Raw genomic sequence first — 57671 nt, 5'->3', positions numbered from 1 at the left:
AATTTTCTAATAAATTTCTCAATATAGATATACTTGTTAATTATGGTTATAATATTCAAAATTAACAAAAAATAAACTATAATAAAAATATGATGGTTATCCTTTTGTTTACTCCTTGTGCTAAAGATAAGATCGTGTTCGCCGATCTTATCTTTTTTTATTTGTGGATTTTTCATACAAAAAAGAATCCTTGTCATAAGGATTCTGCAACAGGAAAGAACAAACATATAATAATAATAAGAATTACTTATATTATAATTTAATAATAAGACAAAAATATTGAGAAAATTTAGAATGGATTGAATGTCACTACACGCAAACGACGGTGAAGCATAGACAAGCTGCCTAGCGAAAAAATCGCGTTTTAATAGGCTTATTTAGTATGCCTACTTTTTTATCACTTGCTAGTTTTGAAACAAGGATCATTTCGTATCTAGTAATTTACTTTGTTAGCTTGATGGGCATGGGGTCCCGCCAACATAACGCGGAATTTATACGCTAAGAAAAATTCTATAAAAAAAGCCGATCTCCTCGTATATTAAGGAATCAACTTTTTAGAAAGTATTTATTTGATACATATTCTTTATGGTTAGCTTTAAAAAGCTAATCTATAATTTTTAAAAATGAGGGGATATATAAGAGCGGTCGAAACAGCTTTTAAGTTTAATAAATTATAGTTTTTTAATTATGTGATAAGGCTATTTAGTTATCTTTATCCTCTACTTTATATAATTGGTCAGCTCTATATACACTAAAAGATGAGATTATTACAGATAAAATAACTATAACTACCCAGTAACCGATATTATATACTGCAAGTGCTACTGCTATAATACCCAACACTATAGCTGAGATAAAACCCCATTTTACTTTTACATCTTTCAAAATTTTAGAATTCATGATTCCCCCTCCCCCTTTATACAAAATTAGTAAAGTTTAACTTTCTAATTTATCGAACTTTAATTTTCCTGTAGGTAGAAATACATCTTCTTTTTGAGTTACCTTTATTACTCTCATAATTCCTCTTACCAAACCAATTACATAGCCAACAAATATTCCCAAACCAACGCCAATCAGTAATAAGGATTTAGATGATAACTCTGAAATTGAAGGGGTGTAATTAGCAATAAAATATCCACCTAATAATCCTAAAAGAATTATTGAAACAAAGATTAAGAAACGATTAAAAACAGAATGAAGCATAATATCACGAATTTTTTTATCCATATTAATAATCTCCTCCACTAAGTTTAATAATCTTGCATCCATAGCATTAATAAATACATCACTTATTTCTTTCAAAGAGAGTTCCCTTTTCTCTAAAATATATAAAAACTCATCTCCATAGCGTTTTCTCCATTTTTTAGGATACAAATTAATGAGCCATTTCATATCAGACCCAACCTCTGAAAACCTAACTTGGTGACATGCTCAATTTCCTTTAATTTTTCTTGTAAGTACTCTCTGCCTTCAATTGTTATTTGATAAGGTTTTTTCCTATCTTTTGAGGAAATTGCTTCAATAAGTTTGTGCTTTTCCATACGACTAATTGCACCATATAAAGTACCAGGACCAATTTTAATATCATATGATTTTTCAATATCCTCCATAATCGCATACCCGTGTTTGTTACCCTCAGCTAAACTGATTAAAATAAATAATGTAGGTTCTGAAAACCTTTCAATTGAACTCATGATTCTTGTATTCAGCTCCTTTCAATTATTACGTTTGACGATATATCGTGTAACGTAATAATACTTATGAATAAAATATTAGTCAACTATTTTTTTCTATAAATATCAAAACGCTTAATTTAAACTATTTTGATATTTCATGTTTTTAGACCATTTCATGACTCGTTTTGAATTCTATTCAATAACTCCCTTAAACGGTCGTTTTTAGGACTGTTAATAGTGTTTAATACATAATCAATATGGATATTTATGATGCGGTGATAGGAAGAGTGAAAAGAAATGTACTTAAAGCATTTAAGTAAAACAATTAAATAACACTCTACGATATGATAAAATCAAGAATATACGTTCGATTTTTATAGGGTTATTATAATTTAAGGGGGAGAAACAATTGAAAGAAACAAAATATCTACAAGTTTGGAACTTAGATGATCTATTTCCAGGTGGAAGTGAATCGTCTCAATTAAGTGAACATATAAAAGATTTAGATGTTAAGGTCAATAAATTTGAAAACAAACTAAATTTTTTTAATACCCCGCAAAACATAAATGAATCAGAAAAAGTTGCAGATTTACTTGATTACATAGGAGACATTCAAATTTATATATCACAAGCTAATTCTTTTATAACATGTCTTCTTGCTCAAAATCCTAAGGATCAACATGCTATAACATTAAAAGGAGAAATAACAACAATACATACTCGTTTTGAATCTGCATTGAAAAAAGTGAAAAATACTTTAATAAAAACGAATCAATTTTTGTGGGTGGACTTACTGAATACTGATGTTTTAGCAAATTACAAGTTCATACTAAATGAATGGCGTAAAGATACTAAAATGAAACTTTCAGATGAAGGACAAGATTTAGTGTCGGACCTTATGGTAGATGGGTATCATGCTTGGGGGCAATTTTATAATTCGTTTATAAGTAATATTAGAATTAAAGTTCAAATAAATGGTCAACAAAACGAATTATCAGTGGGGCAAGCTTTAAATTTACGTTCACATCCTAACGAAGAAGTTCGTAAAGAATCTCATACTGCTTTAGAAAATAAGTGGAGAGAAAACGAAGAATTATTTGCGGAAATATTAAATCATATTGCAGGATTTCGATTACAAGTTTACAAAAATTGTGGTTTAGATGATGTAATAGAAGAACCCTTAATAAAAAATCGTATGAAAAAAGAAACGCTAAATGCAATGTGGTCTGCGGTTAATAAATTCAAACCCCCCTTCACTAACTACTTAAATCAAAAAGCAAAAATGAATGGTCATGAAAAAATGAAATCATTTAACTTTTGGGCACCTGTTACAAAGAGTGATCAAAAAATAGAATACGAAGATGCTGTTGATTTCATCTTGGAACATTTTAGTCAGTTTGGAACAGAACTAGAGAATTTCGCTAAACAGGCTTTCAATAAAGGTTGGATAGAATCAGAAAATCTCTCTAATAAGTCAGCTGTTGCTTTTTGTGCTGGGTTTCCACTTTCAAAGGAATCAAGAGTTTTTATGACATATGACGGTACGTTTACAAATCTATTAACCCTAGTTCATGAGTTAGGTCATGCCTTTCATAACCATGCAATGAAACCTATTAATGGAATGAATAAACAATATCCAATGAGTATTGCCGAAACTGCTTCAACATTTTCTGAGGTGATTATTTTAGATGCTGCAATGGAAAAAGCAGGATCTACTAATGAAAAATTGTTTTTACTTGATGAGAAATTAAAGCGTAGCGTCATGAATTTCATGAATATTCATTCTAGGTTTTTGTTTGAAAAGAAATTTTATGAGGAACGTAAAAAGGGAATTGTTTCATCATCACGCTTAAATGAAATAATGCAAGAAGCAATAGATATAGGGTATGCTGGTTCCCTTGATAATGCTTCATTCTATTCATGGATATGGACACCACATTATTATATTACACAATCTCCTTTTTACAATTTCCCATATACATTTGGATATTTATTTGCATTAAGTATGTTTGCAAACGCAAAAGAAAAAGGGAAAGAATTTGAAAAAGACTATTTAAAATTGCTTCGTGATTCAGGAAGTATGTCAGCAGAAGATTTAGTAATGAAACACTTAGGAGAAGATATCACATTAGAAACTTTTTGGGAAAAAGGGATTAAATTATGTATTAACGATGTTAATGAGTTCATAAAATTAACTTCTTCTCAAAATAAAGTGTTTCAATAAGTTTAAAATACTGGAGGAAATACAATGACTCAAAATGGGATTGTTTTAGTAGTTAGTATATCAGTATTTAAAGATGAAAAAGTCTTAATAATAAAAGAAAATAAGCCAACTGCCATTGAGAAGTGGAACTTTCCAAGTGGACGTGTTGAATATGGTGAAGACATTTTTCATTCAGCTTGCAGGGAAGTAAAAGAGGAAACAGGCTTTGATGTAAAACTTAATAGCACAACTGGTGTATATAATTTTATCAGCAGTACAAACACTCAAGTTGTCCTATTTCATTTTAATGCCGAGGTTACTGGTGGTTCATTGTATCTTGAAGAAGAAGAAATCTTAGATAGTAAGTGGATTGATATAAATGAGCTAGTGAAATTTGATAATAAAGAACTACGCGAGCCAGGGGTATTAAAGCAAATAATAGATAATTTATTAGCAGAAAAGGTACATTCAATTAATATTTATAATAAACAATTGGGTAAATAATGATTATTTTGCTAATTGTTTATTACAATTTAAAAGAAATCCCAGAAGTCAATTTCTTAACGTATAGGAAATCGGCTTTTTCTTGATGAGATCTTGCTTAGCGTACGAAATTCGCGTTTTGTTGGTGCTACCCCATTGCTATCAAGCTAAGTTTATGTAAAATCAATTTCGGGTGAGAAGATATCTATTTTTTAAAAACTAATTGTATATTATTTAATGAATTGCATACGAAATAAACCCTAATGGGTTTTGATTTTTTAAATTAAGCTGCATGATTATGAGACATGGAATAATTGTATACGACGCCTAAAATATCAAAGACTGTTTTCTTCTCGTACCTATGGGATTTTCGCCCGTTTTGCCGTAGAAGATTAAACAGGCGAAGTAGTATCTTTGATAACTTTTGGGTGTTTTTTTGTATTGTTTGGAATAGAAGAAGAAAGTAATCTTTAATCATATATATCGCTTTATATTCACTAAGCTCTCGTTTTTTCTTCATGAGGAGTAATTGACGCATTTGAAACATGATAGAAGAACAAAGTAGAATGGCAATCAATTGACCATACAAATGGCATTCCAATCGTTCTAGTTTTATTTTTTTACAATGATGAATTTGAAAAAATGATTTCCACGTTTTAAAGATAATCTCTATTTGCCAACGCAAAGAATACCAATCATGTACGTGTCCCATCGGGACAATATCTGTAGGGGTGTTTGTCATATATACATTTATACCACTGAGCCGTTTACTACGAGGAGAATATGTCATTCCTTTCTTTTTCTCTCGAATAGCCTGATCTCGTAGGCGTTTTTGTTGTTGTTCTTTGGTAAGTCGATGGACGATGACACGAGTTGGTACTTTGTCATTCATCCCTACATAAGCATCTGTTATTTCATAGGTTTGCCCTGAGTGTAGAGAATTCATCAAATTCTCTATATCTAACTGAATGTATTGTGTATTCTTTTTTATTCGTCCATCTTGAAAGTAATCTGGGTTAGGATTTTTCTGATAAATACGTGTATTGGATTTAATACGAGAGATATAGTAAGCTTTCTTATCATGTATATGTTGAAGATCTTTGAGGTGAAAATAATTTTTGGTTCAGAAGTTTAGCTAATACTTGTTGTAGAAACTGCACGGCTGCGGAGTTAAATCTTTGATTTAGTCCTTCAGGACTTATGAGTACTTCTGTTGATGCTTCTAAACAACTACATAACTGGGTTAAGGAAGTTTTTGCTACACTTTGGCTTAGCCATACGCATAAAGCTATTAAATCTTTTGCTTGATACTTACTAGTTCGCTGAACAAAACCAACATCTCTAGCAAGATCCCGTAAGGTATTTGGAGATAAAAAACTTTGAATCTCTTGAGCAAATAGTTGTAATTCATCAGATACAGAAATAGACATAAAAAAACGCCATCCTTTCCTATGATTCTACAGAAAGAATAGCGTATTTTTTCATTTTAGGGGATATTTTATTCTGCTAGTTTAATAGCGATATGGTGCTACCTCATCCGTGTATAAGAGAGTATCCTTTATTTTCATTGGGTAATTATTTAATATGTAATTTTTCTTTTACTTTTGAAGGTAAATCGTCTTTTTGAACTTCCTCATAGGATTTTACTTCTTTATGATTTATCTCTGTATTGTTGTTATCCTGTTGATCGATATAAAGGCGTATGAAGGCATTTTCCTTAAGGGGGGTATCTTTTGGTTTTACACTCCCAAATGTAACTGTTTTTTCTACTCCATCCTTATTATAAGTAGATAAAGTATAGAAACGTTGGTTACCTTGTACCTCACCTTTGTTTGTTATTTGTACATAGTATTGTTCTGTTCCCATTCTATTTATAGTAGGTGATCTTTCGCACCCTATAGCAAAACTAGAAAACAGTACGAATAATATAAATATAACTAATGATTTTTTCATATAACTCTCTCCTTATCTTTGTATATGGAAATTATAGTAAAGGATTTATAGTGAAGAAATTGATTTTAGTGACATTAATATTACAAAATTGTAAGGGTTATTAGGGGGGTACCATACATACCCATCAAATTAAGAATTTTATAACACCCCCAGGATGAAAATTTCGTGTATTTTTAATAGAAAACGGCTTATTTTTTCGTTTAGGGGGTATTTGCTTTTCTAAGCTTGATAGTGATGTGGTGCTACCCCATACCCATCAAGCTAAGATTTTATAGTACCCCCTAAACGAAATTTTTATTTTTCTACATTTTGTTATCCTATAATAAGCATTGATAATATAAGATTCGAAAACAGGAGCCAACATAAACTAACTAACCAAGGTTTACATACGTAAAAAGGCTCGCTGTTGTTAAACAAGCGAGCTGATTAATTATCAATTACATTTACGTGAATCCTGTTCTTAAGAATTGTTTATGACTTCAATTTTATTTCATAATGTGATAGTTGTTTACCTTGATAGTCTTTATCATAAGTATATTGGAATCCTAGGGTCTCCAATACCTTTTTTGATTTATCATTTGTAATTTTAATTCTCGCAATTAGTTTTTTAATTTCCATCGAGTTAGTGGCATATTGTATAGATGCTATTGCAGCTTCTGTTGCATAACCCCTTCCCCAAAATTCAGGATTTAAAAGATACATAATTTCAACTTCCTCTTCTTTTTGATCTACATATCTTAATCCGCAATGTCCTATAATTTCCCCTGTACATTTATTTAATACTACCCATACACCAAAGCCATATTGATTCCAATGATCTATGAACTTTTCGACGTACACTTTTGTTTCTTCTTTTGTCATTCCTCTAGATGCTGCAAGCCATGTACCGACCATATCTTTTTTTACGATACTATAAATATCATCAATATCTTCTAAGCTTATTTTTCTCAAATAAAGCCGATCTGTTGTAATTGTTTTTTCGTCTATTTTTACATTCATACAACTCGCTCCTTTAGACAGTAATCAATAATTCTTTTTCAGTCCATTTTTCCCTAGAATAACTATTACTATAGTTTCGAAATAAGGTTTAATCATTTTTCAGGCTTTCTTATTCTCCTCTATTCGAAATTACAAATAAATAACTAATATTTTTACACCATTTAGCTAACGTCACTTGAACTTTGAATATATTATCTAAAAGTTTGAGATTTTCCTTTCGGAATACTTAATATTTCCCAGCCTGAACCTTTTATTTGTTTACCAATGTATAAAATTTGACCTAAATGATTGCTACAATGCGCTATTTCAATTTGAATTGCTTCTAGGACGGTTAATGGATTATTTCTAATTGTTATAGTCTTTATTAAGTCTTCCGTTTGTAACTCTTTAATTGCTTTAAATAAAAGAAACCACCCATTTTCCCAAATTTCAATTAATTCTTTTTTTTCAATGACCGTATCGAGAAATTCACCATCACGATCCCTATATTCTTTTTCGCCATCTGTTGTTAAGAAATTAGTCCACCTTGAATGCATATTTCCACTCAGATGTTTTATAATGACTGCAATACTATTAGATTCACTGTTAGGACGCCAATGTAAATCTTGCTCTGTTAACTGATCTATAGCTTTCTCAGCACGTTTTTTTATGTGCTCAAATTGAAAAATTACTGTAGATAGAAACTTTTCTTCTACTGAACTCATAAAACTTCCTCCTTTTGGTTATAGTAGTCAATTTTATTGATAAGTACTTATTTTTTTTGGATTGTATCAATTAGTAAAGGTAATTCTTTTAAATCATCAATTATGTATTCATCTGTAAATGGATTTTCCCAAAACGCATCTTTCTTCCATATTGCATTCATTCCCACATTTCGAGCTCCTATCACATCATTTTCTGGATGATCCCCTATGTATACGCTTTCTTCAGTGGTGACACCTAATCTTTCTAAAGCTCTCATAAAGATTTCAGCTTGAGGTTTTTTAATTCCCTCTTGTTCAGACACTAAAATGGTATCCATGTATTTCTCAATTCCTAAGGCTTGGATATTTAGGAGTTGAAATTCAGTGAAACCATTTGTAATCATGCCTAATAATATGCCTTTGTCTTTCAACTCTTTTAATACATGCTCCATGTTAGAAAAAGGAATACAGTGATGTTGAAAGTTGTTTATGTAATCCTCTAATAATTGCTCCCATGTTAAATCGGAAATAGAATGCTCTTGGAGTAATTTTTGGTATACCTTGTCCTTCCAAACGTATCCCTTATTATCTAACTCAATAAATCGAGATACATATTGTTCTTCAGGTATATGTTTTAGTTTATTGATATGCCTCTTATATTGTTCTTTAATAAAAAGTTTAAGAGAACTATCCCTATCTAATAAAGTTCCATCTAAGTCGAAGATAACTGCTTTAATCACGTATTCTCCCCCCTTTTTATCTAAATATAACATAAAAAGGTACTTTATCCCTTTTCTAGACTTTTTTTCTCAAAAATAGTTTGGGTGAAATATTAAATAACAGAGAGAATTTATTTTTTAATCATTTTATTGTTCTATTAAGGGGGTACAGCCGAGATACGTGTAAAAATGGATCACAGCGATACAATATTTAACAAACGGTGGTTATTGAGGGCATTTGTAGCATCACAAGAAGTCACTCTGGCTCCAGCATCGAAATAGGTTAGATTGCTAAAGGTACCTCTATTGTTTCTCGTAGACGAAGCATACACTTCTCAAACATGCCCTTGTTGCCAAAGAAGAAAGAAAGTGCTGACACGTAACTACGTTTGTGTGTGCGGCTACGAAGAACACTGGGACATTCACGGTGCCCGCAACATTTTGGCAAAAGAACTGTACGGAAAGATGTGTCATATCCCGGAAGAAACGAAGAGAAAGTATTTGTGGATTGCGTAAGCAAAAAGTAGTAGACGGTGTGTTCCCACCCTTCTGCATGTGCAGAAGTTGCTTAGTCAAATGAAGAAAAGGAGTCCCTGCATAGGTGCAGAGAGGAGATGGAAAATCCGTTTCTCATGGGACCTTGTCTTTGTTGATGCTAAGAAATCCCCACTTCAAGCGGAAGCGAGTAAGTGGGGGAGGTTCATAGTGAATTATTTTTGTACTTAAATTACTTAATCTCTAAAATCATTGCTAGATCGATTGCATAATTCGTGCGAGTTCTTTTTCTAAAGCAGCGGGATCGTTTGCATAATTGTAAATCCCTAAAAACTTCTCTATAGCCTCTGGATGGGAACTGATTAGCTTGTTGACAGCATCCTGTTGTTCAGATATGCGTTCATTCTTCGAAATTTGGCATCCCATGTGAAACCGAACCATAAACTCATCTTCTATTACCTTTTGATATTCTTCAGACATTTGATTTGATGGATCGGATTGTCCCTTATATTTTGATAGAATATTGGATAATATACGTGCTCCACATATAGCATCATGGATACCCTGTGCCATGCCAGGATCTTTAAAACAAACTGCATCTCCAACCAACGCCCATCCTTTTCCCATTCCTTTATACCAGTAATTATCATATCCGAGAATGCCTTTGACCGGTTCTACTAGTTCTGCATTTTTCAAGCGCGCCCCAATTGTTGTATTCGGAAAGTTATCTGTAAAGAAATTGCGTAGACAGCTTTCCGGATTTAATTTCAACCGTTCTATCAATTCCTTATTTTCTAATGGGAAAATGCCAACAATTACATATAAATCATCATTCGTCGGAAAGAGAATGGCTGTGTTATCTTTTATCTTGTATACTTCAAATTTAGGGACATTATCGTGGCGAAATCCAGAGAAATACCCGAAATAGATGCCGACTGTTGCCGGAATACTTATTTTGAGTTCACTTTTTACCAGCTTGCGAATAATAGAGGATCGGCCGTCTGCCCCGACTACCAGGCGAGCTAAAAATTCTTGTTTCTCGTTGTCGCCGTCTAAACCTTTCACGCCTATCACTGTTTCGTCATCACGGATGACATCCGTCACACGAAATCCTTCTAAAACAGTTACATTCATTTGGGATTTGGCTTGTTCAAGTAGAATATGATCGAGATAAGTTCTTCTAATACAATAACAACTTTCCTCTCTGTAAACCTCAGGGATGAGACCTTCTATCACGGTATCCTCAAATTGAAATTTAATATCCCGTACCGGCGGTGCTTTTGTTTCCAATAACTTGTCCAGGACACCGGTTTCTCGAAGAAGAGCGACAGTATTATTGAAAAAGGTATGGGTTGATAATGTGTCCCTTGGAAAATTCGCTCGGTCCACTAACAACACATGGAAACCTGCCTTAGCAAGATAAATTGCCAGGGTAGAGCCGGCACATCTAGCACCGGTAATGATGACATCATACGTCTTATTCATCGTATCACTCCATTTTCAAGTATAATTATTAACTTGCTTATCCATTAGCAGAGTTCTAAAGTTAATGCCCCTACGAGTTAAAGTAATGGGGAAAATTGATAAGAATGCACTACATACATAAAGTATGGAAGCTAAAACGAAATAAGTACAGAAAATTCTCACCTGCTATACAATTAAAAAGAATTTGTGGTAAAAATCGGAATGATAATTTAAGTATTAAATAAAGGTCCGTTTACTTGTCTCGTGAAGAGTTAATAGATGTATATTCACAAAAATGGTTGTTAAAACATCGACTCCAAACTCCTTGTATAAAGTTTTGGAAATCAAGTCCATTTGCTATGTTAAATGCGCTATAATTTTTGGGGAGTCGTCCTTATCATATGTTGAATGAATTATATCCAAATCGTTTTAAAGAGTGGGAATTAAAAAAAACGCCTAAAGGATTCTGGACAAAAGAGAAGGGACTCCATTTAGCAGATGAGTTCAACATAAGATTCAATGTAGACTATTGATTATGTATCTTGTTTTTTATTAAAAATTACGGTACGTGAAATTTTATATATCTTTACTAAAAAAGCCCCTTGAAAGGAGCACTTATTTGACAAGGTACTGTTCTATTTCTTTTATTAATAGTTCTGCACCTTCTGGACTTAATGAGATCTTACCCTTTGCTAATGCTATGTTACGATTTGACACTTCTCCTGTTAGTGCACAAACATGACCAGGGTGATACTTCTGTAAAATGATGTCTTCCCCTTCTACAAAAATCTCTAATGGTGATTTTTCTTTAATCCCAAGCGTATTTCTAAGTTCCTTTGGAATTACTATACGCCCTAATTCATCCACTTTTCTAGTTACTCCGGTTGCTTTCATCCAGCATATTTCCCCATTTCATTATCAATTTGTACCCAAGTTATTCTTTACTATTGTAACAGGCTTTCTCCATACACGGGAAACATAATGATCCAAAAACTAACGATCATAACCAGAATTTCTTTAAACCTTTGCTGAAAGGAAATACCCCCTTCTTCCATTCTACATGCCCCTTTTCTCTACAACTTTTTATATGTTAAAATATACAGGAAAGAAACCAGCCAATTTCTTTCCCAGACAGTCACTCATGACTTTGCTCTTTGTTTGCTTTTGCAAATAAAGAGCTTTTATTTTGCATACTTATACTTGCTTTCTAACATCGCATAACGCAATAACTTTAACTTTGTTTCTTTTTTCAATGCTTTCCATTCCGATACAGCAATCTTCATTTTTTATTCCTCCATTAATTAAATTTGTTATTTAAATAGACTTATAAGTTCCAGTTATATATTTTTCTAATTTGTTTATCGCTAAACCCTTCATGGACAGCAAAGATTTCTGGAAAATCGGAGAGACACAAATCGATAATTGTATTATCAGTTGTTCTTATATAGTAATACTGAACAGCCCCTTCATAATTCGAATATAAATAGTACTTATGAATCTTATAATTTAATCCATTTTTCTCTAATAAAAGAGCTAGTGCATTTAAATATTATTATTAATGCCATTAGTATATGGAATACGGTATATTTAACCAAGGCGATAGAATATATAAAAAGAGAACGGTGTTTTGCATGAGGAACTGTTACATCATATTTCATCGCTTGGCTGGGAACATATCAACTTCCTTGGTGAATATAAATTCAAATTTAAGCAATCAACTACATTAGAAACATTACGACCACTCCGAAAATAAAACACAAAAGCCGAAATTCCTTAACATGGGAAAATCGGCTTTTCAGCTTCCAAAAAATGTCTTGGCGTGGGTTTTATGTCATTTGGTTGGCGGGACCCCAATATGAGAAGTGTGCCATTAAAGGAGGGTGTGTAAGATGAATAGCACCAATCTAAAATTGAACCCTGAACTGAGGAGAACATGGTAGTTCTAACCTTCAACCCTTGTCACTTTCCTCATTCCACTTTTTTAATTTCTTATTAAATAATTTGATAATAACTCCATAAACTAAACTTACTTGTATCCCATAGGAGTGTATTATTCTTGAAAAAAAATTGGATAGTCCTCATTCTTTTAATCATTTCTTTTTGTTCCACAGAAATACCCATATATGCTTTTACAGATAGTCGTAAAGCGTATGAAAAAACAGGGAAGGTAATTTGGGAAGTAAACGCAAAGGAAAAAACAGTTGCGATAACATTTGATGATGGGCCTCATCCTGTTTTCACCCCACAAATACTTGATATTTTGGCTAAATACAATGCGAAAGCAACTTTTTTCGTAGCAGGTAATAAAGCTACAAGGTTTCCTTCTATCTTAAAAAGGCAAGTAAAAGAAGGACACGAAATTGCTAATCATACTTATAATCATATTTATGATAAAAATATTACCGTCGCTAGATTAACTGCAGAATTAGATCAAACGGATAAAATTATCAAGCAAATCACTGGTTATAAACCAACTCTTTATCGTCCAGTTGGAGGCCTTCATAATGATTTAATTATTAATACAGCTATGCAGAATGGGAAACTTGTTATTCTATGGTCATGGCATCAGGATCCTCAGGATTGGAGAAATCCTGCAGCTAGCAAAATTTCTAGATATATAACAAAAGGTGTTAAACCCGGCAATATTATTCTACTCCATGATTGGAATGGGAGTGAATTTTCTCAGACCTCTCAGACAGTTGAAGCTTTAGAAAGTATCATGAGATATTTATACAGAAACGATTATGAATGTGTAACAGTATCTGAAATGCTCTATCGTTCCATAAAAATAATTCCCTTCCCCTTTGATCCTTTTTATCAGTGAATCTAGGCTTATTTATGGAAATTTATGAGAATTTTCTAGAGGATAATATTTTTAGTAACTTTACATACTAGAGATTATAATGAAAAAGGAGAGACACATCGTCTCTCCTTTTTCTCCATGTATATTTAAAGTTAGCGATTAACTTCACCGCCAAGTTGTTGTTCAGCCATTCCCAAAACGCAAATTTTTTGCATTTTGGGGTAACTAGTTCTTTTAGCATAATAGCGATGTGTTAGTTCTAAAAACTCAAGAAAGCTTTAGAATACTCTTATAGTTGGTCAAGTACATGAACTAGACATCTAATTATTTCAGAGGATTTCTCGATTTGCTCTGCATCAAAACCTGAAAGGTTCGCATTAAGAATATGTTTTAGTTTTTTCTCTCTTTCTAAGTGACAATTTAAACCACTAGGCGTAAGTTGGACATTGACAACTCTCCGGTCGTTATTTGAACGAACACGCTCAACGTAACCAGCCTGTTGTAATCCATTGATTAATTGAGTAATACCAGCGGCGGTAGTTTCTGCTCGATCAGCTAATTCTTTGACTGACAATTCGCCTTCTTCAGCTAATACTTTAAGGGTTCGAGCATGGACCATTGAAACTGCCCCTAATGTACGAGTAGCTCGCCCTCTTAAACGTCCATCGGCTGCAGTCAAACTATATATAGCCTGACTAAGTTCGTCTATCGCAGTTAACTTATTTGAAGAATTTGTCATAACATCACCATTTTCTCATTAACTAAGTACTTAATTATATAAAGTTAACATTAACATATGAAAAAGAGTAGAGTCAAATTAAGTAGAAACTGACTATTCATTTTCCAAGCAATATTATATATGCTCACCTTAAGTCATCAATAAAATAATAAAATGACTTGGTTTGTAGTATTGACAAAAGTACATATTATACTTCATTATTTTAATTAAGTACTTAATTAAATCGTAAAGGATGATTATTATGACTCAACGTTCACAATCTCAAGGATGGGCTTTAGATATAGCTCTTGCACTTGGTGGGTTTGATGCTTTGCATCCTGAAGCAAAGGCAACTATGGAACAGTTAGGGCACGACCACACTGATTTTGATAAAGTTTTTTCTCAAGTAAAGAGTGGAGCAATGATACCAAAAGCATGGGCTACGGTTGCTTCTCAGGCTCAACAACGCGCAAAACATTATGAACAAAAAGGATTCACTGTTACTGCTCGTGATCTATATCAGCGAGCTGCTGTTATGTGGGGACGTGCACAATACTCATATTTTAATGATGATCCACGAAAATTGGCATTTCGAGAGCGTTGTAACGAATGTGTGGCAGCTATTTCATCACTTGGAGGGGGAACAGTACAACGTATAGTACTAGAATTTGAAGGAAAACAGATATATGCACTACTTCATTTGCCCTCAGGTGAAGTTCACAATGCACCAGCAGTAATATTAGGTCCAGGTATGGATATGATTAAGGAAGACTATATACAGATTGCGCAACGTTATTATACGTCTCGTGGTATCGTAGCGCTATCAATTGAAGGACCAGGTCAAGGTGAATCTGTATCTGAAGGTCTAAAAGTTGATTTGACTAATTACGAACGCGCCGTTAGTTGTTATATCGATTTTCTATTAAAACGGCCTGAGGTTGATCCAAAGCGGATTGGATTTTTTGGTATCAGTATGAGTGGGTATTGGGGGATGCGAGCTGCTGCGAGTGATAATCGTATAAACGCTATAGCGACGTTTGAAGGTGTATATGGTGAATTTGATACCATCTTTAACAGAGCGCAGCCGAGTTTCAAAGCAAATTTTATGTACATGTCTGGTTACACTGATGAAGTTGCTTTTGAAAACGAATTGAGTAGCCAGATGAATTTGTGGAAATTGGCGCCAAAGATTACTTGTCCAGTCTTCATGGGAATAGGAGAATTTGATGAACTTACCCGTTTGGAAGAAGCATTAAGTCTTTATGAGTTTTTAGAAGCACCAAAGGAGATACGCGTCTATGAGAATGAATTTCACCCACTTGGTGGAGTAGCTGCAGAAATTTTTCGTTTTGGTGCAGAGTGGGTGGAACTTGCACTTAAAGGAAACTTTAAAGCTAACCATGATGAGCGTTATTACATGCATCGTGATGGCGGTGTTACTGAAGGGACTGCTTTTCCAACTTATTGGCTTGGTGCCCAGCCGGCGGAAATTAAAGGACGAAAAAAGTGTAATACATTAAACGCTTGTAATAATTAATAAATTTATACTGATTAAAAAAGAAAACAACAAAAATAGTATGTAGCTTTTATTTACACTATTTTTGTTGTTTTCTTCAAAATTTAGACTCCTCATAATTATGGTCATTGGTGAGGATATTCAAAGTGCGGAAGACTTCGAATTGACGAAAAACATGGAAGAAAGTGCAGGAAATGTTAAGGAATTTATAAAGTAGGGGCTACATACTATGTTTTTTCTTGAGCACAACTAGCATACATATATTCTCTAGGAATTAAGTCCAGAATTGTGGAGACAGACAATGACAAATCTACGATCTGAGGAACATGACTTTCATAAAATGCTAGGTATCATTGGATGGGATTGCAAGACAAATCAAAGTTCCTATTTTTGAATTTTTAAGCTGATGGATGTGGGGTTCGCCACATCCATCAGCTTAAAAATTTTATAACGCTCTCAAAACGAGTAAATTGTACATTTTTACCTGGAGATATCAATTTTCTCGTTTTGGGGTATTTGCTTTTCTTAGCTTGATAGCGATGTGATGATACCCCACATCCATCAAGCTAAGAAAAAACTGTGTTCCAATAGGAAAATTAAAGAAAAGAATCTCATTGATTTACCGATGCCAGTATCATAATGAATCCCTCCTTCTCCTCTTTTTATCAGTATTGTTAGGTAAAGGGGGGCCAGGCACAAAAACAGGTTGTGGAGAAAGTCTTCTTCACAACCTGAGAGTAAATTATATATCCAAATATGACCTGTTCTTTTAACTATTAAGTCTTTTATAATCTGTTATAGTCGATATAACTAGAGTCATAATAAATCCACTGCCCTGTTCCAATTCTTAGCCAGCCGTTCTTTTCTTCATATACTGTAACTTTTTCGCCTTTACTTGTCTTTCTAACAATAGAATAGTTTGTACCTGATCCGCTTCGAACATTTACCCCAATACCATTAATTTGAGCCGTTCCAATTACCTTTTCAACACTACCATTTTCAATTACTTGTAGCATATTTAGAATGAATGTTGCTGTTTCACCACGAGTTGTTGTTCCTTTAGGGTCGTATTGATTGTCACCCTTACCTTTTACAATACCTAGGCCATACAGTCTTTGTACGTCTTCTTTATAAATAATTTGGTCTTTATCTGAGAATGGTAGGTTTACAACTGGTCCCCATATACCTTTATACTGTAAAGCCTTGTTTACAATAATTGCTGATTCTTCTCTTGTAATAGGTGTGTTTGGGTCAAAATAACCATCTCCTCTACCTTGAATGATACCTGCACTTGCAGTACGTTTAATACCATCTCGTAAAGTTGAATTTGCATCGTTTAGGTCTTTAAATGAAGCATCTCCAGCTGGCAGGTTTAGAGATTTAGAGATTAATTGAGCAAATTCGGCTCTTGTTATCGCTCTATTAGGTGCGAAAACTCCGTTTCCTTCCCCTATCATAATACCTCTTCTATTTAACTCTCGAATAGCTTCTTCATACCAACCTCCTGTAATGTCATCTTTTGGTTGATAAAGATCATTATAATACCCCTCAACGCTATTTACGAATACATCCCATTGCCCATTATTAATCATGTTAGCAGGGCAGATTTTACCGCTCCATTTTTGGTGTTTTACAATGTTATTTAACGGTACACCAGTTTCTTTCATTAAATAAGCTACAAGTTTCTTAGCGTTATCTACCGCTTTACTGTAGTTTCCGTCACTGTTAACTGCGATTTCAATTGCAATAGATTCTCTATTACCTGGACCATCACCGTCTCCTGCATGCCATCCGTTCTCGTTTAATGGTAGGTGTTGATAAATCTCTTTATCGTCTACTGTAAAATGCCACGAAGCAGCTCGGTCTGTGTTTCCTACTGCTTGGTTATATAAGTATTGAGCGTGGTTTCTAGCACCTGCTCCTACACTTGTATTATCAGTCTCATGAATTGTAATGTACTTTGGACTCATGTAGTTTTGAGGACGAATATTATCGTTACCTGCTGGAACAATCCATTCAGTGAATGGAACACCGTTTATTGTACTAGAGGTGCTAGGTGATATGGGGGACAGACTACGCTTTGTTCTGTTTGAATTGTTAGGAACAGTTAATGTACCTGTTTCTTCATGAATTCCTTCTGAACGCTGAAGACTATCTGCTTTCTTATTGTCGACAGTACCTCCACCACGTCCGTCTACCTCTTCAAAACTAGCTTCAATACTTTTTAAAGCCTGTTCATCTGTTGTTTGAATTGGGTCTGTGTTACCTTGCACTTGAAGGTTTGTAGATTGCTTATTGTTTACAGATTGTTGTTCCTCTGCAAACGATACCAATGGAGAAGATAATACCGTTAATCCTGCCGTGAATGCTACTACTTTTTTATTAAATTTAATATTCATTTCTAATTTGGTATACCTCACTATTTTAATAGATATACCTTCCTCCTTGTACTTCTTTTAGTCTAAATAATAGTGTGAATAATAGTTTAAATAATCATAGCCTGACCCTCAAATATAATGAATTAATTTTCCACCTCATATGATAAACTGAAATCTTTAATTCCTACTAGATATATCAGTATTTCAGAATTATAACACAGCACGATTGCAAAAATATAATTAAATAACATAAATAACCTTTAATGTATAAAACGGTTCTGGTGCAAAAATCCCAAGGCTCTTACAACTAATATCTTAATCTTGAACATACTGATAGTATGACTCTAAAAAGGAGCATAATCAGTTAATCTATTTTTACACCAAAACCATGTTAGCTCCTATATAAAAAATACACCCCTTCTTTTCATTTTATTATTTTTTTTTACCTAGCGATTTAAGACCACGTTTAATAACATCATAGAAACTTAGAGATTGTGCCATATGACCTGGATCTACATATTCTCGTATAGCCCGAAGAACTCTCTTAGGTTCCTTAGAAGAAAAGGTGAAGATTCCATTTCTCTTGGTTTCAATAGCATAACGTGGAATCCATTTCCCCTTAAACATTACAGAAGCTATAACGTAATCTACCTCCTCCCACGGAATTTGAATAAATTTACGCGTATCACGAGAATTATAAAATTCAAACCCTTTATCACCAATCATAATTTTCCCATAGTCCGTAAGTCCCGTAAAAGCGGTAGCATCTATTACTAAATCTACCTTTGTATTAATTGATTGAACCATTATATCCACTCCATTTCATTTATCCTATTTATAATTCGTAACTTCAAACAATTAAATCAATATAAAAAGTGGCTGAAACGATAATCCCCAGCCACTTTTTTATACGAACTATTATCGATTCACAGGCTACTAATCTACACCTCAATCTCAACAATTCCTAAATAATAAATCTTAAGAATTGAAAACGCGAGCAACTTAAATTATAAAAGTCCGATTACGTGACCAACTACCCCAACTACGAATAATGAAAGAATAATAACAATTGGGCTGACTTTTTTCTTCAACAACCACATGCAGAAGAATGTCAGAAGTAATGCAGCTAAACCAGGAATCAATTGATCTAAGTTATCTTGCAAGGTAGTTACTTTCGTAGGTGACAGTGCCATTCCTGAGTTTACTTGTTCAAAAGATTGACGAATCCCTTCACCATTTCCAGGAAGTTTGTCCCACTCAACATACGCACCTTTATCTAACTGAACTTCAGATACAACTGGCTTGAATTTAATTGATACCCATCGTTCCACCAAGGCTGCAAGTACAAACATACCAAGGATTGATGCACCTTTTGTAATATCTTGTAATAATCCACCTGAAAGATCATCAGTGATTTTAGAACCGGCTTTATAACCAAACTCTTGTGTATACCACATAAATCCCCAACGAACCAGATTCCAAGCTAAGAAGAAAAGGATTGGCCCAAGGATATTCCCCCCCATTGCTAATGATGCTCCTAAAGCACCTAACATCGGACGTAAAGTAAACCAGAATACCGGATCACCAACACCGGCCAAAGGACCCATCATCCCAACTTTAACCCCCTGAATTGCCACATCATCAACTTCTGCACCATTAGCACGTTCTTCTTCAAGTGCTAATGTAACTCCTAGAATTGGTGAAGCAATATAAGGATGTGTATTGAAGAATTCCAAGTGACGTTTTAATGCTGCTTTTCGATCTTCTTTTGATTTATATAACTTTTTAATCGCTGGAATCATCGAGAAGGCCCAACCACCATTTTGCATACGTTCATAGTTCCAAGAGCCCTGAATAAATGTAGATCGCCATGCAACGGCTAAACGATCTCTTTTTGTTAATTGAATTTTTTCTGCCATTTGTCTTCTCCTCCTCCTGAATTAATAATCGTTTAAGATATCGTCAAGCGGGTCACCAGAGTTACCTCCACCACCATTTGAAGAACCACCCATTTTAGAAAGACTCAAATAAATAAGAGCTAAAGCCACACCCAATGCACCAAGAGCAATAAGTGTTAATTGAGAAATCGCAGCTATTACGAAACCAATAATGAAGAATGGCCATACTTCTTTTGTTGCCATCATATTAATAACTAATGCATAACCAACAGCAACAACCATTCCGCCACCAATAGCCATTCCATCAGTTAACCATGCGGGCATTGATTCCAAGAATCCTTGAACGCTTTGTGCAGGGATAAATAAAAGTGCTCCGGCAGGAATTGCAATTCGGATACCTTGTAAACACACCGCAGCGATGTGTAACACTTCAATTTTTTTTATATTTCCTTCTTCAGCTGCCGTATCCATCATGTGTACAATAGGAACAGCAAGTGTACGAACAATCATTGTTAAGAAAAGTCCTGCTACTGCAAGTGGTACCGCTACTGCAATTGCTGATGCAACACCGCTAACACCTTGTCCGCCTAATACTAAAATAATCGCTGATGCAACTGATGCCAATGCAGCATCTGGCGCTACGGCTGCTCCAATATTTGCCCATCCAAGTGCAATCATTTGAAGTGTACCGCCAAGAACAATACCAGCCTCCAGGTTACCTGTTACTAAACCGATTAGTGTACATGCCACTAGTGGTTGATGGAATTGAAATTCATCTAATATTCCTTCCATACCGGCTAGAAATGCAATTAGTATCACTAAAATTATTTCTATAGTAGACATTATGATCCCCCATTTCATTTAAATTTGCTATGTAACTACGATAATTCAACCTTCGCTTTTTTTAGAATATCATCCATGTTTGCACGAGAATCATTAGGTACTTTACGTACATCAAAATGAATGCCTTTTGCTTTCATTTTCTCGAAGGCCTCAACATCTTCTCTTCCCATAGAAAGAACCTTATTAACAACAACCTTTCCAGTTGAATGAGCCATAGAACCAACGTTAACTTCTTTAATATCCACACCACCCTCTATAACTCTCAGGACATCTAGTGGGTTTTCAAATAATACCAGTGCATTAGTATTACCAAAACGGGGATCTTTTTCAACTTCAATCATTTTGCTGATTGGAATAACATTGGCCTTAACCCCTGGTGGTGCTGCCTGTTCGATTAATTTTTTACGAAGATCGTCTTTAGACACTGCATCTGAAACTACGATAATACGATTTGGTTGTGTAGACTTTGTCCAGGCAGTCGCTACCTGACCATGCAATAAACGAGAATCCACACGGACTAAAACGAACTTGATTTTCCCATCACCAACTACTGTACCGGGAGCTAGTCTGCCTTTTGATTTTCCATCTTTAGCAACTGCGATATCAGTATTTTCTTTGGGTTCCAGCTCTTCAGGTTTAATTCTGACCCCTTCCTTCGCTGTTTTAATGATATGTGCTGCGATCTCTTGAGCAGACGTAATTGATAAACGGGATGCATAAGCTTCAATCACCATTGGTAAGTTCAAACCAGCAACGATTGCCCAATTGTCTTTGTGTTCTTCATATAAGCCATTAGCTTGATTGAATGGAGTACCGCCCCATAGATCGACTAAAAATAATACCTCATCTTGATTATCAAAAGATGCAACTGCTGCTTCCATTTTTGCTCTCAAATCGTCTGGCCCTTCATTTGGCATTAAGGTAACAGCCTTAACGTTCTCTTGCTCTCCAAAAATCATTGCGCCAGATTGTAAAATACCTTCAGCAAATTGGCCATGGCTTGCTAGGATAATCCCTACCATCTCTCTACCTCCTAAATATTTCATCCTAATTTTTTCTGAATTGACGCAATCAACACAACTTTTCTTCTTCATTTCATCAATCTTTAACTATTAAAAACCAACTTTTCCTATCCTTGAGAAAACCACCTCCTAGGCTATTTAAATCTCACTTCTTTTATAAAATTTTGTTTACTACTAAAAATGAGTTTGTGAATTTCCAATTCATCATTTTTCAAATCATTACTTAAAACACATAATTTCTTAGGTAAAAGGTTCCTAATCTTATAAAATAACCCACTACAAGAAAACGCTTTCAAAATATAGAAAGAACATACCGTTGAAAATCGTTGTTTCAAATACACTTACTCTAAACCTAATCAACTATAAATAGACTGAGTTGCGTCAAACCAAAATAGGAGTAAAACTCCACTTGCGAATTGCCTCATTGATAAGGAAAGCGTTTATCTCGAAAAACATGATTATCAATGCAAACGAACATGACAGAAATCAATTTAAAGTTCTTTCGAATGATAAAAATACCATGTAAGTTTTTAATTACGCATATGTTACTCACCAAAAGTTCATTTGAATGACAGACTATACATATTTATCCTTTTCCCAAATAAAGAAAAGCACTGTTATTCGTATAATGAAATCGATTCCACTTACTAAAAACATTGCCGTTCTATCTGATAAGATGATTTATATCGCCCATCCTCTACAATGGTTATATATTCATTATATCCATTGTGAATTTTTTCACAATGGATATAAATTGAACATTTTATGAATAAAACAATTCCACATTATAAAAAATATATAGTGATTTTTTTAGCATACATTTTTTACTTAAATACCCCTTTGCATTATATGATCGATAGTAAACGTGGTTAACTAATTAATTTCTAATTGAAGTTTAATATATTAATTGCTTAATAAATCAATTGAAAACATATAGCTCCTATGATTCCTCCTATGGTACTACCAATTATGGGAATCCATGCGTATCCCCAATCCGAAGAGCCTTTATTACAAATTGGTAAGATTTGATGTGCTAGTCTTGGGCCAAAATCTCGAGCTGGATTTAAAGCAAATCCAGTTGTTCCACCAAGAGATAAACCTATAGATACTATTAACCCTCCTATTATTATTGGAAGTAGTCCATCTGTAACTTTATTATGACTCATAGCTAAAATTGAAAATACAAATACTGCAGTGCCAATAATTTCACTTAACAAATTAGACGGCCAACTTTTTATTGCAGGGCTTGTAGAAAACACCGACAATATAATTTCTTGATTTTTAGTCTCTTTCCAATGCGGAAAATACTGGAGCCAGACAAATATTGAACCTAAAAAAGCCCCAATCAACTGTGCACCAATATAGGAAGGAACTTCACTCCAAGGAAATACACCTATACAAGCAAAAGCAATTGTAACTGCAGGATTCAAATGCGCACCACTTATGTTATCTACTATATATATAGCGAATGTAACTGCTAATCCCCAGCCAAGAGTAATTGCAACCCATCCGGAATTTTGTGCTTTGGATTTTTTCAGCAAAGTACCTGCTACAACGCCGTTCCCTAATAAAATAAGAACCAAGGTTCCAATTAATTCCCCCATAAATGGAGACATATTTATGACCCCCTTTGTTATTTCAAAAACCATTGTATAAACACAAGGGCATCATCAGCATCTTTCCCATCAAGAATTACATGTATTTCTGCTCCTCTTTTTACTGCTAAATCGATTAGTTGAAGAGTACTTTTTGCATTAACTTTTTTATCTTTAAATATAAACTGCACCGAACAATCATAATCCCTTAAGCCATCTACAATTTCACTTGCTGATTTTGCATGAATTCCATCCTTACGAGTTACAATTAATTTTCTTTCGATTCTCATAAGATTAGCTCCTTTTATATTTTTATAATGGTTTTCGCTTCAAGTACAGCCTTAAATCTTATATATTTCTTCTAATATTTTGCCAATCCCTAATTCAACAACTGCTACGTAGGACCCTCTATTAATGGTGAATCTGCTATTTTGATTTAATCACTCTTAATTAGAGCGCCTCCCAAATTTAGAAATACAATTACAACTCATTCATTATAAATAGCCTCTTGAATTTATCTAACGCTTCTACCTACTTCATCGTTATCTACTCCTCCTGCAGAAACTATTAAAACACTAGAACTTAATTGGACGAGTAAGGTTTTTAAATCTCTTAACTAGTAGATAACCATTAGAAACTAAAGCTATTCCTGCATTACTCATCACAATTGCTCCCTAAGTTCATTAACAATTTCTTTTTCACCTATAAGAGATAAACATAGAGTTTCAAAGATAATAAAAGATGAGACTGCTCCTGGATCTAAATGACCAATAGACCTTTCTCCTAGAAAAGAAGCACGCCCTTTTTTAGCTAATAATGGCTTAGTTTTTTCCATTTGTTCTCTTGCAAAAATGATAAGACCAATAGGTTTTATTTTTTCTCCATTTCTTTGGATATACTTCAAAACAGGATCCCAAACATCAAGCATTGTTTTATCTCCTATCTGAGTTTTTCCTCTTAGACAGATGCCATCTACAGATTCTTGAAAAGCAATCCCCAATTCATTGATTGTAATTTTATTTTTCCCTTTTAAAACACTACCAGCCCTCAAAAAGGCTGTTCCATATAAAGGCCCTGATGCACCTCCAACCTTTGAAATAAGTATCATTCCAATATCATGAAATACATTTCCAATATCATCATAAGCTGTATATGATATCTTTTTTTCAACCTCTTTAAACCCTCTATTCATATTAATACCATGATCTCCATCACCTATAAATTGATCAAGTTGCGTTAGATTTTTTTTTTGATACTCAAGTTGTTTTGCAGTGAGTTGCATCCAATTGATGATATGTCTTGGTGTAATATACATGTTGGCCCTCCTATTGTACACGCCAGTTAGTCGTATTTGCTGGATCATTAAGCAAAGCAGTTAATTGTTCATCTAGTTTTAATAAAGTAATAGAAAAACCGGCCATATCAATCGCTGTCATGTATTCCCCAACATATGTTTTACAGATATCGATACCAATTTTGTTTAATATTATGTTAATCATTTTATTTAAAATATATAATTCCATTAACGGCGTTCCACCTAAGCCGTTTACCATTACTGCAACTTTGTCACCAATTTTCAATTGCATATCACTTAAAATATGCTCTAAAAGGAGTTCAGCCATTTCATTAGCTGCTATCATACTAATACGATGAGTTCCAGGTTCACCGTGAATGCCTATACCAACCTCTACTTCATTTTCACCAATTTTATAACCGACTGTACCAGATCCAGGTATAGTACACGTTGTTAATGCCATTCCCATACTACGCATATTAGCAATCACTTTATTTGCAACATCTTCAACTTCTTTAAGCGATGCACCTTTCTCAGCCATTGCTCCAGCTATTTTATGTACAAATATTGTTCCAGAAATTCCTCTTCTTATGGTGTGTGAACCATTATCAATAGCAATATCATCATTAACAATGACTGTAGCAATTGGGATTCCCTGTGCTTCAGCCATTTCAGCAGCCATTTCAAAATTCATTATGTCTCCTGAGTAGTTTTTTACAATTAATAAAACCCCACTTCCAGCATCCACCTTTTGAATCGCTTTCAAAATCTGGTCTGGTGTAGGAGAAGTAAAAATTTCGCCCATTACAGCAGCATCAAGCATTCCTTTACCAACAAATCCTATATGCGCTGGTTCATGACCACTCCCACCTCCGCTGACAATTGCCACTTTTCCTTGAAATGGACTATTAGCTCGAATAATTATATTTGTTTCAGCCATATTTTGTAGTTTATCAGAATGTGCAAACAACATTCCGTCAATCATATCCCTAACTACTTTTTCTGGATTATTAATAAATTTTTTCATGGCATCTATTCCTTTCCATTAGTCGCCGCTAGTACCCTAACATTTAATTTTATAATTTTATCCCCTCCTACAATTCCCTTTTATTATAAAAACCTATAATGATTTCACTTGGACATTTAGCTTTAAGCCTCCAATTTCATCTAAAAAGATTGTTCCAATGTTTGCTTGCTCAAATTTCCCTTTCCTCATGTGAAGTGCTCCAGTGAATACTCCTTTTTCATGCTCAAATAGCTCACTTTCAATTAAATTAGGGGGGATAGCCGTACAATTTACTAGAATAAACGACTTATCCTTTCTGAAAACAGCTTTATGGATACCTTCGCCTATAAGTTCTTTTCCTGTTTCACTCTCTCCAGTAATAAGAATCGTAGAATCTAATTCTGCCACTTTATTCGCAACAAAGAGCGTCTTCATTAAAGTGTCACTATAAATAATAATGTCTGGAAAAGAGTTGTTTAGTTTTTTATATTTCGACAATTCAAATTCTAAATACTTTATTCTTTTCTTTTCAAGAGTCAATTGGTCTAATAATGATTATGTTTCATGAATAGATTCATCGTTAAAAGTATTCCGCTCAATTTTGCTATAAGTGTAGCTACAGCTCGAGCATGTGGACCATTTGTAATATGAATATTAATTTCAATCTTTTGTATCACAAGAACCTATTTCATAATAATACATGCATAAAAATACATAAAATTCAAACAGTGAATTTTATGTATTTTTATTTTCATTATTAAAACTCTAACTATTATATAATAAGATTATTTATACAAAACCTGATAATATAGGTTTTTAATACTATTTTTCCCATTTCATCTTTCTTAAAAAATAGTATTTGATTTTTGATAATCATAACACTACTTTTTAATCCGTCATATAACAGACGAAAAATATACATAAAATATTCATAATTCTGTACTCAGAATTTTGATAACATTAGATTCAAGGCTAGATTTTCAGCTTACTTACAAAAAAATCAAGGAGTGATTATCATGGAACGTATCCTAATTAGCCCGCAAAAATATATTCAGGGAAGAAATGTAATTAAAAAAATTGGAGAGTATGTAAAACCTCTAGGAACCAATTTATTAGTTATTGTAGATGAATGTGTTTGGCATCTTGTTGGTGAAAAAGTTATGGAAAGCTTTCATAAACAAAATCTAAGCTTTGAAAAAGTCGGTTTTAATGGTGAAAGTTCTGAAAATGAAATTGCAAGAATTGAGAAAATAGGAAAAGAATTTGGTGCTGATGTAATCATTGGTATTGGTGGTGGTAAATCAGTAGACACAGCAAAAGCGGTAGGAGAAATTCTTTCGGCCAAAGTTGTAAGCGTTCCCACTATTGCCTCAACAGATGCACCAACCAGTTCCCTTTCTGTTATTTACTCTGATGATGGAGTATTTGAAAAATACAAATTTTATTTAAAAAATCCGGATATTATTTTAGTAGATTCCCAAGTCATTGCACAAGCTCCATCCAGATTTTTAGCTGCTGGGATTGGAGACGGAATGGCTACATGGATTGAAGCTAGAGCAAATTTAGAATCCCGAAAACCCGCTATGGCTGGTGGACTATCTACCTTAGCGGCTGCTAAGATTGCAGAACTCTGCTGGGATACCTTATTTCAATATGGAGAAGCTGCTCTTTTAGCAGTTAAACAAAAAACTGTTACTCCAGCAGTTGAAGCCGTAATAGAGGCAAACACCTTGCTTAGTGGCCTTGGATTTGAAAGTGTGGGGTTAGCTGCAGCTCATGCTATCCATAATGGTTTTACTGTTTTACATGATAAGACTCATGATTTGATGCATGGAGAAAAGGTTGCATTTGGCACATTAGTACAAATGGCATTGGAATCTTGGACAACTGAAGAACTATATAACTACATTGATTTCTGTATCAAGCTTGGCTTACCTACTACACTTGAAGATCTGAACCTAGGTGATGCAAGTAAAGAAGAATTGATGAAAGTGGCTGAAGCTGCCTGTCAAGATGGTGAAACTATACATAACATGCCATTTGAAATTTCACCAGAAATGGTTTTTGATGCAATTATAGCTGCTGATGCTTATGCTACTGAGTATAAATTAAAAAAATTAGTTCAAAATTACAATACCGAAAATTAATTAAGTGTATATTACACATTATTTAATTTTGTATGTGTCCTTTTAAGAATTTAGCAAAATTACAATACCATATATTAAAAACTAAATAAGTATTAAAATTGTATATATCATGAAATAATCTGAAGGCTTCATCCAACATATAAGAGCACGAAATATTTAAATGAATCATAGCATTATGTCAAAATTAATTTTGTAACTGAATTTTCACACCAAAGATAAATATAGAAATAAAAAAAACCTCTTTATGAGGTTTTTTCTAGTCCTATACTTTCGATAATAAAATAAGCTGTTTTTATTATAAACAATAGGTTAGCAACACCATCTTAACATATAAAAACAAAAAATCTATGTGTCAATTTTTCAAACATCCTATAGTTTTTATGAGAATACTAAAAAGATATAATTCATAAAAAATATAGGAGAAGTAAAGGACTTAATTTATGGTGTTTCCAGTTTACCTACTCAACTAAAGTAAGACAATTTTAGAAAACCTAAAAAGAATAATCTCATTTTATTACTAAAAAATACAACAAATTGTTTAGATTCAGTCAAAATAGTAGTTAGTCTTCTACTTAAGATAAAAATTTTTAACCAAACTAGATTATTAGAATCGACACTTTTGTGTACATTTATATTACTTCTAGCTCACTATTAATTCCCATCTTATAAAAATGGTATATATTTATAAGATTTTAATTCGATTTCCTGTAGTTTATGAGAAGAAATATACTATTTTTGAATCAATATAATTATATTTCCCTCTAATTTGTTTCATTTTTTGTAAGTTGTTATCCTACTAAATGAGGGTAATCATCACGTATAAAAGTATCAGTATCGGGAGTTACGGCAATAATTCTTCAAAATATATATTAAAAGAATTTTAATAATGCCAAATATAATTTCTTTTTTAAATTATAAATTATAAGTGAGGAGATATTATTATGATTAGAAAGAAACATCCATTTTGTACTCTAGCAAAAACAGCCGTTGCATTAACTATGATCATTCCTACATCCCAAGCCATTAGCCAACCGTTTGCCTACGCTCAAGAAAATATAGCGAAATCTCAACAACAAGTAGCGCCATTTTGGAATAAAAATAAAGATTATCCAGGTGAATCTTACGTTACATATGAAGGTAAGATTTATCATTCTGTATATTGGGTAAATGCAGGTACACTACCTACCCAACAATTTAGCGGTTGGGAATTATATACTGGTTCAGAATATATACCTGACAATAGCGATCCAAATGATTTATTTGGTGAAGGAATCACTTGGCCAACTCATGTTTTTGCACCATATGTAGATAACGGCATGAATCCTCAAAATCTATTAAAATATGCCCAAGAAACAAATACTAGTTTCTTCACGCTTTCCTTTATAGTGGCTGATAAAAATGGAAATCCAGTATGGGGAGGAAGTCATACCCCTATTGGAGATGGTAACTTAGATGATCAAATTAAACAAATTAGAAAAATAGGTGGAGATGTTAAAGTATCTTTTGGTGGAGCAAATGCTGGTAATATCCCTGGATTAGGTGCAGATCTTGCCGCAGCTATTACAGATGTGAATAAATTAAAAGATGCTTATAAAAGTGTAATTAACACATTACATTTAACACACATTGATTTTGATATTGAAGGCGTCTTAGTTGCTCACCCAGAATCTATCGAAAGAAGATCAAAAGCAATTGCGTTATTACAAAAGGAATTAAAAGCTGAAGGTAAAGATGTAAAAATTGGTTATACCTTACCAGTAATGCCATATGGCCTAACTAATGATGGACTAAATGTAATTCAAAGTGCTATAAAACATGATGTAGATTTAAATTCAGTTAATATTATGACTATGGATTACGGGCAACAAAACCAACAAATGGGACAAGCTGCAATAGATGCTATTAATAGCTTGCATGGACAATTAACTAATTTATATAAAGGTACTATTAAAGATTCTGACATTTGGAAAATGATTGCTGTTACACCTATGATAGGAAAAAACGATACTCAAAATGAAACTTTCACATTAAATAATGCAAAAGAATTGTTCCAATTTGCCAAAGAAAAAGGTATTGGGGAAATTAGTATGTGGTCAGTGTATCGTGATAAAAAAGCTACTGAAAGTTGGCAAATCGGTCAGGCAACTGGAGATGCTTCTGGATTACCCGATGTAGACGACGGTGCCTTTTCTAAACTATTTTCTGCTTTTAATAGTAGTACTGAAATTGACGTAATCGCTCCAACTGCTCCTTCTAACCTACGTTCTGTTAGTAAAACAACAACAACTGTTGAGCTACAGTGGGAGGCTTCCACAGATAATATTGGTGTGAAAGAATATGAAGTTTATCGTGATGGAAAAAAAGTAGGAACAACAAAAACAACACGTTATGAAGATGCGGGATTACAAGCCAATACAAAATATAATTATACAATTAAAGCTACAGATGCAGCAGGAAATAAGTCAAAAAGTAGCAATGAAGTTTCAGTTACAACAAAGGAAGAGAATCCAGAACAAATAGCTCCAACAGCTCCAACAGGATTACAAGCATCAGAAACTACTACAAACAGTGTTCATTTAATATGGGAAGAATCCATAAGTAATGTTGGTATAAAAGAATATGAGATTTATCGTAACGGTACAAAAATAGCTACAAGTCCTTCAACTTACTATACAGATGAAAATTTACTTTCTAGTACAGAATATAGATATATGGTAAAAGCTATAGATACTCAAGGAAAAGTTTCAGTTGCGAGTAATGAAATCAAAATCACAACAAAAGATACCCCCTCTTCTGAGTATAAGGCATGGGATTCGTATGCTGCATATAAAAAAGGAGATAGAGTAGAACATCAAGGTAAAATTTATGAAGCAGTTCAAAGTTATCAAGGATACGGTGATCCAAATTGGATTTTCTCATTAGCTTTATGGAAAGTAATTAAATAAACCGTAATACTATTAAATAAAAGACATCTTTCTTTTCAGATTGATGTCTTTTATGAATTGAAAATTATATTTTACAAATCTATTCTTTCATTTGCCCTAGACTGTATATTTTCTATAGGTAATTCTTATTTTACATTACTATGATTTGATTAAGCATCATATTTTCTAAGTTAAGACAGAGTTTACATTTTTAATAGTTCGGACGAAAGTCCTAACATCAAAATCTATTTAACTATATATACAATTAAAAGAAGGTCTTAAGATGCAGACGAACACTAATACTATAGAGGACATCTATCAGGAGATATTAGATGGAAAAAGAAATAGATTTCCACCAAACACTTGGAAATTAGATAGAAATAATCAATTGGCCAGAAGAGTAACAAAGTATTTAGTAACAAAAATTTTGAATTGGAATGAAGAAGAGATAAAACAGAATTGGAATAACAAATTGATTGCAAAGTATCGATTACGTGGTGTATTGAAACACAAATATAATAATAGTCCATATGCGATGATTAATGATTTATATCCGAATCAATTTAAAGAATGGGAATTTAGAATGACACCATTAAATTTTTGGACGAAAGAAAAGGCCCTACAATTATTAAAATGGTTAATTGAAGAAGAGGAGAAATTACCACCACAAAAACTCTTACAAATTTATGGGCAAAAATGGTTAATTGAACATCGACTAAGTGCACCTCTAAGGGTGATTTGGAATGGAAGCCCGTATGCGATGATTAATGATTTATATCCAAATCGATTTAAAGAATGGGAATTTAATAAGGCTCCTAATAAGTTTTGGACGAAAGAAAAAACATTACAAGCACTAAAATGGACAATTGAAGAAAAAGAAAAATTAAATCTGGATCAATTGAAGAATATATACGAAAATAAATGGTTAGCCCAATCAGGATTGCGTGGAGCCTGTCAATTATATTGGAATGATAGTCCATATGCAATGATTAATGATTTATATCCAAATCAATTTAAAGAATGGGAATTTAAGATGACACCTAGTGGTTTTTGGACGAGAGAAAAAGCTCTAGATGCATTACGGTGGACAATTGAAGAAAAAGAAAAGCTGACAGATAATCAATTATTACAGCAATACACAATGCAGTGGCTTAAAAACCATAGACTATGGACACCTGTAGTAAGATACTGGAATGGAAGCCCATACGCAATGATTAATGATTTATATCCAAAAAAATATATAAAAAGTTCATTCAGAGGATATATAAATAAAGCTTAATATTATTAGACATAACTTAATTAAAATGAAAGCTTAACTTGATAAACAGCAAACTATACTTTCTTGATGGGAGAAATATCTAATAATTAATTGGCACGATTAATAACAATAGAAAAACAGTAAAAAATGCTACTGGTTTAAAAATGAATTTAAGGTTTTAGAGGAGGATATTTATGCAAGCAAAAAAAATTCTATTTATTTTTAGAGTGATTAGGCTATTAGCAATAGTTATCTTATTTCTTCTCTTTTATTTTACACATCAATTATCTTATCTCTATTTTTCAATTCCTGTCATTCTTGAAAGGTTCACTAGAAATATTTTAAAAAACAAAGTTTTATAGATGAAAACAAGCTAGCAACTTCAGCAATGAAGCAATAGCTTGTTTTCATCTATCCTTAACCCCCATTTTTACATATTTATTACTCCTTTTCATATGTCTCACAAGTCATTAATATAATTCCACCATTTAAGCCCCTCTGCCCCAGTATCTAAAACTTAAGATTTTAGCATTATATTAATTAAAAAAGTAAGAAATTTATATGAGGATTTCGTTATAGATTTTTCTAAAATGAAAATTTTGTGAACTTTATAACAAGATAACTTGTTAAACCATTTTCAATAACTTATAATCTTAACTGTGTATGGTGTGTATAGTGTGCATCATAGACAGTCACACTTGTCGATGGAGAGGTATTTAAATGAAAATTATTTTAAATAATGCATCAAATCAACCTTTATATCAACAAATAAAGGAACAAATTAAAGATTCTATATTTAATAATGAATTGACGGAAGGTGAACAATTACCATCAATCCGTGTATTGGCTAATGATTTACATGTAAGTATGTTAACCACAAAAAGAGTTTATGCGGAACTAGAATCCGAAGGTTTTATCGTTACCAGGGTTGGAAAAGGTACTTATGTAGCATCTACAAACTTGGAATTATTAATGGAATCTAAGCGTCATATGGTTGAAGTAAAATTGACAGAAGTGTGCAAAATGGCTCGAAGTATTGGAATCCATAATGAGGAACTCTATTCGATGTTAGATTTAATCTTAAAGGAGGAAAATGAAGAATGAATGCAGTGTTAGAAGTGAAGAATCTAAACAAAGCTTATGAGAATTTTTCATTAAAAGACGTGACATTTTCACTTAACCAGGACTGTATAACTGGTTTTATTGGTACTAATGGTTCTGGGAAAACTACTACTATTAAAGCTATCCTCGGGCTTATACTCAAAGATTCGGGTAAAATTAATTTTTTAGAAAAGGATATAGATAAACAAGAACGAAAATCCAAAAATAAAATTGGTGTCGTGTTAGACGAAGGGTACTTTTACGATGAATTAACATTAAAAGAAATGAAGAATGTAATCGCCCCTTCCTATACTGAATGGGATGAGCAGGTTTTTTTAAAGTATATTAAACGATTTAATTTAAATCTAGGACAAAAATTTCTACCCTCTCCAAAGGAATGCGAATGAAATTTGCAGTTGCTCTAGCTTTATCCCACCACGCAGATTTATTAATAATGGATGAACCCACAAGTGGACTTGATCCATTGGTTCGAAGTGAACTAATAGACATACTTCTAGATTTTATGAAAGAACCAGGAAAGAGTGTCTTTTTTTCTACTCATATTACCTCAGATCTAGATAAAATAGCAGACATGATTATTTTGATAGATGATGGTCAAATATTAATTGATGAAGAAAAAGATGCACTAGTGGAAACACATGCATTAGTAAAAGGTGATAATCAATTGATTAATAATCAAACAGAAAAACTCTTTTTGAATTTGAGTCAAACTAAATATGGATTTGAAGGGATTACTCATAAAATAGATGATGTGTGCCGGCTTATGCCTGGTGTTTTGATGGAAAGACCAACTATAAAAGATATAATGCTTTCTTATATTGGAGGAAACAACTATGCTAATTAATCTTGTTGTAAAAGACATACTATTAGTAAAAAGATATTTTTCTATTTTACTCGTTTTCGCAGCTATTGCACCAATCTATCTTTCTACTCAGTTACAACTCAACGATGGTGGACTTATTGGTTTTCTTTTAACAGTAGTTTTTATGGAGCATATTTTGTTTGGTACAATATCCAAGTTCGAAGACCAATACAAAGGAGCAACTCTACTTTGTGCAACACCATATACTAGAAGTGCCTTTGTAAAAGCAAAATATCTCTTTCTATTGGTAGTTTTTCTTTGCGCCTCAATTATTAGAATGATAACTTCAATTATTATACCATCTGGTATCGAGAATCTTAGTATAAACGCTCTCGGAATAACATTCTTAGTTGTTAGTATTTTGTTTGGAATACTACTCCCTTTCCAATTTAAATTTGGTTTTGATAAAACAAGAATGATTTCTTTTATTGTTGTCTTTTTGACACCTTTTGTAGCTCCTACTCTTATAAAAGAAATTCAGTTGAGCCATCTGAATTTTACACTCCCTCTTCCATTCCCATCAATTATCATGGCATGGATGCCTTGTCTCATTTCAATAGTTATTGGCATTATATCAATGATAATTTCACTAAAGATATATGCAAAAAAAGATTTATAATTAGTTTAAGGGGCATTTAAAAAAATATGTTTTATCGCCCCATACTTATCGAAGTTACGTCAACGCACAAAATACTTCAGTTCTCAGCGTAGGAACTACTGACAAAGCCTACTAAGAAAGCTGGTAGATACATCGATGTTAGCAGGTATCTGTCACTTCAAACATTTCGTTATTTACTTTCTAAACTGAGCATCGATCTATGTCTCGATTAAAATGCATCCCTTATCAATTAAGTGATGTATTTTATATATTTATTTGATAAAAAAGGAAGGATGAATGTTCAATCAACCGACACAACTACTTCTTAGGAAGTGTGTTATAGTTAATTCAGAATCAATACTGCTTAGCAGCATTAATTCTCACCTATCTTTTATTTATTTGTTTTTACACCAACTTAAAGGAAAGACCAACTATATTTTTAGTTGGTCTTTCCTTTTGTTATTAGAATACGATTAAGAATCACTTAGTTATATACAAATTACTGTTTATTTTACGATAATGTACATATACTTCCGATAGAATTCTACCGTTCTCTTAATAAAATATGAAAAACATAACTAGTTAAGGTATCTATCAAAAAAATCGAAACAAAAAGAACTTGTAATATATAATTACAAGTTCTTTTTATCGTAGCTTCAACACATTGGAACTATAAACTTGTAAACAACAACATTAGAGGAAGGGTGAATTATCCCCTTAAAATAATTATATAACTAATATTCATATTTTGAGATTGAAACCTTGAACATTTCGTTAATTTTAACGATCACTTTAATATTCTGCATTTTTAATTTGCATAAACATTTATAATTCTGTACATTACAATAAAATCAAATAACCTAAAAATATATGTGAAATTTTTTATATTTTTTTGATATTAATTGAATATTTTATGATTATCATTTCATTTTCACTCTAATATTGCCATGTTTCTAGATTGCTATTAGAGATTTACCTTCTAAAACTTACTTAAAATTGGTTAGTATTGAATACATTGACTGAAAATTGAGAAATCAAATGCATATTGATACTATTATGATATAAATTATCTGTCAGTCTAACTTCCATTACCCACAATAATGTTTTTCTATCTATGTATAGAAATAATTTATCTGTCAGTAATTTATAGTTTATTATCATACATTAAAAAGGAGGAAGTAAAATTATGAAGAAGAAAATCATTACAGCAACTGCTCTGGCTGCAACATTAGCTACAGGGGCCTTACCTACAACATCAGTATTTGCTGCTGAGACAGTTGCTCCTATCCAACAACAGGAATCACAAGTTAGTATTCAACCGTTTGCACAAAGTAATCTAGAAACGGCTGTTCAAGCTGCATTAAATGGCCCCGAAGTAAAAAAAATAAAAGTATTTGAGCATGAATTTAATGTAAAAGAAATTGAAGTTGTGGATCGAGGTGCAGCTGGTAAAGATGTATACGGACAAATCTCTCATCATTTAAGCTTCCGTCCAGATGATCAACTTTACTATAAATTCACAAAAAAAGATGGTGAGGTAACGGGATTCGAATTCCATATTGATAGAGGAGGCTGGACACCAATTGTAGCTCCACTTTTATCAATTCTTGCTGCATATAACGGAATTCCTGTTAATCCAAATGATTTAAATTCACTCGGTCAACAACTTGGTAAAGTTATCGATGGTAGTTGGGAACATGCAGGACAATCTATTGCTACTGCAGTTAGTTTAAGCTTTAATGAGAAATAAGCTTATAGGCATTATTTAGGATTACAGAGAAGTATTATTCGTAAGTTTTTCTAAAATGATATTATATGTAACAAATATATTTCTAACTTTAATGCAGTAATAAGAGAGAGACTCTCCCCAAAAGTCTTTTGATCTCAGATATGGAATTCATATAATTTTGTCACATAATACCTTAACAAATAAAAATCTACATTAATTTACATTAAGGATTATGTAAATATTACCAATTTCATAATTCATTGTACTTCGGAAAACAGACGTCTAGTTTAAGACTTCTGTTTTCTTTGTATAATATTAGATATAAAAATTTGAATTTCAAAACACCCAGGAATACAATGAATATAGTATATACCTTATTTTAAAAAAGAAGGATTGAACATGAAAACTAAAGTATCTAAATCAATTCAAAATTTGCAATTGAAATCATTTGAAATGATGACAAATTCTGTTTCTTTTAAATCTATTTTGCGTGGAACTGGTATGACTTTTGTAATTATTTTTGGATCATCTTTCATTAACAACTCTTCTTTATTTTCATTAAATTCTTTGATGGTGATATTGGGTTTCTTTTTAATCTTTACGCCATATATGTTTAATATTGCTGAGAAGTCTAATATATAACTTAATTTCCGACGTTTAATCATTGACTTAAAAATTATTAAGCACCCAAAACAAGAAATTCACACACTTTTAATTAAAAGGTGGGAATTTTTTTGTTTGGGTCTATTTGCTCTTAAATTTATCGTTTTCCGACAGAAGGCTCCTTCCTCAAAAATGTGAAGGTGTGAAACACCAATTTTAAGCGGGAGATGAATGTCGGTTGGCATAAGCCAACATGTTTGTTATCATTTACTTGTACAGATTGCTCTTCGAAAACTGAAGATATGAGGTTGGTTGCAGAAAAACGTTGCAACCGTAAAATCTTCAACGTTCTTTCGCCCCACGCTTGCCGAAGTTGCGAAAACCAAGCTAAAGTAGGGAGTGTGGTGAGTCAACGTACAAGATACTTATGTTCTCACCGTAGGGACTACGGGTAGAGCCTGCTAAGATAACCGGTGGATACATCGGTGTTCGCAGGAATCTCCCACTTCAAACAGTCCGTAAGGACGTTAAGTGGTGAGTAGTTCAAAGTTAAGTGATACTACTTCAATTAATTAATTTTTATTTCTAATTTAAAATTATGCAAATGGGTTGCCTATATTTTCTCTACAATACAATCCCCCTATTTAACTATTTATATTGTATAGATTACCTAATCCCCCATACAAAACTCTAAGAGTATCTTCAATTTTTTATATTATATTTATATAGAATTGGCTCTTTCTTGAAAACATACTATACTATAAAATAAAATTAACAAATATTATTTTATGGAGGTTCATAATGAATAAAACCGAACTAATTAACCAAGTATCCGAGAAAACATCACTTACTAAAAAAGATGCTACCGCATCTGTACAAGCTATCCTAGATCAAATTACACAATCTCTTCAAAAAGAGGAATCCGTACAGTTAATTGGATTTGGTACATTTGAAGTACGTGAGCGTTCTGCACGTACTGGGCGCAATCCCCAAACGGGCGAAGAAATGCATATCCCAGGAGGAAAAGTACCTGCATTTAAAGCTGGGAAAGCTTTAAAAGAGGCTGTTAAATAAGGATTAAATTATCTATCTAAAAAGGAATGGAGATTTTTATCTCCATTCCTTTTTAGATTAATCATATATTTTTCCGGAAAATAATTAACTAGTTTTTTATCATTTTCACGATTTCCATACCCTGCAAACTCTTCTAATCATAGAATTTGTTTTTTAGATGCTAGGCGCATCTTTTACTGCTAATTTTTTCTTACTTAAATAAACAGCCCGATCCGATTTTTTTGCAACTTTCTGTGAATGCGTCACAACAATTACACATTTATTCTCTTGATGGGCGAGCTCCTGAAACAAATCAATAATATCATTTGCTGTTTCTTCATCAAGATTTCCTGTTGGTTCATCGGCAATCAGTAAATCTACGTTGCAAGATAGTGCTCGAGCAATTGCTACACGTTGTTGTTGCCCGCCACTTAGTTGCAAGACATTTCGTTTCGCCTCTACTTCTGTAAGTCCTACCTTCTCTAATAATTCTAATGCTCTTGCTTTTTTATTCTGTACCTTCACACCTGTAATTTCCATGGCTGTTAGTACATTTTGAAGAGCAGTCATATAAGTAATTAAGTTATATGCTTGGAAAATCACGGATACATATTGATTACGGTATCGATCCAAACCAATTTTTCGAATGTCCTTTCCTTTATACAGTACATGACCATTTTTAGGTATATCTAGCCCACAACCTAAGCTAAGCGTTGTGGTTTTACCAGATCCAGATGGCCCTAAAATCGTGTAAAAGTGCCCTTTTTGAAAAGAAAAATTAACATTATCTAGTATCGTTACTTTTTTTCCGTTACTTTCATAATAATAATTTAAGTTTTTAAATTGTAAAATCGTCTCCATATTGGACCTCCTTATTCATCTTTTAAAAGAATTTGTTTTGGATTTAAACGTAGAATAGATAATGCAGGAAGAAGCGTTGCTAATATTGCAATAGCTAGTCCAATTCCCCCCATTTTTCCTAAATCCTCTCCTGTTACGCTTACATCAATTTTATCAATTGGATCTTCTTTTTCATTTGGCATCTTACCATTAGCTTCAATTATCATTGATACCCCATTTTTTGAATCATCTTTTTCTTCGCTTGCTGTAGCAATTTCATTAGAGAGTAAATTATCTCCTATTAACTGAGACACTTTAGATCCTGTTGTGACAGATAATCCAAACGCTAATACAGCAACACATACTACTTCTACTACTAACTGGGCCATTAGTTTCCATTTTTTCTCCCCGATGGACAATAAGATACCCATTTCCTTACGACGCCCTTTAATTGATAACATAATAATTAATCCTAAGATAATAGCACCCGCAATAGATACAATATAGATAATCATTTGTGAAGTAGAGGCGATGTTTTCAATTGGGCCAACCATTTGTTTATATACTTCGTCATGTGCATCTAACTTGAATACTTCAAAATCAAGACCTGATTTCTTTGCTTCTTCTTTAAATGCATCAATAAATAATGGGTCTTTTAAAGAATATACCGCTTGAAGTGAAGTAGCATCAGGACTACCTGCTTTTGCCTTCTCGTTCTTTCCCCCCGCGTTCTTTTGAGCGGCTTTATAGGTAGTATATATGTTGTTAGCTGGTTCTAACATAGCGTCACCCAAATTAGCTAAAATCCCTTCCAATTTTCGACTTGTTTCATAAATCCCAATAATCTCGTATTCCAGTGTAGTTTTGGAATCACTTCCTTTTACTTTAATTTTATCTCCGACTTTTAAGTTGTTTTCAGCGGCTAATCTTTTTTCAATAACAGCAACATCTTTATCGACTACATCCTTTGTAATTGGTTTGCCATCCACCATTTTACTTTCTCCACTTTTAAATGTGTCCAGTAAACTCATTTCTCTAACACCATATATACTTAGGGTCGGAATGTCTCCTTCTCCTGCCATCTTAGTAAATGAAGAATTGTTCTCTTTATTAGCTGGTTCAATATGTTTAAATTCATCGGGAGTACCATTACTTGTGAACAAGTAATTATAATTTTTAACATACTTTGATTTTGCTAATTTACCAGCTAATTGGTCAGTAAGAGGAGTAAATTTATCTCCCTGCCCACTCTCTAGTAGCTTCATTACATCAGGAGCTAGATCAACCTCTGCCCCCAATTTTTTTCTTGCAGCATCCGCTGCTTTTTGAGTTGCGTTTTGGACTGTGAAGCCTGCTAATACTAAATTGACAACAATTAAGAAAACTGCCATCAAAATAAATGTTGTTCCTTTTCGTTGTTTCATACTGAGAATTGCTCGTTTTATAAAATTCATTATTTCTACCTCCTTGATACCTTGTATTCTATATAGGCTATCTAGAGTTTATATGAAGATATTCAGTAGTTTATCTAAAGAAATCAGGGGTTTATCTGGAGTTTATTTGGAGTTATTCATTGACCTGGTCAACAAAAGTTGGAACACAAATTAGCATATGCAATCGATTTTGAATATTGGTAAGGAGTCAGTCCATTTAATGTGGAATGAGGACGAACGGAATGATAGTACATATAAATAAATTCAGCCACCAAATCTTTTCATGTTAAAACAGGGTGATTTTTAATTTTATAATCGATTTTTAGAAAATAATCAAAGACACATCTCAAGCGGAATAATATTTGAAAGTTACTGCCCATGTTTAACTAGAAAAACAAAAAGAACTTGTAGGAATTACTACAAGTTCTTTTTGCGAAATGACCGCAAGGGGGAAACAACATATTTCAACAGACACAAAAGGAAAACTACCTATATAATAGTTTGACTCCATTATATAACAAATATTAACAGCGCCTTCACTTATTCATAGCTCTTTGTAAATTCAGATCTTGGTTCATCGCAATATCCTCCAATGTTTGTGTAAGATGTTCATCTTCATTCGCTGGCAATAAGGATATTCTCACATTCCTTAAAATAGTTAAAATCATATCTTAATTCATGTTTGAGACTCCTAGATTTCTATCTATACCTTTTTTCTATTTTCCTATCTCTTTAGAATCTAGGAGTCTTTCATTCCCATCATCATCAATCTCTGTATATGATCCGTCTTCGTTTATACGTTTTCCCGATCTCCTTATCCTTCATACTCTTCTAATCATAGAATTTGTTTTTTAGACGCTAGGGGCGTCTTTTACTACTAATTTTTTCTTACTTAAATAAACTGCTCGATCCGATTTTTTTGCAACTTCTTGTGAATGCGTAACAACAATTACACATTTATTTTCTTGATGAGCGAGCTCCTGGAACAAATCAATAATGTCATTTGCTGTTTCTTCATCAAGGTTTCCTGTCGGCTCATCCGCAATCAGTAAATCAACATTACAAGATAGTGCTCGAGCAATTGCTACACGTTGTTGTTGTCCACCACTTAGTTGCAAGATATTTCGTTTCGCTTCTACTTCTGTAAGTCCTACCTTCTCTAATAATTCTAATGCTCTTACTTTTTTATTTTGTACCTTCACACCTGTAATTTCCATTGCCGTTAATACATTCTGAAGAGCAGTCATATAGGTAATCAAATTATAAGATTGGAAAATTACAGATACATTTTGATTACGGTATCGATCCAAACCAATTTTTCGAATATCCTTGCCATTATACAGTACATAACCATTTTTAGGTATATCCAGCCCACAACCTAAGCTAAGAGTTGTGGTTTTACCAGATCCAGATGGCCCTAAAATCGTGTAGAAATGCCCTTTTTGAAAAGAAAAATTAACATTATCTAGTATCTTTACTTTTTTTCCGTTACTTTCATAATAATAATCTAAGTTTTTAAATTGTAAAATTGTCTCCATATCGATCCTCCTTATTCATCTTTTAAAAGAATTTGTTTTGGATTTAAGCGTAGAATAGATAATGCCGGAAGAAGCGTTGCTAATATAGCAATAGCTAGTCCAATTCCCCCCATTTTCCCTACATCTTCTCCTGTTACACTTACATCAATTTTATCAATTGGCTCTTCTTTTTGGTCTTGTAGCGTACCACCAGGTCCAGACATCATTACAGTACCATTTTGTGGGGTATCTGTTTCTTCGCTTGCTGTAGCAATTTCACTCGAAAGTAAATTATCCCCTACGAATTGAGAAACTTTAGCTCCTGTTGTTAGAGATAATCCAAATGCTAAAATAGCGATACATACTACTTCTACTACGAACTGCGCCATCAGTTTCCATTTTTTCTCTCCAATGGACAATAAAATTCCCATTTCCTTACGACGTGCTTTAATCGATAACATAATAATTAATCCTAAGATAATTGCACCTGCAATAGATACCATATAGATAATCATTTGAGAAGTAGAAGCGATATTTTCGATAGGACCAATCATTTGTTTGTACAATGAATCATGTGCATCTAACTTAAAATAATCAAAATCAATATCAGATTTTTTTGCTTCTTTTTTAAATCCATCAATGTATTGTGGATCGTTTAAGAAGTACACGGCTTGAATACTATTACCCATACCGTCATCTGTTTCTAATTTTTTTAAAGTAGAGTAAGGCATATATAGCTTATTAGCTGGGTCCATCATAGGAGGGGCATGCTGACCCATTGGTTGCTCATTCGTTTCATAAATACCAATAATTTCAAATTCAAGAGTTTGCTTCTTATCCCCTGATTGAATTTTAATCTTATCTCCTACTTTCAAATTGTTTTGTTCCGCTAATCGTTTTTCCATTAAAGTTACATTCTGATCTTTCATCTTTTCTGTAATTGGTTTCCCATCAATGATTTTACTTTTTCCATTTTTAAAACTTTCTTGTAATACAGTTTTACGAACTCCTTCTATTATAAGAGAAGAATTCATATCTATTTCTGAGCCCGAACCTGATCCACCCGCTGCTGCCACCATTCCAACTCTACCTTTTCCTTCGTCTTCTCCTTCTGAAGCACCTACTAGTTTAAATCCATCCGAAATTCCGAAAGTATTAGTTATGTAGTTATAGTCTTTTACATACTTGGACTTCGCTAATTGATCTGCTTCTTTTGTGTTGAGCTTTGGTGGTTTAGGCATCTCTCCAGTTTCCCTAGCTTCTTGACCTAATTTATCAAAATCAAGACCTAAAGTGACATCTGCACCTAGTTTTTTTCTTGCTACATCCGCAGCTTTTTTTGATGCATTTTGAATTGTGAATCCTGCCAACACTAAATTTGTAACAATCAGAAAGACCGCCATCAAAATTAATGATGTTCCTATTCTTTTTTTCATACTGAGAATTGCGCGTTTTATAAAATTCATTTTTCCTAACCTCCTTGATAGTTGTTATTCTAAATACACTATCTGGAGTTTATATGAAGATATTCAGTAGATTATCTAAAGATATTAGGGCTTATCTGGAGTGCATATGTATTGATTCGTTAATATAGTCAAGAAAAGATGGAACACAAATTAAAATACGTAATCGATTTTGAACATTGGTAAAGGGTCAGTCCATTTAACGTGGAATGAGGGCAAACGGGATAATAATAATAATTATAGGTATAAAATATCAGTCACCAACCGATTAACTTGAGGAAGGAATACAAACACGGGATAACTCTCTTTATTTATGACCCATACAGTTCAGGATGGGATACTATAGCTGGAAAATTAGCCTCCTGCATGGAATAACAATGTGAGCATTCTTTTTGCTTCATCACATGTACCACCTCTGATATATCTAGTACCCACACAAAAAGCACATATTAAAACTAGTAAAATAGAAAAAACCACCGTAAGGTGGCTGTATTTTTAAGCGGCACGTGTTTGATCCGTTAATTTCACATTTTTTGTTAGTTTTTCACCATTTCGATAAACGGTTAATTTAATTGTATCCCCCAATTTTTTCTTTTCATATAAATATTTACGGAATTGAACGACATTCTCTATTTTTTGTTCATCCAATGCAATCACAACATCATATTGTTGCAATCCACCTTTTTCTGCTGGTGATTGACTAGAGATATTCCCCAACATGGCACCACTTGTTATCTCTTTTGGTAATTTTAATTGATTACGTGCAGAATCTGTTATTTTCTCCACATCCAATAACTGTACACCCATCATTGGGCGTTTAACTGTTCCCTCTTTTTCAAGAGACTCTAGGGTTGTTTTGGCTATATGAATTGGGATTGCAAATCCAATTCCTTCCACTGCTTGTTGTGCAATTTTACTCGAATTAATTCCAATGACTTCACCCTGTTCATTAAACAAAGCTCCTCCACTATTCCCAGGATTAATAGCTGCATCTGTTTGAATGACCTGTGCTTGCCAATCCACTTGTTGATTTCCAAGGGTACTAACAGGTATTTCTCGTTCCTTGCTACTAATAATCCCCTTTGTTACACTCCCTTCTAGCCCTAATGGATTCCCAATGGCTATCACAGTTTCCCCTGTACGAATTTTTTCTGAGTCTCCAAGTGTTGCGACTCTATTTACATCTGTACCGTCAATTTCTAATACAGCTAAATCTAATAAGGGATCTGTTCCTACTACTTTAGCGGTCACCTTTTTACCATTATTCAATTTCACTTCTATTTTATTCGCACCGTCTATCACATGATTATTTGTGACAATAAAAGCCTTATTACCTGTTTTTTTATATATGACCCCTGACCCTGAACCAGCTTCTTCTGATTGTGCTTGCGTATTAAATGGATCTGTATTTTTTTTATAGTTAATGACACCTACTACAACTTCTTTTGCAGATTCAATCATATTTTGAAGATTGCTCACATCTTCTGGTTTGTGAGAGGTAGGAGTAGCCTGGTTCACTTCATTATGTTTAGGAGATTGCCCTGCACTTCCTTTACTTTCATTTATATAAGGGGAGGTCAATCCAATGGTAATTGCACCAATCATTGCACCAATTATTCCGGTAAAAAAATAACCTGTTTTTTTATAGGCTTTATTCCCATTGTTTTCTGTTTGATTTGTATCAAAATGTTCCATTGTAAGCATTCCTTTCACCTTTTATTTTACTTGAGTATTTTCATTTTTATATTTAAATTCCAATGTATGGATATGATATTTAAGAGTCACCATTTCCCAAAAATAAAATGTTAACTTTAGGTATAGTTTAGACATAAATCAACTATTTTTTTGTAGAGGTAACTGTATATTTTGGTTTTTCTGTAAATATTAACATGAAGATATTCAAACTTACTTCGATCTGTTCTCTAAAAAAAGAGCCTATTCGGCTCTCATCAAATCAATTATTCAATGTACATAGCATGTTATACGGGTATTGGCACAAAGCAGCAAGAAGGAATCATAACCTCAATTAGGTTCTTTACTCTTTTATTATAAACTTAGAGCCGAACGTTCTCGTGAGAATGGATGGTAATAGGTTTGTGTGTAAATAAGAAGGAAGGGATAAAATTTGATAGATTGTGTAAATCGTCAACATCATGTATCATTCCTTTCTATTTGATACATGTAGCATACAAATCTAATCTGTATTCTATATGTAGTTAATCTAGAGTTATAGTAAAGATTTTCAGTACCTCGTTATTGAATGCACAAAAAAAAGAATCAATTTGATCCTCTCTATTTTTGTTCACTAGACCTATATAGTTTTCTTTTATTTACACTTGTGTATTTATTAAAGCACGGCGCTAATTTTAATTTTTGTTTTTTCTCTTTTATGCGACTATTATTCGAATGAGGGGCCATCCACAGTTGTACATCTAATAAAGAAAGAATGATGTTTGATTCCAGTGACATCTTGATTACCTCCCTCTGTCTTGTTATGTATATAACCTATCTCATGCATCTGGAGCTGATTTGAAATACATGTAGTTTTCTTGTGAAGTTTTTATAGTGTTTCTAATACATCTCCACATCAACTCCAGATTGGAAGGTTATAATGACTACAAGAGGTGATATTATGAAGAACTATCACATTCTGGTGGTAGAAGATGATCAAGAAATACAAGAATTAATCAAACAATTTTTAATGACACAACAGTATAAAGTTATAGTTGCATCAGATGGATTAGAGGGCATGAAACAATTTAATAAGCAATCCTTCGATTTAATTCTTCTAGATGTGATGATGCCAAACCTGAATGGATTTGAAGTTGCCAAAATGATTCGAAGTCAGTCAAAAATACCAATTATTATGCTAACTGCGCTAGAAGAAGAACAAGATCAAATGAAAGGATTCGATCTTGGAATCGATGATTATATTACGAAACCTTTTTCTTTTCATGTTTTGATGAGACGAGTCGAAGCAGTACTGAGAAGAAGCAATAATCAAAGTACGGATAATCATTTCATATTTAGAGAACTACATGTCGATGGCGATGCATATAAAGTATATGTAAATAGGGTTGAAGTTCCCTTAACGACAAAAGAATTTGAAATTTTGCAACTACTACTTCAGAATGAAAAAAAGGTACTCACAAGAGAAAATATTGTAGAAAAAATTTGGGGATATGAGTATGCCGGAGACACAAGAATGATTGATACGCATATGAAAAACATACGAAAAAAATTAGATATACCCTATATTAAAACAGTAAAGGGCATTGGTTATAAAATCGATGAATAAGATTGTAAAAATCATGAAGATGAAGAGAATTACCTATAAACTCTTTATGACTACATCCCTCATTTTGTTAGCCTTTGCAACCTTAATTTATGTAACTTTATACTTCTTTCTCCCTAAATTTTATGAGAAATACAAAACAGATCAGCTTCAAACGGGAATCCAAGAAATAATTGATAAATCTAAAGATCTTACGCTTCAAAATGCAACACCACTTGTTGATGAATACGCACAAAAAAATAATGCAGTGATATATCTTCAAGATAATGAGGGAAGAATTATTTATTATCCTTTTCTTCAAAGTACTTTTCAAGGGAGTACTATTCAAGAGGGCGCTATTCAAGAGGGTACTGTTCGGGGGAGTCCTGTTCAGGGGGGGACTCCGGCAAAAGGTTTTGTTACAACAGTACCAATAAAGGGTTTGGCTCAATCTCGCAATTCATATGAGGCTACCAAGCCAATACAATTCCAAGATGTTAACTTAACGCTTGTGGTGTTCGCAACATTTCAACCAATCGATGAAGCTTCACAGGTCTTGGTACGTTTTCTACCCTATATTAGTATCATTGTACTGGTTATTGGTTTAGGAAGTGCTTATCTCTATTCAAGGTTTATTACTAAACCACTTATTTATATTAATAAAGGTGCACAAAAGATGGCAAACTTGGATTTCTCTGAAAAAATTGAGGTTCGTTCTATGGATGAATTAGGAGAATTGTCCAATAGCTTGAATGATATGTCCATAAATTTACAACAAGCAATTTTTGATTTACAAAAAGCGAATCAGCAATTAAAAAGTGATATTGAAAAAGAAAGAGAACTAGAAACAAAGCGAAGGGAATTCTTTGCTATTGTAGCACATGAATTAAAAACCCCTCTTACTGTTATGAAGGGATATCTAGAAGGGATGATATATAATATCGGCCCTTATCAAAATCGTGACCAGTATTTAAAGAAAAATTATCAAATAATTGAAAGTCTGGAACAACTGGTTCGCGAAATTTTAAGCATGTCAAAATTAGAACAACATACCTTTAAACTTCAAGTAGAAGAAGTAAATCTTTCGAAATCAATAGATGCAATCACAAAAAGCCTCGAATTTTTTGCTTCTCAAAAAGGCATTCAAATAATAAAAGAAGTCAATTCTGATATTTTTGTTTATACGGATTATGTTCTTTTAGAAAAAGCTTGTAAAAACATCATTCATAATGCGATTATGTATTCACCGTATAACGAAAAAGTCTATATAAAGTTAACAAAGGATTCTAAACAAAACAACATCCAAATGCGAGTTATCAATACAGGTGTCAAAATAAAAGAAGAAGATATACAACATATTTTCAAACCATTTTATCGAATCGAAAAGTCAAGAAATCGAAATACGGGAGGGAGTGGCTTAGGGTTATATATTGTAAAACAAATTTTTGAATCCCTTTTTATCACGTATTCTATAAATAATACCAAACAAGGCGTAGAATTTTTAGTTACCATTCCATTATCCAGCAAATAAACAACAAAAGAGTCTCAATCTCATTTCATCCTATAAAAATGAGATTGAGATTTTTCATATTATGTTGGGTATGGCAACCCAAACATAATATGGGGTACAGAGATATTAAAGTTGTTTAAATTACATTAAGATTCTTTGAAAAATAGTAAAGTTGTCTTGTTATAATTAGCTTTACCGCGGCAATAAGACCTATTATCCTTTCACACTGACAGTAAGTTTGGCGTTGACGGGCTTTTTTGGTATTTTGCATGTGGAGCATCAATTAAAAAATAATATGAATCCTACAAGCCTAGTCATATCAGTGAAAAAGTAACTAATATGCATTCAATACACAATTTATTTGTATAAAAACATTCCTGTTAATATAGAAATGTTTTTATTCTTTAGGAAGTTGATGTTAAAAAAACAGAATAAATAGTGGATTCTTTATTATAAGAATTATTTTCCCGTTAGAATAAGGTCGCAATTCGATTCACTTATAAATCACTTGAAGAAAGCTTATAAGTAAAGGGGTAAGGGAATGAGCCAGTTAATCGATTCTATAAATAAAACATTATATTTTATAAAGGAGCCTATATGATGGGAATTATTGTGATTTGTAATTGCTGTAATAGAAAAAAGGGTACTCACCCTTTTACATTTTTACCCTATGAAGAAACTGATTACTATTGTGAGAACTGTTATAATGATCTGGTTCTTATACAAATGCATGAAGAAAATTCAGATAAAAACATTATTCATTTGACACATAAAGATCAAAAATAATACACTTGCAAGTGTATTAACGGAAGAGAATTTATGAAACAAAAAAGTATTCATAGTGGTTGTAATATAAGTATGATCCCTGAATTGTATATTAATGAACCATTTGTAGACGGGATAGAAATATTTTTTGTTACACAAACTGGCTGACTGTACTTTTTTCACTACAAACTGATAACTTAACAGCTGGGTAGAAAGTGATGAGTATACTGGACCAGATATGACTGATTTCGGATTTCACATTTTTTGTTAGTATTTCCTTTCATCATATCTAAAACAGATTTATATGCTTAGTGACAAGGTCGATCAAACTATATAAGCAGATAATCCATTCTACTCATTCGCCATATTATGCATAATAATCTATAAAATACGTATCTATAAATTAAAGATTTAAAAAAGAAAAAATCTGAAGATCCTTCTGACGTAAGGAGTTTCAGATTTTTTTATTTTAGTAATACCCTTTGCAACAAGTTGCCATTAGGATAGTGTATCAGCAACTTGTAGCTATTACTATGAATGCTAGATTCCTCAAAATTATTCCATATTTTTTCATTTTATTTATATTATTCTATGCTTTGTTCTAAATTATAATTCCATATTTATGGACAAAAGTTTAAATTTATGGAATTTTGTACAAGCTATTTATACGCTATTTTTAATTAGGAGGGATTCTTTATGTTTGGTCTAGGAAAAAAAAGAACTCCATTTGGGGAGTATTTAGATCACAGAGGAATCAAACAACAATGGCTTGTACAAAGAACTGGATTAAGTAAATCTCTGATAAGTGATTTAGCAAATAAAAAGGATCGTATTCCCACGTTAACATCTGCAACTAAAATCATTAGAATACTAAAAAAATTTGATAAGCATATTGATTATCAAGATTTTTGGAATATTGATATTTAATACCTCTAAAATGGACTGCACATCTAATTGTCTCTAATCCAATTGTGTAGATTACTAAAAATATAGATTTTTTTCTTTATAACTAATGATTATTTAACACTTATAATACAAAAATTCCTTTTATTAAAAAGGATATAAATTTTTATTTAGCTCTGTTCATATCCCCACTCAAAATAATTAATGATTACATCCCACTTCATTTTTGAAAAATCAATTCTTTAAAAACATTTTTTATTAGAAAATCTAAATTTCATTGTTTTTTTATCCAGAAGCCTAAATATACATTTGATATTATTCTAAAGTTTATAGCGCACTATTCGAACATTTTGTGAAAATCAGCAAAAAACATTACAAACTACTAGTAGTAGGTATTAATTTCCTAGTGTTTGTTCCAAGCACTGTGTTAAACTGAGAGAGTTTAACAGATCTACTCTAATAACATTAATGAAATGGGGTATTTACTTGAACTTTCCACAATTAAAAATCGGTCATATGATGCCAAAGGTCCCAATTATGCAGGGAGGAATGGGCGTAGGCATTTCATTAAGTAAACTTGCATCTGCAGTTGCAAATGCTGGAGGAATTGGGATTATATCAGGAACTGGTATTTCCATAGATGAAATGAGAATGCATATTAGGAAGGCGAAAGAAAAGATCCGGAATACTGGTTATATTGGAGTAAATGTCCTTTTTGCAATGAATGATTTTGCTGAAAAAATGAAAGCAGCTATTGAGGAAAAAGTTGATTTCATCATATCTGGTGCTGGCATTTCACGAGATATGTATACTTGGGGAAAAAATGCCGACATACCAGTTATTTCAATAGTATCCTCAGCCAAACTCGCTAGATTATCTGAACGCTTGGGTGCGGCCGCTGTTGTAGTAGAGGGTCATGAAGCAGGAGGACATCTGGGTACCGATCGACCTTTATTCGATATATTACCGGAAGTAGTTGCAGCAGTCGAAATTCCCGTAATTGCTGCTGGAGGAATTATGACTGGGAAAGATATTGCTCATGCCTTAAAAATGGGTGCATCTGGTGTGCAAATGGGTACAAGATTCGTTGCAAGTAATGAGTGTGACGCACCACTATCCTTTAAGGAAAAATATATAAATGCTCGATTAGAAGATACTATATTAGTCAAAACAACTGTCGGTCTTCAAGGTCGTGCGGTTAAAAATAACTTTACTAAATTAATAGCTGATAATAATAAAAAGATAAAAATAAAAAAGTGTATAAATTGCTTAAAAAACTGTTCTTATCGTTTCTGCACGCTAGATTCTTTGATAACCTCTATGGATGGTGATTGTGAAAATGGTCTTGTTTTCGCAGGTGCACGAGTAAATGAAGTCAAAGAGATTTTGCCCGTCCAAACAATTATTAACAATATTATGATGGAATATAGAGCATGTATTTAAGGTAAAATCCATGTAAGCTCTTTAAAAAATATTTAATGTTATACATTCTTATTTTCCTGACGATACATCAACTAATAATTATACTCCGGACATTATTGGTCATAAAAAAGAACACCTACAAATGCTGTAGGTGTTCTTTTTTATTTATAATTGGATAATTTCTCTTATTTCTTCTATAGGTAACTTCGTAAATTTCGCAATATCCTCTACAGACATTCCGTTTTTATACATACCACATACCAATTGTATACGTTCGGCTTTTTTGCCTTCTTCAATACCCTTTTCAATACCTTTTTTGATTCCTTGCTCCTCTGCGTGAGCAAACTTTGCAGCTTCATCCATTAGGTTTTTTTCCCTCGCTTCATAGGCTTGTCGGAAAGTCGAATCTTGACTCATTCGCTCCCACTTATTCATTGCTTTTTGTAAAATCGGATCTTGATTCATCGCAATGTCCTCCAATGTTTGAGTTAAGTGTTCATCTTCATTTGCCGGAAGTAATAACAGCCAACGAACAAATGAATCTTCCCACGGATTAACTTTCTCTTCCCGCCATTGTTCCATTAATTTAGGAAGCTCTATAACATGAATCTCTATATCATCACTAAACTGCTTTTGCTGTTGTACATTCCATAGCTTTCCCGTAGTATGAAATTCCTCATATTCGGGAAAAAGTACGAAGTTTAACAAATTAATAGTAATTGTTTTACTAAGAGAGCTGTACGGCATCCCTTTTTGTAACTGTGAAGTATATAATTTACCCCAGTAATATAAACTTCGTTTAATCATGTCGTGATTATTATTCAGCTGAATTTCTACGTTTACTTTAGTACCTGTGTCTAACGTGGCTGAGACATCTAAAATTGATAATTTATCATCCTCGTGTTCTCGATGTAAATGTGGATCCTCTAATTGTAGTGACATAATAGGTGATTCTAATGAATTCTTTAGCATGGCATTTAAAAATGTGATAAGAATATCCTCACTACCACTTGTTCCAAATAATTGCTTAAAAGCAAAATCAATTCGTAAATTTACTAATGACTTGGTCATGACTTCCTCTTCCTGTCTAAGAAACTCTCTTTTCTTTATTGTACATAAAAATTAGGTAATCATGCAAATAAGAACATTTACAAAAGATAACGCTATCATTTTTTTCAAAAATATATGTTCACTAGAAGATACAGGTACAATTAATAGTTAATTTGGTAAATTATAACATGTGTTATCTTTAAATAATACCCATTTTAAAAAATAATGGATTATCTGTGACATAATTGTTAAATTTAGGGATACAAAAAGGCTTTCTATATAAAAAATAGAAAGGTTATGGTGTACGGATAAAATATAAGGGGGATTTATATTATGTTTTCAAAAAAACAAAAATTAGTAACAGTGGTTACCACTCTGACGCTAGGATGTGGATTAGCTTTCGGATTAACTCCTACTTCAGCAGATTCTATAAGTAATCCTACTCCTATTAAGGAAGAACAAGTAAGAATACAGATACCTTTCACTGGATATGTTATTTCAGCAGATGATAATTATTTGGTTGTAGCTGACACTAATACAAAAGAGGAGGCACTTTCTTATCAAAATAATTGGTGGGAATTAGCTTCTCAGAATAAAATTTTACGTGTTCCTATTACTAGCAAAGATAACTATAGCGTAGGTGAAAAACTAAATATATTTTCCGTAGGATGGACTCACTCTATTCCACCAATCGCTGTTATGCCTGTTATCGAAAAAGTAATTGAATAAATTATATATTTTTTACAAAAGAAGATAGCCATTACAAATGGCTATCTTCTTTTAAACTCGTTTATTCTAAATTGGACTAAAGAATTTTTGTTTGTAACTATCTTTATAAATTTATGCTATAACAACGCTTGTGCACTTTTGTATTTACTGAACTATGGCTTGTTCTTCCTTCTTCATAGCTCTAATGGATTGAGCTACTTTAACCATCATAGAACATTCTATCCTCTTGCGGAAGATTTTACAGCTGAACTCATGTGTTCCCTTAAGGGAACCCGTTGCATGTATTGTATTAGCTGGGCAACCGCCGCTACAGTAAAGCTGTGCCCAACATTCCTGACATTCCGGTTTTGAATAGCAATTATTCTCCTTAAATTGAGACTGTATCTCTGTTTTTGTAATGCCATCCCAGATATTCCCCATACTATATTCTTCTTCCCCAACAAACTGATGACAAGGAAATATCTCCCCCCATGGGGTAATAGCAAGGTATTCAGTTCCAGAACCGCAACCAGAAATTCTCTTTTGAACACATGGGCCTTCTGAAAGGTCAAGCATGTAATGATAGAAAGTAAAACCGTTGCCTTTTTCCTCACGGTTTAGCATTTCCTTCGAGAGAATTTCATATTGATTGTAAATTTCCAAAAGATTTTCTTCACCGAGCGCATATGGTTCTCGTGGATTACAGATAACTGGTTCCATTGAGATATTATTAAAACCTAGATCAGCGATGTGATAAATATCATTGGTAAAATCAACATTATTATAAGTATAGGTTCCACGTACATAGTATTCTTTATCTCCACGCTTTTCAACAAATTCCTGAAACTTTGGAACGATATAGTTGTAGCTACCCTTCCCATTGACAGTTTTACGTAGATAATCATGAACTTTTTTTCTTCCATCAAGGCTTAATACAACATTGTGCATTTCCTGATTCAAGAAGTCAGTAATTTCATCATTAAGCAGCATACCATTTGTAGTAAAGGTAAAACGAAAAGTTTTTTTGTACTCTTTTTCTTTATTTCTTGCATAGACGACAATCTGTTTGACAGTCTTCCACGCCATGAGTGGCTCCCCACCAAAAAAATCAACATCGAGATTTCGATGATTACCTGAGTTTTCTAATAGAAAATCGATGGCTCTTTTTCCAACTTCATAACTCATGATGGCCCTATTTCCATTGTATTTTCCTTGGCTAGCAAAGCAGTATTCACACGACAGATTACATGTATGCGCGACATTAAGGCAAAGAGCCTTCACATAAGTGGGACGATTTATCAAATCAATTGAAAGATCCTTATAATCATCATCGGTAAAAAGCTTCCCATCTCTTTTTAGTTCTTCAATATCCGCAATTGTTTCTCGAATTTCCTTCTCGGAAACGTGGAAATCATATTTATACTTTTCTTGTATCGTTGACAGGATTTCTTCCATAGGAGTATTCTCATATAGCATAATTATTTCATAAGCAAGATTGTCAACAACATGTACTGACCCGCTATAAGTATCTAATACGATATTGTATCCATTTAATTTATATTGATGAATCATACTGGATAATCAAACTCCTTTTTCATAAAGATTGCCGCCCAATAAAATATAACTGCGTACAATACTACTTGTTTCCTATCTATTTATTGTATTTTCACACTTTTGATTTGCAACTCCACATGAGGTTTTACAAGCGGACTGACAAGATGTCTGACATGCACCACATCCACCATGTTTTATAGTATCTTGCAGTTTACAAGTGCTCAGTGTTATAATTCTTTTCATTACCTATAACCTCCTTTTGAAATAATTTTGAAGAACTAAGGCACATCATTGTGAACATCTTCACAATGATGTGCCTTAGTTCTTCAATTTTGGTGTATTAATTCTATTCATGCTTTTAACAACACTTCGATTAACCACTAAATATTACCAATAACTTTATGTATTAACAAACTACTTTTACTGTCTTTTCTTTTAACCATAATTTAAAATATCACGAGAATACCAAATATTATCTATTTAAAAGTTATATACCATAAAAGCTACATATAGACTAATGTTTGTTGTAATTATTTATATATTCATAAGTACGGTACGTGAAATTACAACATTTATCCTATAAAAAAATATGGACGTTTATAGCTTTCTGCTACAACTATAAAAAGTCAACCCCAATGGAATTGACCTTTTATAGACTGTGGCAACAGAAGGATGTCATAAAACTAGGATTTGATATTGTAGCGTTTCACTTGTGAAAAGTATAACATGATTAAACAAAAATAGATGTGTCGATCCTTGGAACATTAGTTATAACTTAATTTTTTGATTATGTATAGATATATATAATATTTAATGGGCCTATAGAATTCATCATACATCACTATCAATAATTAATGCTTTTTTAATAATAAAAAAGATGTCCAAAAAAATTCTATTTTTTTAGACATCCTTTTAATCTATTTTATTAATAATCCCGTAGGAGTAACTTGATATGTTTTTTTCTTACCCACAAATTCCTGCTTACTATTCTCAAGATTTGTAAGTGTGGCACGTGTCTTTTCCTTTTGTGCTTCTCCCTCTATATGAGTAAACTCAATATAATCTCCTACTTTGACGGGAACGGTTTGGTTTTCAGCAGCTTGTTGTCTATTTCCTACAATTTCTTTATTATACAAAATATTGCCCGATGAGTTTTGAACTTTAATGCTTGCATACGTACTAGTAAAATAGGAATGGGGTATACCCGCTTCTAATTTAATCTGCATTTTTTCTGTTGCTTTGTTATACTCTACTTTTGCGATTTCTCGATCATTATATCCTTTTAAAGACCACGCAAATTGATTTCCATCTAAAACTGTTGTTTCTGGCATTTTCTCTACTTTCTTCAGGCCTTCTTTTGTAACTTCGTACATGGCTTTTTTTCCAAAACTCTCTTGTTTACTATTATCTACATTTGTGAGAGTAGCTCTATGCACACCTTCTTGATGTGTTAACTCGATATAATCTCCTACTTTGACTGAAACTTTTTGCGATTCAGCATTTTGTTGTTTGTTTCCGTAAATATCCTTATTGTATACTACTTTCCCTGATGCATTTTGTACTTTAATACTCGCATATGTTTCATTAAAATAATGATGTGGTATGCCTGATTTTAAATCAACTTGCATTTCTTCTGTCGACTTATTGAAATTGATTTTAGCAAACTCAAAATCACTGATTCCTTTTAGCGACCAAGCAAATTGATTTCCATCTAGAATTGTTGCTTCTGGCATTTTTTCTACTTTCTTCAGGCCTTCTTTTGTAACTTCGTATATGGCTTTTTTTCCAAAGCTCTCTTGTTTACTATTATCTACATTTGTGAGAGTAGCTCTATGCACACCTTCTAGATGTGTTAACTCTATATAGTCTCCTACCTTAACCGAAACTTTTTGCGATTCAGCATTTTGTTGTTTGTTTCCATAAATGTCTTTATTGTATACTACTTTCCCTGATGCATTTTGTACTTTAATACTTGCATATGTACTATCAAAGTAGTTATGTGGTACACCTGCTTTTAAATCAATTTGCATTTCTTCTGTTGATTTATTTAAATTTACTTTCGCAAATTCAAAATCTCCAATCCCTTTCAGTGACCATGCAAATTGCTTTCCTTCTAAAATACTAGAAGAGTTCGGTATATCTGGTTTTATTGGATTAGAATCTGTACCCTTCCAAATCTCTGCTGTTAAAATTGGATACCCTAATGCAGCCACTTTTTGAATAGTATCGTTGTTTGGACGTAATCCCCACTTCTCAAAGAAAGGAATCAAATTTTGTTTAGCTACTTTTGATGCTGAGATCATAAATAATTGTTTTTTATTTTCATCAGTTTGTGGAAGTTCACTTGAAGGCATATCTCTATACAATTGATGCAATTTAGGATAGAAGTCCTCTCCATATGCTAACTGTAGTTGCCAAAGCATAACAAGCTTAACAAAAGCATCACTAATTTCGTCATAATTTTTATTCGTTTGTTCTAGGTATTGAAAGGCTTTTGTATAAGTTCCGCTTTTTTCCAAATTTGATGGTTGATTAAATGCTTTCTCTACAGAAAGACTGTAAATATTATTTTGTACTTCTGTCATATTATAAAACTTCCAGGGCGATTGCTGTCTCAAATGTCCTGCCTCATGCCAAGGACCCCAGCCATCTTTTACAAATTTATCAATATCTAACACGTATTGGATTGCATCTCCTACATATGCTGTTCGATAAGGATATGCATACATATAATAATCAGGAGAATGATTTTCTTCTACGTAATGAACATAATGTTTATCTACTTGTTCTTCAGATAATCCAGCTACTTTGTCTTGAATTCGAGTAGCTTCATCCATCTTTTTTAAGAGTTGTACAGGATCTGTATTAGAACCCAACAAATATTTCTTAACACGTGCAGGGCTGGCCGTAATTAATACACGTTCGCCTTTTAACTCCACTGCATGTGCATTAGGATATTGGTCCAGCATGTTTATTAAATCTTGTTTTGTATGCTTTCCTAGTTCAAAGAAAGGCGTAGTCGTTCCACCTGTTGTAATTGTTGTTCGAATGCTACCTCCTTGCTGTTTATTATAAAAATAAATCAGCCCCCCATTTGGAGATTGGATTGTGTTTACACCAGGTTTTAATGTAAATGATTTTATCTTAGAATCTTCTCTCCAAGAAGCATCATACGAATACGTTCCAAT

Annotated in this window: 49 protein-coding genes and 5 pseudogenes; 20 read left to right on the top strand and 34 right to left on the bottom strand. The window is 33.0% G+C overall.

The window, feature by feature from the left end; all coding sequences use genetic code 11:
- Nucleotides 1-702 precede the first annotated feature (702 nt).
- The 3 genes from ACTJJY_RS26775 to ACTJJY_RS26765 are packed head-to-tail and all read right to left on the bottom strand — an operon-like array spanning nt 703 to nt 1694.
- The gene (locus ACTJJY_RS26775; RefSeq protein ID WP_050845500.1) at nt 703-900 is read right to left on the bottom strand and encodes a hypothetical protein; all 198 of its coding nucleotides are present in this window, start codon (nt 898-900) and stop codon (nt 703-705) included.
- Between the two features lie 36 nt (nt 901-936).
- Nucleotides 937-1392 (bottom strand): hypothetical protein, encoded by a 456-nt coding sequence (locus tag ACTJJY_RS26770; RefSeq protein ID WP_440607022.1) that lies wholly within the window; start codon nt 1390-1392, stop codon nt 937-939.
- Nucleotides 1389-1694, bottom strand: a complete 306-nt coding sequence (locus ACTJJY_RS26765) for a PadR family transcriptional regulator (RefSeq protein ID WP_089172205.1) — start codon at nt 1692-1694, stop codon at nt 1389-1391. Before ACTJJY_RS26765 ends, ACTJJY_RS26770 begins: the two co-directional genes overlap by 4 nt.
- A 391-nt stretch (nt 1695-2085) precedes the next feature.
- Between ACTJJY_RS26765 and ACTJJY_RS26760 the strand changes: the two genes are divergently transcribed.
- Both ACTJJY_RS26760 and ACTJJY_RS26755 read left to right on the top strand, forming a co-directional pair.
- The gene (locus tag ACTJJY_RS26760; protein ID WP_440607021.1) at nt 2086-3900 is read left to right on the top strand and encodes a M3 family oligoendopeptidase; all 1815 of its coding nucleotides are present in this window, start codon (nt 2086-2088) and stop codon (nt 3898-3900) included.
- Nucleotides 3901-3924: 24 nt separating this feature from the next.
- On the top strand, nt 3925-4383 hold the full coding sequence (locus tag ACTJJY_RS26755; protein ID WP_440607020.1) for an NUDIX hydrolase: 459 nt from the start codon (nt 3925-3927) through the stop codon (nt 4381-4383).
- 262 nt (nt 4384-4645) lie between these two features.
- On the opposite strand, the pseudogene ACTJJY_RS26750 reads toward ACTJJY_RS26755, so the two are convergent.
- The 5 genes and pseudogenes from ACTJJY_RS26750 to ACTJJY_RS26730 form a co-directional block, all read right to left on the bottom strand.
- Nucleotides 4646-5792 (bottom strand): annotated as a pseudogene (locus tag ACTJJY_RS26750) (IS4 family transposase).
- Between the two features lie 145 nt (nt 5793-5937).
- Nucleotides 5938-6315 carry a YxeA family protein gene (locus tag ACTJJY_RS26745; RefSeq protein ID WP_087966740.1) on the bottom strand — a complete coding sequence of 126 codons (378 nt, stop codon included), beginning with the start codon at nt 6313-6315 and terminating at the stop codon, nt 5938-5940.
- A 471-nt stretch (nt 6316-6786) separates the two neighbouring features.
- Entirely contained in the window at nt 6787-7314 is a 528-nt protein-coding gene (locus tag ACTJJY_RS26740; RefSeq protein ID WP_440607019.1) for a GNAT family N-acetyltransferase, read from the bottom strand.
- A gap of 191 nt (nt 7315-7505) precedes the next feature.
- Nucleotides 7506-8018, bottom strand: coding sequence for a DUF1572 family protein (locus tag ACTJJY_RS26735; protein ID WP_440607018.1), 513 nt, complete (start codon nt 8016-8018; stop codon nt 7506-7508).
- 47 nt (nt 8019-8065) lie between these two features.
- Nucleotides 8066-8737: an HAD family hydrolase gene (locus tag ACTJJY_RS26730; protein ID WP_440607017.1), complete on the bottom strand. Its 672-nt coding sequence runs from the start codon at nt 8735-8737 to the stop codon at nt 8066-8068.
- Nucleotides 8738-9004: 267 nt separating this feature from the next.
- Between ACTJJY_RS26730 and ACTJJY_RS26725 the strand changes: the two genes are divergently transcribed.
- The gene (locus ACTJJY_RS26725) at nt 9005-9232 is read left to right on the top strand and encodes a zinc ribbon domain-containing protein (protein ID WP_440607016.1); all 228 of its coding nucleotides are present in this window, start codon (nt 9005-9007) and stop codon (nt 9230-9232) included.
- Between the two features lie 234 nt (nt 9233-9466).
- On the opposite strand, the gene ACTJJY_RS26720 is transcribed toward ACTJJY_RS26725, so the two are convergent.
- Nucleotides 9467-10696: an NAD(P)/FAD-dependent oxidoreductase gene (locus tag ACTJJY_RS26720; RefSeq protein ID WP_440607015.1), complete on the bottom strand. Its 1230-nt coding sequence runs from the start codon at nt 10694-10696 to the stop codon at nt 9467-9469.
- 380 nt (nt 10697-11076) lie between these two features.
- Here ACTJJY_RS26720 and ACTJJY_RS26715 point away from each other — a divergent pair, with 380 nt between their 5' ends.
- Nucleotides 11077-11208 carry a hypothetical protein gene (locus tag ACTJJY_RS26715; RefSeq protein WP_440607014.1) on the top strand — a complete coding sequence of 44 codons (132 nt, stop codon included), beginning with the start codon at nt 11077-11079 and terminating at the stop codon, nt 11206-11208.
- A gap of 82 nt (nt 11209-11290) precedes the next feature.
- Here the strand turns inward: ACTJJY_RS26715 and ACTJJY_RS26710 are convergent, their stop codons facing one another.
- Nucleotides 11291-11569: an AbrB/MazE/SpoVT family DNA-binding domain-containing protein gene (locus ACTJJY_RS26710; RefSeq protein ID WP_440607013.1), complete on the bottom strand. Its 279-nt coding sequence runs from the start codon at nt 11567-11569 to the stop codon at nt 11291-11293.
- Nucleotides 11570-11999: 430 nt separating this feature from the next.
- A pseudogene (locus ACTJJY_RS26705) lies at nt 12000-12218 on the bottom strand (hypothetical protein); the annotation flags it as partial.
- On the opposite strand from ACTJJY_RS26705, the pseudogene ACTJJY_RS26700 reads away from it, so the two are divergent.
- Nucleotides 12218-12428, top strand: a pseudogene (locus ACTJJY_RS26700) (Tn3 family transposase); the annotation flags it as partial. The pseudogenes ACTJJY_RS26705 and ACTJJY_RS26700 overlap by 1 nt on opposite strands.
- A 303-nt stretch (nt 12429-12731) precedes the next feature.
- Nucleotides 12732-13499: a polysaccharide deacetylase family protein gene (locus tag ACTJJY_RS26695; protein WP_440607012.1), complete on the top strand. Its 768-nt coding sequence runs from the start codon at nt 12732-12734 to the stop codon at nt 13497-13499.
- Nucleotides 13500-13767: 268 nt separating this feature from the next.
- Here ACTJJY_RS26695 and ACTJJY_RS26690 read toward each other — a convergent pair whose 3' ends face one another.
- The gene (locus ACTJJY_RS26690) at nt 13768-14217 is read right to left on the bottom strand and encodes a MarR family winged helix-turn-helix transcriptional regulator (protein WP_341746464.1); all 450 of its coding nucleotides are present in this window, start codon (nt 14215-14217) and stop codon (nt 13768-13770) included.
- 241 nt (nt 14218-14458) lie between these two features.
- Between ACTJJY_RS26690 and ACTJJY_RS26685 the strand changes: the two genes are divergently transcribed.
- Nucleotides 14459-15733, top strand: a complete 1275-nt coding sequence (locus ACTJJY_RS26685; protein WP_440607011.1) for an alpha/beta hydrolase — start codon at nt 14459-14461, stop codon at nt 15731-15733.
- 764 nt (nt 15734-16497) lie between these two features.
- On the opposite strand, the gene ACTJJY_RS26680 is transcribed toward ACTJJY_RS26685, so the two are convergent.
- The 10 genes from ACTJJY_RS26680 to ACTJJY_RS26635 all read right to left on the bottom strand — a co-directional run bounded on the left by ACTJJY_RS26680 (nt 16498) and on the right by ACTJJY_RS26635 (nt 26288).
- Complete coding sequence (locus ACTJJY_RS26680) at nt 16498-18111, bottom strand: S-layer homology domain-containing protein (protein ID WP_440607028.1); 1614 nt, start codon at nt 18109-18111, stop codon at nt 16498-16500.
- A 411-nt stretch (nt 18112-18522) separates the two neighbouring features.
- Nucleotides 18523-18897: a DUF956 family protein gene (locus ACTJJY_RS26675; RefSeq protein WP_098212102.1), complete on the bottom strand. Its 375-nt coding sequence runs from the start codon at nt 18895-18897 to the stop codon at nt 18523-18525.
- Nucleotides 18898-19097: 200 nt separating this feature from the next.
- Entirely contained in the window at nt 19098-20009 is a 912-nt protein-coding gene (locus tag ACTJJY_RS26670; protein WP_000818327.1) for a PTS system mannose/fructose/sorbose family transporter subunit IID, read from the bottom strand.
- Between the two features lie 21 nt (nt 20010-20030).
- Nucleotides 20031-20831 carry a PTS mannose/fructose/sorbose transporter subunit IIC gene (locus ACTJJY_RS26665; RefSeq protein WP_000103758.1) on the bottom strand — a complete coding sequence of 267 codons (801 nt, stop codon included), beginning with the start codon at nt 20829-20831 and terminating at the stop codon, nt 20031-20033.
- A 35-nt stretch (nt 20832-20866) separates the two neighbouring features.
- On the bottom strand, nt 20867-21853 hold the full coding sequence (locus tag ACTJJY_RS26660; protein WP_149287572.1) for a mannose/fructose/sorbose PTS transporter subunit IIA: 987 nt from the start codon (nt 21851-21853) through the stop codon (nt 20867-20869).
- A gap of 911 nt (nt 21854-22764) precedes the next feature.
- Complete coding sequence (locus ACTJJY_RS26655; protein WP_440607010.1) at nt 22765-23469, bottom strand: MIP/aquaporin family protein; 705 nt, start codon at nt 23467-23469, stop codon at nt 22765-22767.
- A gap of 17 nt (nt 23470-23486) precedes the next feature.
- Nucleotides 23487-23738, bottom strand: coding sequence for an HPr family phosphocarrier protein (locus tag ACTJJY_RS26650; RefSeq protein WP_001217720.1), 252 nt, complete (start codon nt 23736-23738; stop codon nt 23487-23489).
- A 371-nt stretch (nt 23739-24109) separates the two neighbouring features.
- Nucleotides 24110-24763, bottom strand: a complete 654-nt coding sequence (dhaL, locus tag ACTJJY_RS26645; RefSeq protein ID WP_086401855.1) for a dihydroxyacetone kinase subunit DhaL — start codon at nt 24761-24763, stop codon at nt 24110-24112.
- Between the two features lie 10 nt (nt 24764-24773).
- Nucleotides 24774-25769, bottom strand: coding sequence for a dihydroxyacetone kinase subunit DhaK (gene dhaK / locus ACTJJY_RS26640; RefSeq protein WP_440607009.1), 996 nt, complete (start codon nt 25767-25769; stop codon nt 24774-24776).
- A 93-nt stretch (nt 25770-25862) separates the two neighbouring features.
- Nucleotides 25863-26288, bottom strand: a complete 426-nt coding sequence (locus ACTJJY_RS26635) for a sigma 54-interacting transcriptional regulator (RefSeq protein WP_440607008.1) — start codon at nt 26286-26288, stop codon at nt 25863-25865.
- A gap of 476 nt (nt 26289-26764) precedes the next feature.
- Between ACTJJY_RS26635 and ACTJJY_RS26630 the strand changes: the two genes are divergently transcribed.
- The 7 genes and pseudogenes from ACTJJY_RS26630 (at nt 26765) to ACTJJY_RS26600 (ending at nt 36409) form a co-directional block, all read left to right on the top strand.
- Complete coding sequence (locus tag ACTJJY_RS26630; protein WP_440607007.1) at nt 26765-27895, top strand: glycerol dehydrogenase; 1131 nt, start codon at nt 26765-26767, stop codon at nt 27893-27895.
- Nucleotides 27896-28836: 941 nt separating this feature from the next.
- The gene (locus tag ACTJJY_RS26625) at nt 28837-30840 is read left to right on the top strand and encodes a fibronectin type III domain-containing protein (protein WP_440607006.1); all 2004 of its coding nucleotides are present in this window, start codon (nt 28837-28839) and stop codon (nt 30838-30840) included.
- Nucleotides 30841-31102: 262 nt separating this feature from the next.
- Nucleotides 31103-32098, top strand: a complete 996-nt coding sequence (locus tag ACTJJY_RS26620) for a DUF4046 domain-containing protein (RefSeq protein WP_440607005.1) — start codon at nt 31103-31105, stop codon at nt 32096-32098.
- Nucleotides 32099-32797: 699 nt separating this feature from the next.
- Entirely contained in the window at nt 32798-33181 is a 384-nt protein-coding gene (locus tag ACTJJY_RS26615; protein WP_000691660.1) for a GntR family transcriptional regulator, read from the top strand.
- Nucleotides 33178-34043: pseudogene (locus ACTJJY_RS26610) on the top strand (ABC transporter ATP-binding protein). Before ACTJJY_RS26615 ends, ACTJJY_RS26610 begins: the two are co-directional and overlap by 4 nt.
- Complete coding sequence (locus ACTJJY_RS26605) at nt 34033-34680, top strand: ABC-2 transporter permease (protein ID WP_088346418.1); 648 nt, start codon at nt 34033-34035, stop codon at nt 34678-34680. Before ACTJJY_RS26610 ends, ACTJJY_RS26605 begins: the two are co-directional and overlap by 11 nt.
- A 1165-nt stretch (nt 34681-35845) precedes the next feature.
- On the top strand, nt 35846-36409 hold the full coding sequence (locus ACTJJY_RS26600) for a hypothetical protein (RefSeq protein WP_000726947.1): 564 nt from the start codon (nt 35846-35848) through the stop codon (nt 36407-36409).
- Nucleotides 36410-36813: 404 nt separating this feature from the next.
- Here the strand turns inward: ACTJJY_RS26600 and ACTJJY_RS26595 are convergent, their stop codons facing one another.
- Nucleotides 36814-37053, bottom strand: a complete 240-nt coding sequence (locus tag ACTJJY_RS26595) for a hypothetical protein (protein ID WP_153218587.1) — start codon at nt 37051-37053, stop codon at nt 36814-36816.
- A gap of 739 nt (nt 37054-37792) precedes the next feature.
- On the opposite strand from ACTJJY_RS26595, the gene ACTJJY_RS26590 reads away from it, so the two are divergent.
- A complete protein-coding gene (locus tag ACTJJY_RS26590) occupies nt 37793-38065 on the top strand; it encodes an HU family DNA-binding protein (protein WP_016083288.1) in 273 nt (90 codons plus the stop codon).
- Nucleotides 38066-38218: 153 nt separating this feature from the next.
- On the opposite strand, the gene ACTJJY_RS26585 is transcribed toward ACTJJY_RS26590, so the two are convergent.
- The 7 genes and pseudogenes from ACTJJY_RS26585 to ACTJJY_RS26555 all read right to left on the bottom strand — a co-directional run bounded on the left by ACTJJY_RS26585 (nt 38219) and on the right by ACTJJY_RS26555 (nt 45766).
- Nucleotides 38219-38905, bottom strand: a complete 687-nt coding sequence (locus ACTJJY_RS26585) for an ABC transporter ATP-binding protein (protein ID WP_214632158.1) — start codon at nt 38903-38905, stop codon at nt 38219-38221.
- A gap of 11 nt (nt 38906-38916) precedes the next feature.
- Complete coding sequence (locus ACTJJY_RS26580; protein WP_440607004.1) at nt 38917-40338, bottom strand: ABC transporter permease; 1422 nt, start codon at nt 40336-40338, stop codon at nt 38917-38919.
- Nucleotides 40339-40856: 518 nt separating this feature from the next.
- Nucleotides 40857-40949, bottom strand: a pseudogene (locus ACTJJY_RS26575) (Rpn family recombination-promoting nuclease/putative transposase); the annotation flags it as partial.
- 219 nt (nt 40950-41168) lie between these two features.
- Nucleotides 41169-41855: an ABC transporter ATP-binding protein gene (locus tag ACTJJY_RS26570; protein ID WP_065705978.1), complete on the bottom strand. Its 687-nt coding sequence runs from the start codon at nt 41853-41855 to the stop codon at nt 41169-41171.
- A gap of 11 nt (nt 41856-41866) precedes the next feature.
- Nucleotides 41867-43300, bottom strand: a complete 1434-nt coding sequence (locus ACTJJY_RS26565) for an ABC transporter permease (protein ID WP_440607003.1) — start codon at nt 43298-43300, stop codon at nt 41867-41869.
- Nucleotides 43301-43792: 492 nt separating this feature from the next.
- Nucleotides 43793-45001, bottom strand: a complete 1209-nt coding sequence (locus tag ACTJJY_RS26560; RefSeq protein ID WP_284489586.1) for a S1C family serine protease — start codon at nt 44999-45001, stop codon at nt 43793-43795.
- Nucleotides 45002-45589: 588 nt separating this feature from the next.
- On the bottom strand, nt 45590-45766 hold the full coding sequence (locus ACTJJY_RS26555; RefSeq protein WP_213747452.1) for a hypothetical protein: 177 nt from the start codon (nt 45764-45766) through the stop codon (nt 45590-45592).
- Nucleotides 45767-45929: 163 nt separating this feature from the next.
- Between ACTJJY_RS26555 and ACTJJY_RS26550 the strand changes: the two genes are divergently transcribed.
- From ACTJJY_RS26550 to ACTJJY_RS26535, 4 genes are all read left to right on the top strand, one after another.
- Nucleotides 45930-46595, top strand: a complete 666-nt coding sequence (locus ACTJJY_RS26550) for a response regulator transcription factor (protein WP_065705984.1) — start codon at nt 45930-45932, stop codon at nt 46593-46595.
- A 13-nt stretch (nt 46596-46608) separates the two neighbouring features.
- A complete protein-coding gene (locus ACTJJY_RS26545) occupies nt 46609-48102 on the top strand; it encodes a sensor histidine kinase (protein WP_065706031.1) in 1494 nt (497 codons plus the stop codon).
- Between the two features lie 1440 nt (nt 48103-49542).
- Nucleotides 49543-49773 (top strand): helix-turn-helix domain-containing protein, encoded by a 231-nt coding sequence (locus ACTJJY_RS26540; RefSeq protein WP_000467334.1) that lies wholly within the window; start codon nt 49543-49545, stop codon nt 49771-49773.
- Between the two features lie 444 nt (nt 49774-50217).
- Nucleotides 50218-51192: an NAD(P)H-dependent flavin oxidoreductase gene (locus ACTJJY_RS26535; RefSeq protein ID WP_098103704.1), complete on the top strand. Its 975-nt coding sequence runs from the start codon at nt 50218-50220 to the stop codon at nt 51190-51192.
- A gap of 144 nt (nt 51193-51336) precedes the next feature.
- Here ACTJJY_RS26535 and ACTJJY_RS26530 read toward each other — a convergent pair whose 3' ends face one another.
- The gene (locus ACTJJY_RS26530) at nt 51337-52242 is read right to left on the bottom strand and encodes an Rpn family recombination-promoting nuclease/putative transposase (RefSeq protein WP_098103705.1); all 906 of its coding nucleotides are present in this window, start codon (nt 52240-52242) and stop codon (nt 51337-51339) included.
- 312 nt (nt 52243-52554) lie between these two features.
- Between ACTJJY_RS26530 and ACTJJY_RS26525 the strand changes: the two genes are divergently transcribed.
- Complete coding sequence (locus ACTJJY_RS26525) at nt 52555-52950, top strand: DUF3221 domain-containing protein (protein ID WP_016083485.1); 396 nt, start codon at nt 52555-52557, stop codon at nt 52948-52950.
- A gap of 144 nt (nt 52951-53094) precedes the next feature.
- On the opposite strand, the gene scfB is transcribed toward ACTJJY_RS26525, so the two are convergent.
- The 3 genes from scfB to ACTJJY_RS26510 all read right to left on the bottom strand — a co-directional run.
- Nucleotides 53095-54501, bottom strand: a complete 1407-nt coding sequence (gene scfB / locus ACTJJY_RS26520; protein WP_440607002.1) for a thioether cross-link-forming SCIFF peptide maturase — start codon at nt 54499-54501, stop codon at nt 53095-53097.
- A gap of 75 nt (nt 54502-54576) precedes the next feature.
- Complete coding sequence (gene scfA, locus ACTJJY_RS26515; RefSeq protein WP_000821352.1) at nt 54577-54726, bottom strand: six-cysteine ranthipeptide SCIFF; 150 nt, start codon at nt 54724-54726, stop codon at nt 54577-54579.
- A gap of 674 nt (nt 54727-55400) precedes the next feature.
- On the bottom strand, nt 55401-57671 hold a 2271-nt coding region (locus tag ACTJJY_RS26510), incomplete at its 5' end, for a putative mucin/carbohydrate-binding domain-containing protein (RefSeq protein WP_440607001.1).

It is taken from the genome of Bacillus sp. 22475 (assembly GCF_052044835.1).
Taxonomy (GTDB): domain Bacteria; phylum Bacillota; class Bacilli; order Bacillales; family Bacillaceae_G; genus Bacillus_A; species Bacillus_A cereus.
The sequence above is the reverse complement of the archived record's forward strand: the minus strand, read 5'-3'. Positions and strand labels throughout refer to the sequence as shown.

Excerpts from the sequence above, each read along its gene's own strand:
- ACTJJY_RS26675 (WP_098212102.1), bottom strand. The coding sequence starts at position 18,897 with ATGGTTCAATCAATTAATACAAAGGTAGATTTAGTAATAGATGCTACC.
- ACTJJY_RS26560 (WP_284489586.1), bottom strand. The coding sequence starts at position 45,001 with ATGCTTACAATGGAACATTTTGATACAAATCAAACAGAAAACAATGGG.
- dhaK (WP_440607009.1), bottom strand. The coding sequence starts at position 25,769 with ATGAAAAAATTTATTAATAATCCAGAAAAAGTAGTTAGGGATATGATT.
- ACTJJY_RS26710 (WP_440607013.1), bottom strand. The coding sequence starts at position 11,569 with ATGAAAGCAACCGGAGTAACTAGAAAAGTGGATGAATTAGGGCGTATA.
- ACTJJY_RS26580 (WP_440607004.1), bottom strand. The coding sequence starts at position 40,338 with ATGAATTTTATAAAACGAGCAATTCTCAGTATGAAACAACGAAAAGGA.
- scfA (WP_000821352.1), bottom strand. The coding sequence starts at position 54,726 with ATGAAAAGAATTATAACACTGAGCACTTGTAAACTGCAAGATACTATA.
- ACTJJY_RS26595 (WP_153218587.1), bottom strand. The coding sequence starts at position 37,053 with ATGATTAAACGTCGGAAATTAAGTTATATATTAGACTTCTCAGCAATA.
- ACTJJY_RS26655 (WP_440607010.1), bottom strand. The coding sequence starts at position 23,469 with ATGTCTCCATTTATGGGGGAATTAATTGGAACCTTGGTTCTTATTTTA.
- ACTJJY_RS26735 (WP_440607018.1), bottom strand. The coding sequence starts at position 8,018 with ATGAGTTCAGTAGAAGAAAAGTTTCTATCTACAGTAATTTTTCAATTT.
- ACTJJY_RS26650 (WP_001217720.1), bottom strand. The coding sequence starts at position 23,738 with ATGAGAATCGAAAGAAAATTAATTGTAACTCGTAAGGATGGAATTCAT.
- dhaL (WP_086401855.1), bottom strand. The coding sequence starts at position 24,763 with ATGTATATTACACCAAGACATATCATCAATTGGATGCAACTCACTGCA.
- ACTJJY_RS26660 (WP_149287572.1), bottom strand. The coding sequence starts at position 21,853 with ATGGTAGGGATTATCCTAGCAAGCCATGGCCAATTTGCTGAAGGTATT.
- ACTJJY_RS26745 (WP_087966740.1), bottom strand. The coding sequence starts at position 6,315 with ATGAAAAAATCATTAGTTATATTTATATTATTCGTACTGTTTTCTAGT.
- ACTJJY_RS26555 (WP_213747452.1), bottom strand. The coding sequence starts at position 45,766 with ATGTCACTGGAATCAAACATCATTCTTTCTTTATTAGATGTACAACTG.
- ACTJJY_RS26670 (WP_000818327.1), bottom strand. The coding sequence starts at position 20,009 with ATGGCAGAAAAAATTCAATTAACAAAAAGAGATCGTTTAGCCGTTGCA.
- ACTJJY_RS26540 (WP_000467334.1), top strand. The coding sequence starts at position 49,543 with ATGTTTGGTCTAGGAAAAAAAAGAACTCCATTTGGGGAGTATTTAGAT.
- ACTJJY_RS26680 (WP_440607028.1), bottom strand. The coding sequence starts at position 18,111 with ATGAATATTAAATTTAATAAAAAAGTAGTAGCATTCACGGCAGGATTA.
- ACTJJY_RS26765 (WP_089172205.1), bottom strand. The coding sequence starts at position 1,694 with ATGAGTTCAATTGAAAGGTTTTCAGAACCTACATTATTTATTTTAATC.
- ACTJJY_RS26740 (WP_440607019.1), bottom strand. The coding sequence starts at position 7,314 with ATGAATGTAAAAATAGACGAAAAAACAATTACAACAGATCGGCTTTAT.
- ACTJJY_RS26625 (WP_440607006.1), top strand. The coding sequence starts at position 28,837 with ATGATTAGAAAGAAACATCCATTTTGTACTCTAGCAAAAACAGCCGTT.
- ACTJJY_RS26615 (WP_000691660.1), top strand. The coding sequence starts at position 32,798 with ATGAAAATTATTTTAAATAATGCATCAAATCAACCTTTATATCAACAA.
- ACTJJY_RS26775 (WP_050845500.1), bottom strand. The coding sequence starts at position 900 with ATGAATTCTAAAATTTTGAAAGATGTAAAAGTAAAATGGGGTTTTATC.
- ACTJJY_RS26525 (WP_016083485.1), top strand. The coding sequence starts at position 52,555 with ATGTTTTCAAAAAAACAAAAATTAGTAACAGTGGTTACCACTCTGACG.
- ACTJJY_RS26530 (WP_098103705.1), bottom strand. The coding sequence starts at position 52,242 with ATGACCAAGTCATTAGTAAATTTACGAATTGATTTTGCTTTTAAGCAA.
- ACTJJY_RS26715 (WP_440607014.1), top strand. The coding sequence starts at position 11,077 with ATGTTGAATGAATTATATCCAAATCGTTTTAAAGAGTGGGAATTAAAA.
- ACTJJY_RS26565 (WP_440607003.1), bottom strand. The coding sequence starts at position 43,300 with ATGAATTTTATAAAACGCGCAATTCTCAGTATGAAAAAAAGAATAGGA.
- ACTJJY_RS26620 (WP_440607005.1), top strand. The coding sequence starts at position 31,103 with ATGCAGACGAACACTAATACTATAGAGGACATCTATCAGGAGATATTA.
- ACTJJY_RS26690 (WP_341746464.1), bottom strand. The coding sequence starts at position 14,217 with ATGACAAATTCTTCAAATAAGTTAACTGCGATAGACGAACTTAGTCAG.
- ACTJJY_RS26770 (WP_440607022.1), bottom strand. The coding sequence starts at position 1,392 with ATGAAATGGCTCATTAATTTGTATCCTAAAAAATGGAGAAAACGCTAT.
- ACTJJY_RS26550 (WP_065705984.1), top strand. The coding sequence starts at position 45,930 with ATGAAGAACTATCACATTCTGGTGGTAGAAGATGATCAAGAAATACAA.
- scfB (WP_440607002.1), bottom strand. The coding sequence starts at position 54,501 with ATGATTCATCAATATAAATTAAATGGATACAATATCGTATTAGATACT.
- ACTJJY_RS26570 (WP_065705978.1), bottom strand. The coding sequence starts at position 41,855 with ATGGAGACAATTTTACAATTTAAAAACTTAGATTATTATTATGAAAGT.
- ACTJJY_RS26665 (WP_000103758.1), bottom strand. The coding sequence starts at position 20,831 with ATGTCTACTATAGAAATAATTTTAGTGATACTAATTGCATTTCTAGCC.
- ACTJJY_RS26685 (WP_440607011.1), top strand. The coding sequence starts at position 14,459 with ATGACTCAACGTTCACAATCTCAAGGATGGGCTTTAGATATAGCTCTT.
- ACTJJY_RS26585 (WP_214632158.1), bottom strand. The coding sequence starts at position 38,905 with ATGGAGACGATTTTACAATTTAAAAACTTAAATTATTATTATGAAAGT.
- ACTJJY_RS26535 (WP_098103704.1), top strand. The coding sequence starts at position 50,218 with ATGAAATGGGGTATTTACTTGAACTTTCCACAATTAAAAATCGGTCAT.
- ACTJJY_RS26720 (WP_440607015.1), bottom strand. The coding sequence starts at position 10,696 with ATGAATAAGACGTATGATGTCATCATTACCGGTGCTAGATGTGCCGGC.
- ACTJJY_RS26545 (WP_065706031.1), top strand. The coding sequence starts at position 46,609 with ATGAAGATGAAGAGAATTACCTATAAACTCTTTATGACTACATCCCTC.
- ACTJJY_RS26590 (WP_016083288.1), top strand. The coding sequence starts at position 37,793 with ATGAATAAAACCGAACTAATTAACCAAGTATCCGAGAAAACATCACTT.
- ACTJJY_RS26755 (WP_440607020.1), top strand. The coding sequence starts at position 3,925 with ATGACTCAAAATGGGATTGTTTTAGTAGTTAGTATATCAGTATTTAAA.
- ACTJJY_RS26600 (WP_000726947.1), top strand. The coding sequence starts at position 35,846 with ATGAAGAAGAAAATCATTACAGCAACTGCTCTGGCTGCAACATTAGCT.
- ACTJJY_RS26605 (WP_088346418.1), top strand. The coding sequence starts at position 34,033 with ATGCTAATTAATCTTGTTGTAAAAGACATACTATTAGTAAAAAGATAT.
- ACTJJY_RS26630 (WP_440607007.1), top strand. The coding sequence starts at position 26,765 with ATGGAACGTATCCTAATTAGCCCGCAAAAATATATTCAGGGAAGAAAT.